This is a genomic window from Streptomyces sp. NPDC048275, assembly GCF_040652275.1.
Classification (GTDB): Bacteria; Actinomycetota; Actinomycetes; order Streptomycetales; family Streptomycetaceae; genus Streptomyces.
This window is the reverse complement of the sequence record NZ_JBEZLR010000050.1, coordinates 1-57,102: the sequence shown is the minus strand read 5'-3', so window position 1 is coordinate 57,102 and position 57,102 is coordinate 1. Positions and strand designations below refer to the sequence as shown.

The 57,102-nt window shown below is 69.5% G+C and carries 51 protein-coding genes, 1 rRNA gene, 3 pseudogenes and 1 riboswitch; of the genes and pseudogenes, 20 read left to right on the top strand and 35 right to left on the bottom strand.

Annotated elements, in window-relative coordinates; all coding sequences use genetic code 11:
- Positions 1-117: 117 nt before the first annotated feature.
- Both AB0D57_RS26875 and AB0D57_RS26870 read right to left on the bottom strand, forming a co-directional pair.
- Positions 118-576 carry a hypothetical protein gene (locus tag AB0D57_RS26875; protein ID WP_362078047.1) on the bottom strand — a complete coding sequence of 153 codons (459 nt, stop codon included), beginning with the start codon at positions 574-576 and terminating at the stop codon, positions 118-120.
- A 184-nt stretch (positions 577-760) separates the two neighbouring features.
- Positions 761-946, bottom strand: a pseudogene (locus AB0D57_RS26870) (DUF4291 family protein); the annotation flags it as partial.
- 101 nt (positions 947-1,047) lie between these two features.
- Between AB0D57_RS26870 and AB0D57_RS26865 the strand changes: the two are divergent.
- Complete coding sequence (locus AB0D57_RS26865; protein ID WP_362078044.1) at positions 1,048-1,533, top strand: nuclear transport factor 2 family protein; 486 nt, start codon at positions 1,048-1,050, stop codon at positions 1,531-1,533.
- A 70-nt stretch (positions 1,534-1,603) separates the two neighbouring features.
- On the top strand, positions 1,604-3,178 hold the full coding sequence (lnt, locus tag AB0D57_RS26860) for an apolipoprotein N-acyltransferase (protein ID WP_362078041.1): 1,575 nt from the start codon (positions 1,604-1,606) through the stop codon (positions 3,176-3,178).
- Here the strand turns inward: lnt and AB0D57_RS26855 are convergent.
- Positions 3,096-4,007: a Gfo/Idh/MocA family oxidoreductase gene (locus tag AB0D57_RS26855; protein WP_362078038.1), complete on the bottom strand. Its 912-nt coding sequence runs from the start codon at positions 4,005-4,007 to the stop codon at positions 3,096-3,098. The two genes, lnt and AB0D57_RS26855, sit on opposite strands and share 83 nt — an antisense overlap.
- A gap of 397 nt (positions 4,008-4,404) precedes the next feature.
- On the opposite strand from AB0D57_RS26855, the gene AB0D57_RS26850 reads away from it, so the two are divergent.
- The gene (locus tag AB0D57_RS26850) at positions 4,405-4,866 is read left to right on the top strand and encodes a hypothetical protein (RefSeq protein WP_362078035.1); all 462 of its coding nucleotides are present in this window, start codon (positions 4,405-4,407) and stop codon (positions 4,864-4,866) included.
- 166 nt (positions 4,867-5,032) lie between these two features.
- On the opposite strand, the gene AB0D57_RS26845 is transcribed toward AB0D57_RS26850, so the two are convergent.
- The 7 genes from AB0D57_RS26845 to AB0D57_RS26815 form a co-directional block, all read right to left on the bottom strand.
- Positions 5,033-5,593, bottom strand: coding sequence for a hypothetical protein (locus AB0D57_RS26845; protein WP_362078069.1), 561 nt, complete (start codon positions 5,591-5,593; stop codon positions 5,033-5,035).
- 122 nt (positions 5,594-5,715) lie between these two features.
- Positions 5,716-6,399 (bottom strand): uracil-DNA glycosylase, encoded by a 684-nt coding sequence (locus AB0D57_RS26840; protein WP_362078032.1) that lies wholly within the window; start codon positions 6,397-6,399, stop codon positions 5,716-5,718.
- A 103-nt stretch (positions 6,400-6,502) separates the two neighbouring features.
- Positions 6,503-8,083 carry an ABC transporter substrate-binding protein gene (locus AB0D57_RS26835; RefSeq protein WP_362078029.1) on the bottom strand — a complete coding sequence of 527 codons (1,581 nt, stop codon included), beginning with the start codon at positions 8,081-8,083 and terminating at the stop codon, positions 6,503-6,505.
- A 195-nt stretch (positions 8,084-8,278) separates the two neighbouring features.
- A complete protein-coding gene (locus tag AB0D57_RS26830; protein ID WP_362078026.1) occupies positions 8,279-9,037 on the bottom strand; it encodes an SDR family oxidoreductase in 759 nt (252 codons plus the stop codon).
- A 17-nt stretch (positions 9,038-9,054) separates the two neighbouring features.
- A complete protein-coding gene (fabG, locus tag AB0D57_RS26825; RefSeq protein WP_362078023.1) occupies positions 9,055-9,816 on the bottom strand; it encodes a 3-oxoacyl-ACP reductase FabG in 762 nt (253 codons plus the stop codon).
- Positions 9,817-9,996: 180 nt separating this feature from the next.
- Positions 9,997-10,380, bottom strand: a complete 384-nt coding sequence (locus AB0D57_RS26820) for a DUF3037 domain-containing protein (protein ID WP_362078020.1) — start codon at positions 10,378-10,380, stop codon at positions 9,997-9,999.
- Positions 10,377-11,165 carry a HipA family kinase gene (locus AB0D57_RS26815; protein WP_362078017.1) on the bottom strand — a complete coding sequence of 263 codons (789 nt, stop codon included), beginning with the start codon at positions 11,163-11,165 and terminating at the stop codon, positions 10,377-10,379. The genes AB0D57_RS26820 and AB0D57_RS26815 overlap by 4 nt, the downstream gene beginning before the upstream one ends.
- A gap of 289 nt (positions 11,166-11,454) precedes the next feature.
- Between AB0D57_RS26815 and AB0D57_RS26810 the strand changes: the two genes are divergently transcribed.
- A complete protein-coding gene (locus tag AB0D57_RS26810; protein WP_362078075.1) occupies positions 11,455-11,700 on the top strand; it encodes a hypothetical protein in 246 nt (81 codons plus the stop codon).
- Positions 11,701-11,743: 43 nt separating this feature from the next.
- Positions 11,744-12,158, top strand: a pseudogene (locus tag AB0D57_RS26805) (transposase); the annotation flags it as partial.
- 75 nt (positions 12,159-12,233) lie between these two features.
- Here AB0D57_RS26805 and AB0D57_RS26800 read toward each other — a convergent pair.
- Together AB0D57_RS26800 and AB0D57_RS26795 are read right to left on the bottom strand one after the other, a co-directional pair.
- Positions 12,234-13,796, bottom strand: coding sequence for an aromatic amino acid ammonia-lyase (locus AB0D57_RS26800; RefSeq protein WP_362078014.1), 1,563 nt, complete (start codon positions 13,794-13,796; stop codon positions 12,234-12,236).
- A 128-nt stretch (positions 13,797-13,924) separates the two neighbouring features.
- On the bottom strand, positions 13,925-15,604 hold the full coding sequence (locus AB0D57_RS26795) for an AMP-binding protein (RefSeq protein WP_362078012.1): 1,680 nt from the start codon (positions 15,602-15,604) through the stop codon (positions 13,925-13,927).
- Positions 15,605-16,732: 1,128 nt separating this feature from the next.
- On the opposite strand from AB0D57_RS26795, the gene AB0D57_RS26790 reads away from it, so the two are divergent.
- The gene (locus tag AB0D57_RS26790) at positions 16,733-17,212 is read left to right on the top strand and encodes a Rieske (2Fe-2S) protein (RefSeq protein ID WP_362078009.1); all 480 of its coding nucleotides are present in this window, start codon (positions 16,733-16,735) and stop codon (positions 17,210-17,212) included.
- A 12-nt stretch (positions 17,213-17,224) separates the two neighbouring features.
- On the opposite strand, the gene AB0D57_RS26785 is transcribed toward AB0D57_RS26790, so the two are convergent.
- The gene (locus tag AB0D57_RS26785) at positions 17,225-17,863 is read right to left on the bottom strand and encodes a cysteine hydrolase (protein WP_362078006.1); all 639 of its coding nucleotides are present in this window, start codon (positions 17,861-17,863) and stop codon (positions 17,225-17,227) included.
- 171 nt (positions 17,864-18,034) lie between these two features.
- Between AB0D57_RS26785 and AB0D57_RS26780 the strand changes: the two genes are divergently transcribed.
- Entirely contained in the window at positions 18,035-18,502 is a 468-nt protein-coding gene (locus AB0D57_RS26780; RefSeq protein WP_362078003.1) for a pyridoxamine 5'-phosphate oxidase family protein, read from the top strand.
- Positions 18,503-18,674: 172 nt separating this feature from the next.
- Here the strand turns inward: AB0D57_RS26780 and AB0D57_RS26775 are convergent, their stop codons facing one another.
- Positions 18,675-19,577, bottom strand: a complete 903-nt coding sequence (locus tag AB0D57_RS26775) for a LysR family transcriptional regulator (RefSeq protein ID WP_362078000.1) — start codon at positions 19,575-19,577, stop codon at positions 18,675-18,677.
- Positions 19,578-19,652: 75 nt separating this feature from the next.
- Here AB0D57_RS26775 and AB0D57_RS26770 point away from each other — a divergent pair, with 75 nt between their 5' ends.
- Positions 19,653-20,588 (top strand): DMT family transporter, encoded by a 936-nt coding sequence (locus AB0D57_RS26770; protein ID WP_362077997.1) that lies wholly within the window; start codon positions 19,653-19,655, stop codon positions 20,586-20,588.
- 1 nt (position 20,589) lies between these two features.
- Here AB0D57_RS26770 and AB0D57_RS26765 read toward each other — a convergent pair whose 3' ends face one another.
- Complete coding sequence (locus tag AB0D57_RS26765) at positions 20,590-21,921, bottom strand: aminotransferase class I/II-fold pyridoxal phosphate-dependent enzyme (protein ID WP_362077994.1); 1,332 nt, start codon at positions 21,919-21,921, stop codon at positions 20,590-20,592.
- A 35-nt stretch (positions 21,922-21,956) separates the two neighbouring features.
- Here AB0D57_RS26765 and AB0D57_RS26760 point away from each other — a divergent pair, with 35 nt between their 5' ends.
- Positions 21,957-22,646: a pyridoxamine 5'-phosphate oxidase family protein gene (locus AB0D57_RS26760; protein WP_362077991.1), complete on the top strand. Its 690-nt coding sequence runs from the start codon at positions 21,957-21,959 to the stop codon at positions 22,644-22,646.
- A gap of 116 nt (positions 22,647-22,762) precedes the next feature.
- Here the strand turns inward: AB0D57_RS26760 and AB0D57_RS26755 are convergent, their stop codons facing one another.
- The 3 genes from AB0D57_RS26755 to AB0D57_RS26745 form a co-directional block, all read right to left on the bottom strand.
- Complete coding sequence (locus AB0D57_RS26755) at positions 22,763-23,725, bottom strand: EamA family transporter (protein WP_362077988.1); 963 nt, start codon at positions 23,723-23,725, stop codon at positions 22,763-22,765.
- Positions 23,726-23,945: 220 nt separating this feature from the next.
- Positions 23,946-25,034 (bottom strand): EamA family transporter, encoded by a 1,089-nt coding sequence (locus AB0D57_RS26750; RefSeq protein ID WP_362077985.1) that lies wholly within the window; start codon positions 25,032-25,034, stop codon positions 23,946-23,948.
- A 65-nt stretch (positions 25,035-25,099) separates the two neighbouring features.
- Positions 25,100-25,681, bottom strand: a complete 582-nt coding sequence (locus tag AB0D57_RS26745; RefSeq protein WP_362077982.1) for a Clp protease N-terminal domain-containing protein — start codon at positions 25,679-25,681, stop codon at positions 25,100-25,102.
- Positions 25,682-25,838: 157 nt separating this feature from the next.
- On the opposite strand from AB0D57_RS26745, the gene AB0D57_RS26740 reads away from it, so the two are divergent.
- Complete coding sequence (locus AB0D57_RS26740; RefSeq protein ID WP_362077979.1) at positions 25,839-25,994, top strand: hypothetical protein; 156 nt, start codon at positions 25,839-25,841, stop codon at positions 25,992-25,994.
- Between the two features lie 102 nt (positions 25,995-26,096).
- Positions 26,097-26,525: an SRPBCC family protein gene (locus AB0D57_RS26735; protein ID WP_362077976.1), complete on the top strand. Its 429-nt coding sequence runs from the start codon at positions 26,097-26,099 to the stop codon at positions 26,523-26,525.
- Positions 26,526-26,660: 135 nt separating this feature from the next.
- On the opposite strand, the gene AB0D57_RS26730 is transcribed toward AB0D57_RS26735, so the two are convergent.
- Positions 26,661-27,308 carry a PadR family transcriptional regulator gene (locus tag AB0D57_RS26730; RefSeq protein WP_362077973.1) on the bottom strand — a complete coding sequence of 216 codons (648 nt, stop codon included), beginning with the start codon at positions 27,306-27,308 and terminating at the stop codon, positions 26,661-26,663.
- 281 nt (positions 27,309-27,589) lie between these two features.
- On the opposite strand from AB0D57_RS26730, the gene AB0D57_RS26725 reads away from it, so the two are divergent.
- From AB0D57_RS26725 to AB0D57_RS26710, 4 genes and pseudogenes are all read left to right on the top strand, one after another.
- Complete coding sequence (locus tag AB0D57_RS26725; protein ID WP_362077970.1) at positions 27,590-28,102, top strand: hypothetical protein; 513 nt, start codon at positions 27,590-27,592, stop codon at positions 28,100-28,102.
- Positions 28,103-28,296: 194 nt separating this feature from the next.
- The gene (locus AB0D57_RS26720; RefSeq protein ID WP_362077967.1) at positions 28,297-28,515 is read left to right on the top strand and encodes a hypothetical protein; all 219 of its coding nucleotides are present in this window, start codon (positions 28,297-28,299) and stop codon (positions 28,513-28,515) included.
- 974 nt (positions 28,516-29,489) lie between these two features.
- Positions 29,490-29,591: pseudogene (locus tag AB0D57_RS26715) on the top strand (VOC family protein); the annotation flags it as partial.
- A gap of 167 nt (positions 29,592-29,758) precedes the next feature.
- On the top strand, positions 29,759-30,574 hold the full coding sequence (locus tag AB0D57_RS26710; RefSeq protein ID WP_362077964.1) for a PhzF family phenazine biosynthesis protein: 816 nt from the start codon (positions 29,759-29,761) through the stop codon (positions 30,572-30,574).
- Between the two features lie 123 nt (positions 30,575-30,697).
- Here the strand turns inward: AB0D57_RS26710 and AB0D57_RS26705 are convergent, their stop codons facing one another.
- Positions 30,698-31,498 (bottom strand): type II CAAX endopeptidase family protein, encoded by an 801-nt coding sequence (locus tag AB0D57_RS26705; protein WP_362077961.1) that lies wholly within the window; start codon positions 31,496-31,498, stop codon positions 30,698-30,700.
- A gap of 195 nt (positions 31,499-31,693) precedes the next feature.
- Here AB0D57_RS26705 and AB0D57_RS26700 point away from each other — a divergent pair, with 195 nt between their 5' ends.
- Positions 31,694-33,457 carry a substrate-binding and VWA domain-containing protein gene (locus AB0D57_RS26700; protein ID WP_362077958.1) on the top strand — a complete coding sequence of 588 codons (1,764 nt, stop codon included), beginning with the start codon at positions 31,694-31,696 and terminating at the stop codon, positions 33,455-33,457.
- A 94-nt stretch (positions 33,458-33,551) separates the two neighbouring features.
- Here AB0D57_RS26700 and AB0D57_RS26695 read toward each other — a convergent pair whose 3' ends face one another.
- Entirely contained in the window at positions 33,552-35,069 is a 1,518-nt protein-coding gene (locus AB0D57_RS26695) for a glutamate--cysteine ligase (RefSeq protein ID WP_362077955.1), read from the bottom strand.
- A 530-nt stretch (positions 35,070-35,599) separates the two neighbouring features.
- On the opposite strand from AB0D57_RS26695, the gene AB0D57_RS26690 reads away from it, so the two are divergent.
- The 3 genes from AB0D57_RS26690 (at position 35,600) to AB0D57_RS26680 (ending at position 39,818) form a co-directional block, all read left to right on the top strand.
- Entirely contained in the window at positions 35,600-36,184 is a 585-nt protein-coding gene (locus tag AB0D57_RS26690; RefSeq protein ID WP_362077952.1) for a hypothetical protein, read from the top strand.
- Positions 36,185-36,539: 355 nt separating this feature from the next.
- Positions 36,540-36,746, top strand: a complete 207-nt coding sequence (locus AB0D57_RS26685; RefSeq protein ID WP_362077949.1) for a DUF5999 family protein — start codon at positions 36,540-36,542, stop codon at positions 36,744-36,746.
- A 303-nt stretch (positions 36,747-37,049) separates the two neighbouring features.
- Entirely contained in the window at positions 37,050-39,818 is a 2,769-nt protein-coding gene (locus tag AB0D57_RS26680) for an AAA family ATPase (protein ID WP_362077946.1), read from the top strand.
- Here the strand turns inward: AB0D57_RS26680 and AB0D57_RS26675 are convergent.
- From AB0D57_RS26675 to gcvP, 3 genes are all read right to left on the bottom strand, one after another.
- The gene (locus AB0D57_RS26675; RefSeq protein WP_362077943.1) at positions 39,810-41,408 is read right to left on the bottom strand and encodes a LuxR C-terminal-related transcriptional regulator; all 1,599 of its coding nucleotides are present in this window, start codon (positions 41,406-41,408) and stop codon (positions 39,810-39,812) included. The genes AB0D57_RS26680 and AB0D57_RS26675 overlap by 9 nt on opposite strands.
- Positions 41,399-42,577: an AAA family ATPase gene (locus AB0D57_RS26670; RefSeq protein WP_362077940.1), complete on the bottom strand. Its 1,179-nt coding sequence runs from the start codon at positions 42,575-42,577 to the stop codon at positions 41,399-41,401. Before AB0D57_RS26670 ends, AB0D57_RS26675 begins: the two co-directional genes overlap by 10 nt.
- A 368-nt stretch (positions 42,578-42,945) precedes the next feature.
- Positions 42,946-45,840, bottom strand: a complete 2,895-nt coding sequence (gene gcvP / locus AB0D57_RS26665; protein WP_362077937.1) for an aminomethyl-transferring glycine dehydrogenase — start codon at positions 45,838-45,840, stop codon at positions 42,946-42,948.
- Positions 45,841-46,020: 180 nt separating this feature from the next.
- Positions 46,021-46,116, bottom strand: a riboswitch (glycine riboswitch).
- Between the two features lie 114 nt (positions 46,117-46,230).
- Between gcvP and AB0D57_RS26660 the strand changes: the two genes are divergently transcribed.
- Complete coding sequence (locus AB0D57_RS26660; RefSeq protein WP_362077934.1) at positions 46,231-46,602, top strand: PRC-barrel domain-containing protein; 372 nt, start codon at positions 46,231-46,233, stop codon at positions 46,600-46,602.
- Positions 46,603-46,717: 115 nt separating this feature from the next.
- Here AB0D57_RS26660 and AB0D57_RS26655 read toward each other — a convergent pair whose 3' ends face one another.
- The 11 genes from AB0D57_RS26655 to rrf all read right to left on the bottom strand — a co-directional run.
- Positions 46,718-48,094: a DNA polymerase IV gene (locus AB0D57_RS26655; protein WP_362077931.1), complete on the bottom strand. Its 1,377-nt coding sequence runs from the start codon at positions 48,092-48,094 to the stop codon at positions 46,718-46,720.
- A gap of 105 nt (positions 48,095-48,199) precedes the next feature.
- Positions 48,200-48,835, bottom strand: coding sequence for a MerR family transcriptional regulator (locus tag AB0D57_RS26650; protein WP_362077928.1), 636 nt, complete (start codon positions 48,833-48,835; stop codon positions 48,200-48,202).
- A gap of 240 nt (positions 48,836-49,075) precedes the next feature.
- Complete coding sequence (locus tag AB0D57_RS26645) at positions 49,076-49,549, bottom strand: bifunctional nuclease family protein (protein WP_006123076.1); 474 nt, start codon at positions 49,547-49,549, stop codon at positions 49,076-49,078.
- A gap of 86 nt (positions 49,550-49,635) precedes the next feature.
- Positions 49,636-50,379 (bottom strand): MerR family transcriptional regulator, encoded by a 744-nt coding sequence (locus tag AB0D57_RS26640; protein ID WP_362077925.1) that lies wholly within the window; start codon positions 50,377-50,379, stop codon positions 49,636-49,638.
- Positions 50,380-50,422: 43 nt separating this feature from the next.
- Complete coding sequence (locus tag AB0D57_RS26635; RefSeq protein ID WP_362077922.1) at positions 50,423-51,394, bottom strand: FHA domain-containing protein; 972 nt, start codon at positions 51,392-51,394, stop codon at positions 50,423-50,425.
- Between the two features lie 61 nt (positions 51,395-51,455).
- Positions 51,456-52,298, bottom strand: coding sequence for a DUF881 domain-containing protein (locus tag AB0D57_RS26630; protein ID WP_362077919.1), 843 nt, complete (start codon positions 52,296-52,298; stop codon positions 51,456-51,458).
- Between the two features lie 5 nt (positions 52,299-52,303).
- On the bottom strand, positions 52,304-52,636 hold the full coding sequence (locus AB0D57_RS26625) for a small basic family protein (protein WP_003988855.1): 333 nt from the start codon (positions 52,634-52,636) through the stop codon (positions 52,304-52,306).
- On the bottom strand, positions 52,633-53,469 hold the full coding sequence (locus tag AB0D57_RS26620; protein WP_362078066.1) for a DUF881 domain-containing protein: 837 nt from the start codon (positions 53,467-53,469) through the stop codon (positions 52,633-52,635). The genes AB0D57_RS26625 and AB0D57_RS26620 overlap by 4 nt, the downstream gene beginning before the upstream one ends.
- 158 nt (positions 53,470-53,627) lie before the next feature.
- On the bottom strand, positions 53,628-56,123 hold the full coding sequence (locus tag AB0D57_RS26615) for a mannose-1-phosphate guanyltransferase (protein ID WP_362077916.1): 2,496 nt from the start codon (positions 56,121-56,123) through the stop codon (positions 53,628-53,630).
- Between the two features lie 116 nt (positions 56,124-56,239).
- Positions 56,240-56,848 (bottom strand): CDP-alcohol phosphatidyltransferase family protein, encoded by a 609-nt coding sequence (locus AB0D57_RS26610; RefSeq protein ID WP_362077913.1) that lies wholly within the window; start codon positions 56,846-56,848, stop codon positions 56,240-56,242.
- A 166-nt stretch (positions 56,849-57,014) separates the two neighbouring features.
- Positions 57,015-57,102: ribosomal RNA gene (gene rrf / locus AB0D57_RS26605) — 5S ribosomal RNA — on the bottom strand; the annotation flags it as partial.

The window sequence follows — 57,102 nt, the reverse complement described above, 5'->3', positions numbered from 1 at the left end:
TTGTTCGCAGACTGTTTGCTTCCGAGCGCAGGAGACGGACCCCATCAACAGCACGGCCGCAGCACTTGACCGCCGCGATGATCCGAGGAGTCACGTGGCTCAGTCCCGTCATCGTTTCTACTGGTCACGTCGTTGGCGCCTGCGCTCCCGAGCTCGCGCCCGTCGCTCATCGCGCAGTCGACGCTTGTGTTCCTGATGCCGTGCCTGGCGCGCCGCATCGGTGCTGCGCCGCGCCAGCCACGGAGTCACGGCAGCAGCCAGGACGAGGACCACGACGACGAACCAGTGGGCGGCAGACGCGCCCATGGTCAAGGTGGTCACCGCTCCCGCGACCGCTCCGGCCGAAAAGCCCAGAGCCGGGCGCCAATCCGTCCGGTAGAACCCCGCCTTGACCATCAACCCCAGAGGTAAAGGCGACATCATGATGGCAGCGAAGTACTTCCCACCCCCGTCCGGTACGCCGCACCCTCCCCTGGGATGAGCCTCGCACCCCAGCGTCACTGCCCCCGCCAAACCCCAGCCGGAGAGGAACACCATCCCCGCCGCCAGAGCGGCCCCCGCCCACTTGGCACGCATAAGCAGATCATAGGAGCGGACGGCGACTCCCGTGCTCCATTGATCCGAGGGACACGCCCTGGTACTACATCCTCTGGTTCGCTGGTCAGCCGGCACCACTCATCCCCGGCTCGGAGGGCTCACCCCCACATGTGCGCCCATCTGCCCTCCCACCGTCTTTCAGCTGCGGAAAGGTTTGTGAACGCGGCTTGATGACCCATGTCATCCGGTCCCCCTTCCAGGCGGACGAAAAACAGTTGTCGCGCGCCGCGGCAAGGCCGATCTCCGGGCGGTACGCCTGGTAGACGGTGACCGTGGTAGGCGTGTGGCGGGCCTGGATGCGGAACTTGGGCTCTGCTGGGAGGGATTGATCGTTCACGGCCGACAGGATCCGCCGTCGGAGCACGCCAGGGCCACCGAATATCGCTGCACGGCTCTCGATATCGCTGCACGCCCCTTGGCTGCGCACGCCCCGTGGCCAACACTGAGCCGATGACGCAGCGTGTGGAGCTCGCGACCGTGATGGACCGGTTCGCCGTGGACGGACTCGTCACCGAGTACGCGGTGGCGGTCGACGACGGCGACTGGGAGGCGTACCGGAGGCTGTTCGCGCCGGACGGACGCGCCGACTACCGCTCGGCCGGTGGCATCGAGGGGGACGCCGACCAGGTCGCGGGATGGCTGGCCCAGAGCATGCGGCTGTTCCCCATGCGCCAGCATCTGATCGTGAACCGGCGGGTGCGGTTCGGGGTACTGGACCAGGACACGGGCGACACGGCCCGGGTCCAGGCGGACTACATCAATCCGATGCGGTTGGCGGGACCCGACGGCGGATCCACCGCCCCCGACTTCGTGTGCGGCGGCCGGTACGCCTTCGCACTGGTGCGTACGGACCTGGGCTGGCGGCTGCGCGAGGTGGTCGTCCAGGAGAAGTGGCGCCGCACCCCCCGGACAGGCCAGGAACCGGCGGCCACCTGAGCGGACGCTCTTGTCGGAGATCGTCCCCGACGCGCACACTGGAGGCACGCACCGGGGAGGGAGGCGCTGTATGAAGATGCCCGATCGCCTGCTCGCCTCCCCCTGGCGGCGTGGAATCGTCGCCGTGCTGGCGGGCTCACTGCCGGTGTTCGCCTTCCCCGCCCCGTCGTGGGGGTGGTTCGCGTACGTCGCCCTCGTGCCCTGGATTCTGCTGGTCCGCTCGGCCCCGACGGAGAGGCGGGCCGCGTACGACGGCTGGCTCGGCGGACTGGGTTTCATGCTGGCCGTGCACCACTGGCTGCTGCCGAACCTGCATGTGTTCACGATCGTGATAGCGGCGCTGCTCGGTGTGCTGTGGGCGCCCTGGGGCTGGCTCGTACGACGGTTCCTCGCGGGCGTGCCATCGGCGGGGCGGGTCGGGGCCGCGCTCGTCGTGCTGCCCTCGGGGTGGCTGATGGTCGAACTCATCCGGTCCTGGCAGGGCTTGGGCGGGCCCTGGGGTCTGCTCGGGTCGAGCCAGTGGCAGCTGGAGCCCGCGCTGCGGCTCGCCTCGGTCGGCGGGGTGTGGCTGCTGAGCTTCCTGGTGGTGACGGTCAATGTCGCGGTCGCCGTGCTGGTCTCGGTGCGGCAGTCCCGTATACCCGCCCTCGCCGGACTGGTCGCCGCGGCCGCCACGACCTCGGCGGCCTGGATGTGGTCGCCCCGCCCGGACGTGGAGGGCCGCGTCCGGATCGCCGTCGTCCAGCCCGGTGTCATCGGCGGCACGGACAGCGGCGAGCAGCGCTTCACCCGCGAGGAGGCGCTCACCCGCACCCTCGCCGGACAGGACGTCGACCTGATCGTCTGGGGCGAGAGCAGCGTCGGTTTCGACCTGGCCGACCGCCCCGACCTGTCGGACCGGATCGCCGCGCTGTCCCGCCTGACCGGCGCCGACATCCTGGTGAACGTCGACGCACGCCGCTCCGACCAGCCCGGCATCTACAAGAGTTCCGTCCTGGTGGGACCACAGGGCCCGACCGGCGACCGCTATGACAAGATGCGGCTCGTCCCCTTCGGTGAGTACATACCCGCGCGTTCCCTTCTCGGCTGGGCGACCTCGGTGGGCGAGGCGGCGGGCGAGGACCGCAGGCGCGGCACCGAGCAGGTGGTGATGGATGCCGGGCACGGGTTGCGGGTAGGCCCGATGGTCTGCTTCGAGTCGGCGTTTCCCGACATGAGCCGCCATCTCGCCCAGGACGGCGCCAAGGTGCTGATCGCGCAGTCCTCGACGTCCACCTTCCAGCACAGCTGGGCGCCGCAGCAGCACGCCTCGCTCGCCGCACTGCGGGCCGCCGAGACCGGCCGCCCGATGGTGCACGCGACACTGACCGGCGTCTCCGCCGTCTACGGCCCCGGTGGCGAGCGCGTCGGCTCCTGGCTCGGCACCGATGAGAGCGGGTCGGCGGTGTACGACGTACCGCTGGCCGGCGGTGTCACGCCGTACGTCCGGTTCGGCGACTGGCCGGTGCACGCGGCGCTGCTGGTGCTGGCGGCCTTGTGCGCGACGGAGGGCGTCCGGGCGTTCAGGCTGCGGCGGACTGCTCCTGAACCGCTCGTACCACCTGCTCGCACAGCTCGTGAGTCGCCAGCGCGTCACGGGCACTGAGCACCTTGCCCGCGCGTACGGCGTCGAGGAAGGCGACCACGCCTTGCTCGATGCCGCGCTGCCGGGCCACCGGCACCCAGTCCCCGCGCCGCCGCACGGTGGGCTGCCCCTTGTGGTCGATCACCTCGGCGAGGTTGAGCACCTGACGCTTGGTGTCCTGCCCCGACACTTCGAGGATCTCCTCCGCCGAACCGCTGAGCCTGTTCATCACACCCAGCGCGGTGAAGCCGTCTCCGGCGAGCTGGAGCACGACGTGGTGCAGCAGCCCGTTCTCTGCGCGGGCCCGCACGGTCACGTCGTCGATCTGCCCCGGCACCAGGAACCGCAGCGTGTCCACGACGTGGATGAAGTCGTCGAGGATCATCGTGCGCGTCTCCTCGGGCAGCCCTATGCGGTTCTTCTGCATCAGGATCAGCTCGCGCGGGTGGTCGGCGCACTGTGCGTACCCGGGCGCGTAACGCCGGTTGAAGCCGACGGTGAGACCCACGTTCCGTTCCTCCGCGAGCCGCACCATGCGCTCCGAGTCGGCCAGCTCGTAGGCGAGTGGCTTGTCGACGAACGTCGGTACGCCCGCCTCCAGGAGCCGCGTGACGATCTCGGGGTGCGCGACGGTGGCCGCGTGCACGAACGCCGCGTCGAGGTCCTGCGCCAGCAGCTCCGAGAGGTCGGCGTGTCGCTGTGTCACCGGCAGGTGGAGGCCGTCGCCGACCCGTGCGAGCGTCGCGGGTGTCCGCGTCTGCAGATGCAGCTCGACCCCCGGCTGGACGGCGAGGACCGGCAGATACGCCTTCTGCGCGATGTCGCCGAGTCCGATGCAGCCGACCTTCACAGGGGTCTCCTCAAGGGGTGTGCGTGGGGTTTTTGACCTCGCCGGAAGCATACGACCGCGGCAGCGGCCGCCAGTCTGCGATGCCGTCGAAACTTCGCGGGAAACGGCGCGGGTGCGACCTTGGCCGACGCGGCGATCACGCGGTCGCGGTCATACGGAGATCGCGATCGTATGAGGCTTGCGGTCGTCCGAAGATCGCAGTCGTACGAGGCTCGCAGTCGTCCGAAGATCGCGATCGCACGAGGCTTGCAGTCCGCCGTGCAGGCGGCGACGCCGGGCAGCTCCGGGTCACCCTGCGGGCGGCGGCGCCCACCGGAGGAGCGGAAGGATCACCCGTGCGGGGCATCCTGCGCCTGCCCGCTCCCCAAAGTCGGCCGCAGGCGCCAGAGTTGCGCGGGTGCATCGAACGACAACGACCGCAACGCTCCTGGTCACCGTGGCGGCCACCGCCCTCACCGGCTGTGTGACCGTCCAGCGACCGCCCGCTTCCAGCCGACCGCCCGCACCGGCCCTCCCGTCGGCACCGCGTCCGGACGGCAACGCCGAGCCACAGGTCGTGCAGGCGCCGGCGCGGGAGGCACTGGCACTGATCGAGCCGTCCCGCAAGCCGTCGCCAAGCACTTCGAAGCCGAGCCATGCGGCTCCCCCGGCCCCCGCCGCTCCGCAGGCGCCTCCGCAAAGACGCCCACACACCACTCCACAGCCCCAGCCGGACCGGCCCGCACCCCGCACCGTCACCCCGCCCGCCACGCCGGAGCTGCCGAAGACTCCTGACCTGTGTGCCCTCGGCAGGAAGTACGGGGGCTGGAAGGCGGACAGCCCCGAGTCGGTCATCTGCAAGGAAACGTACGGCCATTGACGGGTCCGGTATGCGGAACTCCTCACAGCAGGCGGTCCGAGACCCTCGGCGGCGGTGCGGCGAGCGGCGGCCCGACCACCCTGCTGCGACACCTGCGACACCGACCCGCCGGACCTCGGCACCGCGCACCCCGGGCCTGGCCTGGCGCGGTGCCCTCCCCAGGACCCTAGGGTCGCTGTCTCGGCGGCCCCAGCGTCTCGCCTCCCCCGCCGAAGGAGCCGGGGCCCTCGAAGGGACCGAGGTCATCCCCTGATGCCCCGCCGAGTCTCAGCTCCAGACGGCCGATGGCCGCCCGCACACCGTCTCCGTAACGGTCGTCCCCGAGGGCGCCGACCGCGCCGCGGGCCCGGCGCAGCTGGCTGCGGGCGGCATCGGAGCGACCGAGTTTCACATAGTCGGCCGCCAGGTTCAGATGCAGCGACGGGTAGAACGCGCGCACCGCGAGCGACTGGTCGTGCTCGACCACCCTCCCGTCGGTGAGTTCCTCGGCCGCCGACAGGGCCCGCAGGTCCCAGGCCAGCTCATCCGAAGGATCGTCCTGAGTGTCCGCCATGTAGTGCGCCAGCGTGCAGCGGTGCAGTGGGTCGCCGTCCTCGCCGATCTCCGCCCACAGGTCCAGGAAGCGCCCCCGAGCCTCCTCACGGTCGCCACCGTGGTGCAGCATGACGACCTGGCCGATCCGGGTCATCATGGCATCCGGCGCCGCCTTCTCCTGTTGCTCCGCCACCGCGTCCTCCAGGCTCGTCACTGTCCCTTCCGACGCTAGCCGCAGGCACTGACATTCACGCTCAGGCGCCCCCGTACGCCGCTGGGCCAGGCCGGTGACGGTCCCGCCCAGCGGCACCGGCGTCAGCCCAGGTCCGGAATCCGCCAGTCGATCGGCTCATGGCCCTGCCGGGCGACCGCCTCGTTGATCTGCGTGAACGGGCGGGAGCCGAAGAACTTCTTGGCGGAGAGCGGCGAGGGGTGCGCGCCCTTCACCACGACGTGCCGCTCCTCGTCGATGAGCGGGAGCTTCTTCTGCGCGTAGTTGCCCCACAGGACGAAGACCGCCGGGTCGGGCCGCTCGGCAACGGCACGGATCACCGCATCCGTGAACTTCTCCCAGCCCTTGCCCTTGTGCGAGTTTGCCTCACCGGAACGCACCGTCAGCACCGCGTTGAGCAACAGGACGCCCTGCTCGGCCCACGGCATCAGATAGCCATTGTCCGGGATCGGGGTGCCGAGCTCCTCCTTCATCTCCTTGTAGATGTTCCGCAAGGAGGGCGGGGTCTTGACTCCGGGGCGGACCGAGAAGCACAGGCCGTGGCCCTGGCCCTCGCCGTGGTACGGGTCCTGGCCGAGGATCAGCACCTTCACCCGCTCGTACGGCGTCGCATCGAGTGCGGCGAAGACCTCCTCGCGCGGAGGGTAGACGGGACCCTTGGCGCGCTCCTCCTCGACGAACTCGGTGAGTTCCTTGAAGTAGGGCTGCTGCAGCTGCTCGCTCAGGACGCCGCGCCAGGACTCGGGCAGCATGGCGGTGTCGGTCACGTCAAGTTCCTCCGATGTGCGGTCACTTCCAGGCCTCAGAACCTACCGGCGACCACTGACAATCGGACTCGCGCCCCGTACGGCCGTACGCGCCTCCCTCCTGCTACCAGCTGGTCTTCCGGTACAGCTCCCACATCGTCATGATCGTCGAGGGGTCGAGGGCCTGCTCGCCGCCCGCGATCTCCTCGCTCGCCGCCACGTACTGCCTGCCCTGCCACAGAGGCAGCAGCCGGGCGTCGTCGACGAGGATCTGCTGGGCCTCCTCGAACTCCTCGACGACGGCCCGGCGGTCGCTCTCACGGCGCGACTGGGGCAGCAGGACGTCGGTGATCCGCGGCGCCGGATAGGGCGTACCGAGCGCGTTCTGCGCACCCACGAACGGCGCGATGAAGTTCTCGGCGTCCGGAAAGTCGGGGAACCAGCCGCGCCCGAACACCGGGTATTCGCCCTTGCGGTAGCCCTCTTCGTACGTCTTCCAGGGGCGCCCGTTGAGGCTGACGCGGAACAGGCCGGAGTCCTCGAGCTGGCTCTTGAGCTCCCGGAACTCCGGGGCGGTCTCGGAGCCGTAGCGGTCGGTGGTGTACCAGAGGGTGAGCGGGACGCGCTCGGTGATGCCCGCCTCCAGGAGAATCTGCCGGGCCTTGGACGAGCTGGGGTCCCCGTAGTCGTCGAAAAAACCCGTCGTGTGCCCGGTCAGCCCCTTGGGGACCATGGAGTACAGCGGCTCGACGGTGTCCTTGTAGACCTTGTGCGCGATCGCCGCTCGGTCGACGATCTGGGCGACCGCCTTGCGCACCGCGGGAATCTTGGCCCACGGGTCCTTCGGGTTGAACACCAGGTAGCTGATCTCGGTGCCCGCGCCCTCGACGAGCTGGAGGTAGTCCTCGGCACCGGCGGTCCGGAGCGAGACGACGTCATCGGAGGCGAGGCCACGGAAGGTGACGTCGATCTCCTTGTCCCTGAGGGCGTCGACCATCTTGCCGGAGTCCGGGAAGTAGCGGATGGTGACCGCGTCGTTCTTGCGCTCGGCGAAGCCCTTGTAGTGGTCGTTCCTGACGAGTTCGGCCTTCTCGCCGTCCTCGTAGGAGCGCAGGCTGTACGGCCCGGATCCGAGGACCTTTCCGTCCTTGCGCGGCGAGCGGGCAGGGTAGTCGTCGGGGTCGACGATCGACATGGCCGGCGTGGCCAGGACGAACGGGAAGGTGGCGTCCGACTGGTTGAGGTGGAAGACGATCTCCCGCTCGCCCCGTGCCTGGACCCGTTCGAGGCTGCCCAGCAGACCCGCGGGACCGCTGGGCAGGTTGATCTTCCTGATCCGGTCGATCGAGTACTTCACGGCCTGCGCGTCGAGGGTGCCGCCGTCGGAGAACTTCAGGTCCGCGCGCAGCGTGCAGCGGTACGTGCGGTTCGAGGTGTCCATGAACGCGCAGCTCTCGGCCGCGTCGGGTTCGGGCGAGACCGCCCCGGAGGGGTAGCTCAGCAGCGTCTGGTAGACGTTGCGGAACAGCTCCCAGGAGCCGTCCCAGGAGGCGGCCGGGTCCAGCGTGCTCGGGGCGCTGGTGGTGCCCACGACGATCGGCCCGTCGTCCTCGGTCGATCCCGAGGTGAGGACACCGCACCCGGCCACCAGAGTTATGGACGTGATACCCGCCAGCTGCCGCAGACGTTGGTTCCGGTTGAACACGCGCACGCTCCTCGATCTGCCGTACCAAGGGTCGGCAGACCATACCGCAGTGCCCTGCCGGTGAACCCATGTTCCTGGCAGGGCACTTGATCAGCGCGTTCGTGACTACGTTGTCATGCTGCTGTGCACCGATGTCGCCTCGACGCGGGCGCTGTTCCTGTCCCTCGGTGAGCGCCCGCGTCGACGCTCAGGTCATCACACCCCGGCGTTCAGGAAGATGCCGCCGTCGACGACGAGGGTCTGACCGGTGATCCAGTCCGACTGCGCCGAGGTCAGGAAGGCGGCTGCGCCCCCGATGTCGGAGGGCACGCCGAGTCGGCCGAGCGGGTAGGCCGCGGCCGCCTCCTCTTCTCGGCCCTCGTACAGAGCCTGCGCGAACTTGGTCTTGACGACGGCGGGTGCGATCGCGTTGACCCGCACCGTGGGCGCGAACTCGTGTGCCAGCTGCACGGTCAGGTTGATCATGGCGGCCTTGCTGATGCCGTACGCACCGATGAAGGGCGAGGCCGAGATGCCCGCGACGGAGGCGATGTTGACGATCGCGCCCCCGTTGTCCTTCTGCCAGGCGTGCCAGGTCTTCTGCGCGAAGCCGAGCGCCGAGACGACGTTGGTCTCGAAGACCTTGCGTGCCACCTCCAGGTCGAGGTCCGCGATCGGGCCGAACACCGGGTTCGTACCGGCGTTGTTGACCAGGTAGTCGACGCGCCCGAAGGCCTCCATCGTGCGCTCGACGGCGACGGCCTGGTGGGCCTGGTCGTGTGCCTTGCCCGTGACGCCGATGACGCGATCGGCACCGAGTGCCTCGACCGCCTCCTTCAGGGTGTCCTCGTTGCGCCCCGTGATGCACACGCGGTCACCGCGGGCGATGAGGGCCTCCGCGACGCCGTAACCGATGCCACGGCTCGCGCCCGTGATGAGCGCAACCTTGCCGGAGAGTTCGGGAAGTGCGGTCATGTCCGTGTCCCCCGCCCTCAGTTGAGCGGTCCGCCGGCCACGTACAGCACCTGGCCGGAGACGAATCCGGCGGCCTCGCCGGTGAAGAAGGCGATGGCGTTGGCGATGTCGTCGGGGTTGCCGACGCGCTGCACGGGGATCTGGGTGGCGGCGGCGGCCTGGAAGTCCTCGAAACCCATGCCTACGCGCTCTGCGGTGGCCGCGGTCATGTCGGTGGCGATGAAGCCGGGCGCGACGGCGTTCGCGGTGACGCCGAACTTGCCGAGCTCGATGGCGAGGGTCTTGGTGAAGCCCTGCATACCGGCCTTCGCGGCGGAGTAGTTCACCTGGCCGCGGTTGCCGAGCGCCGAGGACGACGACAGGTTGACGATCCGGCCGAACTTCGCGTCCACCATGTGCTTCTGACAGGCCTTGGCCATCAGGAAGGCGCCGCGCAGATGCACGTTCATGACCGTGTCCCAGTCGGACGCGCTCATCTTGAAGAGCAGGTTGTCGCGGAGTACGCCCGCGTTGTTCACCAGGATCGTCGGCGCGCCGAGTTCCTCGGCGATCCGCGCGACCGCGGCCTCGACCTGCGCCTCGTCGGAGACGTCGCAGCCGACCGCGATGGCCTTGCCACCGGCGGCGGTGATCTTCTCGACGGTGTCCTTGCACGCGGCCTCGTCGAGGTCGATCACCGCGACGGCGCGGCCCTCGGCTGCCAGTCGTACGGCGGTCGCGGCGCCGATGCCGCGCGCGGCACCGGTGACTACGGCGACGCGCTGCTCAGTGGTGGACATTGCTGGTTCTCCTCGCCCTTGAAAAGCCCTGCGGCTTGTCTGAAAAGCCCTGCGGCTTGACATGTCCTGCGGCTCACACGGTACGCCCCTCGGGTGAGCGACCGCTTAGTACCTTCAGCAGACGTGACGCTAGAAGCCCTGGCACCCGGTGTCAACGGCACATCGCGGGCGTGTGACCCATTACCTGACCAACGACTCGAGCAACCGCTCCGCCTCGGCCTGCGGATCGGCGGTCAGTCCTGTGTGCACGGGCCCCGGCTGAACGACGGTGGAGCGGGGCGCGATCAGCCAGCGAAAGCGCCGACCGGCATCGTCGCCCGCTGCCTGACCTGCCGCTTTCCCACCTGTGCAGACCCCCTCGACGGCACGCAGCGCGGCCCGTACGCCCGCCACGTCGGCGTCCGGGTCCAGCGCCCGCAGCTTGGTCTCGTCCAGATGCGTACGGGCGGCCACGAAGGACTTGGCGCGGCAGTACACCAGCACGCCCGCGTTGAAGCACTCGCCGCGTTCGACCCGCGGCACGACGCGCAGCAGCGCGTACTCGAAGACATCCCGCTCGCTCACTTGCCCCCCTCGATGCCTTTGATCTTGTCTCCCTCGATGCCCTTGATGCGCTCATGAATGGTGGCAGCGCGCGCGAGCAGCGGCTCCGCGTAGGCCCGCCGGAGCACGTCCGTCGACTCGAAGCCCGGTTCGCCCACGAGCCACTCCTCGGGGATCTCGGCAGTCACCTCGGCGAGCAGTTCCTCGGTGATCAGCGGCGCCAGCTCGGTGGCGGCCGAGGAAATGTCCGGCCCGAAGGGCGCGAGCGCGTGGTCGGAGGCGTCGTACGGCTTGGCGGCGGAGGCCTGTGCGCCGGGCCAGTGGTGGTGCCAGATCATCGTGGCGCCGTGGTCGATGAGCCACAGATCGCCGTTCCACATCAGCAGGTTGGGGTTGCGCCAGGATCGGTCTACGTTGTTGACCAGCGCGTCGAACCAGACGATCCGGCCCGCGTCCTCGGCACTCACCTCGAAGGCGAGGGGGTCGAAGCCGATCGCGCGGGAGAGGAAGTCCATCCCGAGGTTCGTCCCGCCGCTCGACTTGAGCAGCTCCTGAACCTCCTGGTCCGGTTCACCGAGCCCCATGACGGGGTCGAGGCCGATCGTCACCAGGCCGGGCACGCGCAGGCCGAGCCGACGGGCGAGCTCACCGCAGACGACCTCCGCGACGAGCGTCTTGCGCCCCTGCCCCGCGCCGGTGAACTTCATGACATACATCCCGAGATCGTCGGCCTCGACGAGCCCCGGCAGCGAACCGCCCTCACGCAGAGGCGTGATGTAGCGGGTCGCGGTGACCTCATTCAGCACTTTCCCAGGCCATCCATCTCTTCAATCTTGCAATCCATGGCCAACTGCAGAGGGGTGTAGCAGCAAAAACCACCCGCCAAGGAGTCTGGGGAGAATCTGGGGAGTTTCGGCCGGCATGCCGATCTCCTCACGCCCGAAGCAGTCCGTCGATGGCGGTGCGCCCCTTGCTGCCGGCGTCCGGCATGAAGTGAGCATAGTAACCGAGGGTGATCGCGGGCGAGGAGTGCCCAAGCCACCGCGCCAAGGTCACGACAGACTCTCCAGCCTCCAGCATCATCGAGGCATAGGTATGCCGCAGCACAAGGTGGAGGTGTTCCACGTGTTCACCGCGACGGCGTTGCCGAGTCGTGTGGTGAGCAGCAGAGAGAACTTCCTCCCCTGCCCTTCCGGCTTCCCCCACGGGAGCTCCACCTCCACCGGTGGGAACGCCTCGACGTGGCGCTTCAGCTCCTCGGCCACGGAGAAGGGCATGTCGACGGTTCAGGTCTTCTTCCCCTTCGGCAGGGCGAAGTACAACCTTCCACGGATCGCCTGAATTTGACTGCGCTTCGGCTGTTCCTACCAGGCGACCGCCAACACGACCGGGCATGACGGACGGCTACGGCATTCCGCTGGGCCGCTTCCTGGCGGGCGCCAACCGCCAAGACTCCCCGCTGCTCGCCCCACCTCTGGACCGCCTGGACGACCTCGGGCCGTTGCCCGACAACATCACCGTGTACCTGGACGCCGGCTACGACTCGGACAAGACCCGCGCTCTGCTCAGCGAACGCGGTCTCCACGGCAGCATCGCGCACAAAGGCGAGAAAGCACCGATCCAGGCCAGCCCGGCGTTGGCACGTCGAGCGCACGCACGCCTGTCAGAACGCCTTGCACCGACTCGCCCGCTGCTATGAACGCCGCACCACCGTGATCGACGCCTTCTTCGACCTCGCCGACACGATCATCACCGTGCCCAGCCCGATCCGACGGGCCAGGGCCTGTCTGGAGTTGTGATCTGGATCAGGGAACGGGGCGTGGTGCGTGCGATCGCAAGGCGCCGGAATGTCCTCGTGGCGGAGCTACTCACGGTCACGGCCCGTCCGGGGCCATGACCTCCCGGCGCAGTGATCCGTCGATGAGTGCATCGGCGATGCGTCCGAAGTCCTCGTCCAGGGGGCGGTCCTCCTGCAGGAACGGGACGATGCCACGCAGATAGCGGTGGCAACGGGCGGTGCGGAGACCGAGTCCGTCCGCGCCGACGAGGTCCGCGGCCTGGCAGAGCGCCACGAGGTGGATCGCGGTCACTTCGCCGATCAGGCGGGTGACCGTCCTGGCGTGCCGGGCCGCGATGGTGCCCATGCTGACCTTGTCCTGGTTGTGCGCCTCGGTCGACCGGGAGAACGAGCTGACCGGCATGGTCAGATGGAGCGCTTCGGCCGTCAGGGCGGAGGCGGCGATCTGCGCGCCCTTGAAGCCGTGGTGGAGACCGGCTGCCGCGTCGGTGGGGTCCACCGGGGCGATGAGGTTGGCCGGGAGTCCGAGGCTGAACTTGGGATCCACCAGCAGCTGCAACTGGCGGTCCAGGAGGTCGCCCACGCCGGCCACCGCCGCGGCCAGCGCACTCGCCGCCTGGGCCACATGCCCGCCGTAAAAATTGCCGCTGTTGTGGACGGTGGACGACTCGGCGTCGAACAGTGGATTGTCGTTGGAGGAGTTGATCTCGTTGCCGATCCACTGCTCGGCCCACAGGAGGGTGTCGCGCAGTACGCCGATCACATGCGGGGCGCAGCGGATGGAATAGGGGTCCTGGATGCCGCGCCGCAGTTCCAGGTAGCCGTCGTCCTCCGTCAGACCGTCTCCCCGGAGGTCGGCGTCGGCGCCGGCCAGAGATGAGCCTTCGAGGAACTCCCGGATGTTCTGCGCGCTGGTGCCCTGGCCCGGATGCGGCTTGTTGTCGTGCGGGAACGCGGTGAACTGGTCCTTGCTGCTCCTGCGGATTTCGGCGGCCATCGCCGTGCACAGATCGGCGCACCACGCGAGTTCACGCGCCTCGACGAACGCCAGCGTGAGATAGGCGGACATGAACGAGGTGCCGTTCACCAGAGCGAGGCCCTCCTTGGCCTCGAGCTCCACCGGTGTCAGACCGGCCGTGCGCAGGGCTTCGGCGGCCGGCATCCGTTCGCCCCGGAAGGTGACCGTGCCTTCGCCGGTGAGCGCGGCGGCCAGATAGCTCAGCGGAGCCAGATCGCCGCTCGCGCCGACCGAGCCGCGTTCCGGGATCCGCGGCAGGATGTCGTTGTGGAGCATGTCCAGGATGAGGCGGACGGGCTCGTGCCGGATGGCCGAGTGGCCCCGGGCGAGGCAGTTGGCGCGGATCAGCATGGTCGCGCGGACAATGTCGTCCGGGGCCACCGGTCCGGTGCCCACGCGTAGGAAGCGCAGCAGATTCCGCTGCAGAGCCGCCGCCTTCCGCGGGCCGATCTGGTGGTTGCTGCTGTCGCCGAATCCCGTGGTGACACCGTAGATGGGTATCCCGGACGCGATGAGGCTGTCCTTGACCTGAAGGGACTTCTTCATCCGTACCGCCGCGTCCTCGGCCAGATTCAGCGTCGCACCGTTCCGTACCCGGGAAACGCAATGGACCTCATCCACGGTCAGATGGTGTCCGTCGAGGTTGATGTCGGGTTGATTCGCGGGTGAGAAGTCGTACATCGGAGTGAGGTCTCTCTTGTTGACGAAGAACAATGAGGGCGCGCCGGTCGCGCGAACGCGCCGTGATGTCAGGCGTGGTGTGGCAAGGCGTGCGCCGGCCGCCCGTCCTTGAGCTGAGAGCGCAGCAGGTCCTTGCGGACCTTGCCGATGGCGTTGCGCGGCAGTTCCGTGACCAGTTCGAGCCGACTGGGCCGGTACCAGTCGGTCATGCCCCGGGCGCCCAGGAACGTCCGCAGTTCGGTGAGGGTGGGCGCCTCCGGGCCCGGTACGACGACCGCGCAAGCGAGCTCGTCGCCCCGGGCGTCCAGGTAGCCGACGAGGGCGACGTCCCGGACTCCGGGGTGCGCGAGGAGTTCCGTCTCGACGTCGTTGACCGGGATCATGAAGGAACCGCCGATGCGGTCCGCGGCCCGGCCGAGGAGTCGCAGCCCGCCCCGGCCGTCCGGGACCGCCAGGTCGCCGGTGTCGTACCAACCGCCGTCCGTGTCGGAGTTCATCCGCAGCGGACCGCCGTCGCGGCCGAACGTCGCCAGGCACACGCCGCCGCCGCGCACGAACAGCCGGGCCGGCTGCTGCGCGGTGGGCTGCGCACCGTCGTCCGTCCGGAAGCCGAGTTCCAGGCCGGGGCCCGGTCGGCCGTCGCTGTGCGCGCCCCACAGCGGCGGATCGTCATGGCGGGTCCAGGTGTGCGCCGGCACCTCGGTCATGCCCCACAGGGTGCGCAACGGCACCCCCCATGTGCGAGGCACCGCGGCAACCAGCGGCCCGGGCACCGTCGTGGCACCGCTGAGGACCATGCGCACCGAGGGCGTGGGCCGGGGCGCGTCCTCGGCCGCGGCGGCCAGCGCCGCGATGAACGGGGGCGCGCCCGCCAGCACGGTGGTCCCGGACTCGGCGAGGATGTCGAGCCCGCCCGCGGGGTCCCAGGTGTCGGAGAGCACGGAGGCACCTCCGGCCAGCAGCGGGATCATGATGTTGTACATCACGCCGAAGACATGTGTCAGTGCCTGCGTGGTGAAGAACCGGTCCCGCGGGCCCAGTTGTTCCGCTTCCAGCACCGCCGAGGCCCCGGCGTAGAGGGTGTTGAAGGTGTGCAGCACCCCCTTGGGCTCGCCGGAGGTTCCCGAGGTGAACAGCACCAGGGCGACGCGGTCCGGGTCCTCGGCGGGCGTTCCCCGCAGCGCCCCGGGTCGCCGCTCCCAGGGCGTCTGCTCGAAGTGACGGCCGAAGTCCACCGTGTCCGGCCGGACTTCGCCCTCGCCGGCCACCACCGTGTGCCGCAGCCCCGGCAGCCGGGGGGCCATCTCGGCCACTGCGTCGGCGTAGCGTGCGTCGCCCCACCGGTCGGGGGCGATGTACACACCGGCGTCCAGCCGGGCCAGCATCCGTTCCACCTCGCGCGGCCCGATGGTCATCATGATCGGCGCGAAAACGGCCCCGACGCGTGCGCAGGCCAGCAGCAGTGCGCTCGTCTGCCACCAGTTCGGCAGTTGCACGGCGACGACCTGTCCCGGGCCGACACCCAACTCTCGTAGCGCACCGGCGAATCGATCGACGTACTCGCCGAACTCCCGGTAGGTGAGCCTGCTCGGGCCCGCACCGGCCCGATAGGTGATCACCGCTTCCGAATCCGGTGCCGTCTCCTGCCATTTCCGCAGGTCCGCCAGCGGCCCTACGTTCCGCCAGACCCCCTCGGCGCGGTATCCGCGCGCCGCGTCCGCACTGGGCCTGAGCTCGGAGAGCTTCATTGTTGTTCCACTCCGGTGTTCATATGCGATGGGGCAGAGGAGGGCCAGTGCCGTCCGTTGCTCGTTCGGGAGATGACCCGGAAATTCGGACACGAAGCATCTGACTAAGCCTCAGACTAGTTGAAGATTATACGAGTTCTGCCCCGAGGGGTGCTTCCGCCGGCCGGGCTTCCGATGGCGCTCAAGCCCTGGATCGCACCGACCCGGCGACAGGCGCCGGCGGACGCCCGGCCCGGGAATGTCGCCCCGTGATGAAGATCACGGCGCAAGAGGGCGGTAATGTCTCCCCCGCTCCCGGCCAAGTCGCATGATCCATCGAATACCCACCATGATCGGGCGAATTCTCCTGGGCGGCGAACGGGAGCCCGTGCCGGGGCGGGGCGGCCACCATGACGCTGGTAGTGGCGCCGCTTTCTCGACGTTCTGGGCCCACATCGGCATAGGGGCGATCCAGGAACTACGCGCATCGTCACCGGAGTTGGGGTCCATCTATCCGGCCAGCGCGATTTTGAACCCGCCCGCCGCATGAATCGGGGGCTACTGATGGGTGCCACTGGCACGGGAGGCGGAAGTGCGGCGTCCTACGTGCGGGACATCGGCCCGTTCCGCTCACGACTACCGCAGTCCCGCGGCGTATCCGCCGCGACCTGGCACAGCGCGTACAGACAATCCGGTGACACCGGCGGCGATCCGGTGGGCGTAAGCCTCCACCCGGGCCAGCCGCCAGGGCTCGGGGAAGCGGTCCTCGCAGTGGTCGACGGTGGCGGGCAGTACGTCGTAGGTGTCCGCCGGGTCGAGGATCTCGGGGCGGCCGTGGACACCGCCGCTTCACCGCGTGGAGCAAGGCGGGCTTCTGGCAGCGCCGGCTCGACGCCGCGACCCAGGCGCCCGGCGATGCCGCGGACCTCGCCTGGTGCTCAGTGATCGCCGAGACTGCGACGAACCGTCAGCCCGGCGGCGGAAACTGACCAGACGGGTGCCCACCGCGCGCCGGGATCCCCCCATGGGTCGACCCAGCTGTCACCACGCTGTCGTTTGGTCAAGAAGTCTCCACTCCCTGAACAGGCAGGCCGGGCGGGCCGTACCCCTGTACGCATCACCATTACGTTCTTGGAAGGGAATGTCGGCATGACCAGCGAATCGCTTCACCCCGTCCCGGCTCCGGCCCGTCGCACGATCATGACGGCGGTCGGCGCGGCGGGGCTCGCCGTCGCGCTGACCGCGTGCGGATCGGACGACGAGCCCTCCGGCTCGACGGCCAACGAGAGCGCGAGCAGCGGCGGCGGCGAGGCCACGGCCGGGGACTCGGGCGGCACGGGCGGCACGGTCCTCGCCAAGACCACCGACATCCCCGAGGGCGGCGGCAAGGTCTTCGCCGACCAGGGCGTGGTGGTCACGCAGCCGACGGCGGGCACGTACAAGGCCTTCTCGTCCAAGTGCACCCACCAGGGCTGCGCGGTGAAGGACATCACTGACGGTGTGATCATCTGCCCGTGCCACGACAGCAGGTTCTCGGCGACCGACGGCAGTGTGACGAAAGGGCCCGCGACCCAGGCACTGGCCGCCGCCAACATCACGGTGGACGGCGACTCGATCACACTCGCGTGACTGCCTCGCACTTCAGCGGCGCGGTCGTTTGAAGCAGGCCAGCACATCGTCGGTCGCCGTGATGGTGGCGACCAGGGCAAGCGTGTTGCGGATCATCGCGGGGGTGTAGTCGGAGGGCACCCCCGCGATGGCGTCTGCGGGCACGACGACGGTGTAGCCACGGTTGACGGCATCGAACACGGCGTTGGGGACAGCCACATTGGCCGAGACACCGGTCACGACGAGGGTGCGGCAGCCCAGGTTGCGCAGTAGCGCGTCAACTTCGGTACCCGCGATCGGCGACAGCCCGTGCAAACGGCGTACGACGAAGTCCTCGTCGGCGACCTCGATGGGGGCCGCGACCCGTACCGCCGTGGTCCCCGACAGTTGCCGCACGGGCAGCCGTTCGGCCGCGCGGAACAGCCGGGCGTTGCGGTTGGCGCCGCGCCCGTCGGGCCGTCGCTCGGCGATCGCGTGGATCACCTGCACCCCGCTCTCGTGCGCGGCGGCGACCAGTTGGGCGACATGGGCGAGCGCCCCCGAGGAGCGCGCCTCCTGGGCGAGTTCGGGCAGCGCGCTGTCCGGGCCCACGACACCCTGCTGACACTCGACGGTGAGCAGCACCGTGGCGGCGGGGTCGAGGAGTTCACTGAGCTGTTCGTACGACGGCATGGCTCCCCCAGTCGTCGGAGGTCGGAGCGGGCGAGCGTAACGACCATTGCGTGGGGACGGAAGACAGCCCATGCTTTTCTGACGTGATGTCAGAAAATCTCTGTCGATGGATCTCTGTCGACGTAAAAGAAGGTCGACAAAGAAGGTCGACGTAGAAGAAGAGGTGACCGCATGACCGTCACTCAGCGCAGAGGCCGGAAGATCATGATGACTCCCGGCGAACTGGACGAGTTCCTCACCACCCAGCGCACCTGCCGCGTCGCGACCGTGTCGAAGGAGGGCACCCCGCATGTCAGCGCCCTCTGGTTCGTCTGGGACGGCACCTCGCTGTGGCTGTACTCCGTGGTACGCAGCAAGCGCTGGACGGAGCTTCGCCGCGACCCACGGATCGCGGTGGTGATCGACACCGGCGAGGAGTACGGGGAGCTGCGGGGCGTCGAGCTGTCCGGCATCGTGGACTTCGTGGGCGAGGTGCCCCGCACCGGGGAGCTGTGCGCCGAACTCGACGTCCCCGAGACCTTGTTCGCTCGCAAGAACTTCGGCATCGAGGAGATGCCGCACGACGGCCGTCACGCATGGGCGCGGCTGACACCGACGGCGATCGCCTCCTGGGACTTCCGCAAGCTGCCGCCGCAGTGACCGGACCGCAAGCTTCCGCCGCAGCGACCCGCCCTCGGGCCGCCACCACAGCGACCGGACCGCAGGCAGCCACCACAGCCACCGGACCGCAGGCAGCCACCACAGCCACCGGACCGCAGGCCGCCGCCGCGGTAGCCCGACCGTAGATCGCCGCCGCAGTAACCCAATCCGCTCAGCGAACGCCCTCCCCGGCCATCTGCAGCGCCGAAACCGCCGCTCTGATCGAGGGGCGGCGGTCGGCGTCCGCCCGCCAGACGACGAAGACGTGCCGCCGTACGCGCTGGCGCAGCGGCACGGTGACGACCCCCTCGGGCATGGGATTGCGCCCGAGCAGCGGTGCGATGCAGACGCCCAGCCCCGCGGCGACCAGTCCGAGCTGCGTGTGCGTTTCCGCGGCGCGATGGCCGATATGCGGCTCGACGCCCTTGGAGCGCAGCGTGAAGATCAGCCACTCGTGACAGAACTCGCCCTCGCCCCAGGTGATCCACTCGTCCTCGGTGAAGTCGCCGAGGTCCACCTCCGCGCGGTCCGCGAGCCGGTGGCCGACCGGCATCGCCACATCGGCCGGGTCGTCGAGGATCGCCGCCTTCACCAAACCGTCGGGCAGCGACATCGGCTTGTTGTACCAGTCGAGCGCGACCGCCAGATCGAGGTCGCCGCGCACCACGCCGGCGACACCGGCCTCGGGCTCCAGCTCGCACGAGCGCACCCGCAGCCCGGGGTGGTCGGCGCGGAGCGCGGCGAGCGCGGTGGGAAACAGCCCGCGCGCGGCGGTCGGGAACGCGGAGAGCCGCAGCTCACCGACGGCCTGACCACGCTGCGCCTCCAAGTCGGACTGGGCGAGCTCGACCTGGGACAGAATGCGCGCCGCGTGATCGGCGAGCAGCTGCCCGGCGTCTGTGAGGCGCACCCCCCGACCGTTCTTGGCGAGCAGTTGCTGGCCCACCTCGCGTTCCAGTTTGGACATCTGCTGGGACACGGCCGACGTCGTGACATGCAGCCCCTCGGCCGCGCCGCTCACCGAACCGTGCCGGGCGAGGGCGTCGAGGGTGCGCAGCCGCTCCAAATTCAACATGTAAGCAATGCTACGAGATAGCGGTCAAGAAATCTCGCTTGTGCTACGAGATTTTTCTGTCGCATCGTTGTGCCCATGAGGACCGTCGCCGCTTCCCGAACCGTCAGACCGACCGACCCGGCCCCGCGCCGCCGCACCGCCGTCGACTGGCGGATCCGCTTCGGCGTCCTCTCCCTGATCTGGGGTTTCAGCTTCCTGCTCATCAAGGTCGGCACGGAGAGCTACGCACCGTTCCAGGTGACGCTCGGGCGACTGGTGTTCGGGACCGCGGTGCTCGCGGCGGCGATGGCGGTGAAGCGGGAGCGGCTGCCACCCGGAGCGCGTACCTGGGGCCATCTCGCGGTCGCGGCCTTCCTGCTCAACGCACTGCCGTTCTCGCTGTTCGCCTACTCCGAGCTGACGATCCCGTCCACGCTGGCGGGCATCTGCAACGCGACGTCGCCGCTGTGGGGGATGGCCCTGTCCCTGATCGCCCTCTCCGAGGACCGCCCGACCCGGCGCAGGGTCGCCGGTCTCGGCATCGGTTTCCTCGGCGTGCTGACGGTCCTCGGTGCCTGGCAGGGCTTCAACGGCCTGGACGCCACGGGCACGGCGATGGCCCTGCTGGCCTCGCTGAGCTACCCGATCGGCTGGATCTACGTCCGCCGCACACTGGCCGGCTCCAGCGACTCGCACCTGTCGATGACCGGCGCCCAGCTGCTGCTGGCCACCGTGCAACTGGCCTTCGTCACCCCGCTGTTCACCAGCCTGCCGAGCCACTTCCCGGTCGTCCCGCTGCTCGCGATAGCGGCCCTGGGAGCCCTGGGCACCGGACTCGCCGTGCTCCTCCAGTACGGCCTGGTCGCCGAGGTCGGCCCGACGACGGCCCAGATGGTGACCTACTTCATCCCGGTCATCGCCACCGCGGCGGGCGTGGCGATCCTCGGCGAGTCGCTGACCTGGTCAACACCGGTCGGCGCGGCGATCGTCCTGGCGGGCGCCGCGCTCACTCAGACCAGGACACGCCGATGACTCACACGTAGCGGCGTACCTCCGCCGGGCCGACAGCGGCGGCCACCGCGTCCACCACCCGCTCGACATCCTCCGGCGCGAGGTTCGAGACGGTGATCCGGACGGCGGGCGGCGCGCCGATCCGGAAGCGGGCGCCGGGGGCGACGGCCCAACCGGAGTGCAGCAGCCGCGCGACCGCACCGGTCTCGTCCGGGACCGGGATCCACACATTCATCCCGCTGCGCCCGTGCGCCTCGACGCCACGCTTCGCGAGGCCGTCGATCAGCGCGTCCCGGCGCCACTCGTACGCCGCCGCCACAGCCCGTGCGTCCACCGCGCCGCTCGTCCACAGCCGCACGACGGCCCGCTGCAACAGATGGCTCACCCAGCCCGGCCCCAGCCGCTGCCGCCCGTGCACGCGATCCACGGTGACGGCATCCCCGGTGAGGACGGCGAGCCGCAGGTCGGGGCCGTACGCCTTGGCGACGGAGCGCACCATGGCCCAGTGGTGCGTCACGCCGGCCAGCGGATGCAGGGGCAGGTCGACGATCCGATGCCCGTGGTCGTCCTCGATGAGCAGGGTCTCCGGGTGCTTCTTCAGCACGGCCCGCAGGGCACGCGCGCGCGTGGCGCTCACCGCGGCGCCGGTCGGGTTCTGCGCCCGGTCCGTCACGATCAGGGCTCGGGCACCCGCCTCCAGAGCACGTCGTACGTCGTCGGGGAGTGGGCCCTCGTCGTCGATGCGCACCGGGACCGGGCGCAGCCCGAGTGCCGGGGCGAGGTCGAGCAGGCTGCCCCAGCCGGGATCCTCGACGGCGACGGCGTCGCCGGGCTTGAGGTGGGCCATCAGCACGCGCTCGATGGCGTCGAGCGAGCCGGAGGTGGCGAGGACCGGCCCGTCGGGCACCCCGTCCGCGTCGAGGTCGGCGCGCGCCAGCCGCGCCAACTCCGGTTCGACGGCGGCCTCCCCGTACATCACGGGGGCCAGGTCCGACTGCTCCGCTGCCGCCGCGAACGCCTCGGCGAGGCCGGGCAGCAGGGCCCGGTCGGGGTTGCCGTCGGCCACGTTCCGCACACCGTCCGGTACCTCGACCCGGATGTACTCGCGTCCCGTCGTGGCGGGCTTGGAGCGCACGCGGCTGCCGCGCCGGCCCGCGGTCTCGATGACCCCGCGCTCACGCAAGGTGCGATACGCGGCGGCGACGGTATTGGGATTCACCCCGAGCTGTTCGGCCAACTCCCGCATGGGCGGCAGAACTTGCCCTGGCTCGAGATCTCCGCTACCCACCGCGCGTTCGACGCTCGCGGAAATGTCGGCTGCGCGACGCCCTTCGATCCGATACTCTCCTAGCACAAAGCAGATTATGCACTAGTGCAATGGAGAGCGCAATGTCGGAGACGAGCACGCAGCCCAGGACTACGCAGCCCGCCGCCTACACCCCGACCGACCGCACCGTCCCCACCCGCTCCAAGGAGCGCGCCGCGTACGACCACGAGCTGGTCCACGCGATACTCGACGAGGGCTACGTCTGCCACCTCGGGTTCGTCCGGGACGGCGCCCCGGTCGTGCTCCCCACCCTGTACGGACGGGTCGGCCAACGTCTCTACGTGCACGGCTCGACGGGCTCACGCCCGCTGCGGATGACCGGCCAGGCCGACCCCGGGCTGCCGGTCTGTCTGACCGTCACCCATGTCGACGGCCTGGTCCTGGCCCGGTCCGCCTTCCACCACTCGATGAACTACCGCTCCGTGGTGGTGCACGGCATCGCCCACCAGGTGACGGACCCGGACGAGAAGCGGGAGGCCCTGGACGCGCTGGTCGACCGCGTCGTCCCCGGCCGCTCGCACGACTCACGCCCGGCCAACGCCAAGGAACTGGCCGCCACCGCCGTGATCCGCCTCGACCTGGACGAGGTCTCCGCGAAGCTCCGCACCGGCGGCCCGAACGACGACGCCGAGGACCTCTCCCTCCCCCACTGGACCGGCGTCGTCCCCCTCACCAAGGGCTACGGCACCCCGATCCCCGCCGACGACCTCGCCCCCGGCATCGAACTCCCCGATTACCTGGCGGCCCTGTGATCCCCCTCGACCTTCAGGGCCTGCCCGGCTGATCATGCGGCAGACGCGGGGCGCCTGGCACGCCCACCTGCGGCGTGGTGGTGTGCGGTCGGCCACCAGGTGACCGACCACGCGCCTCACACCGGTGCCGCCTCTTTCCGCGGAGCCTCGCGCGCGGCACCCGCGTCCCGCACCTCGGACACCGCCAGTCCGGTGACGGACCCCAGCATCAGCAAAGTGCCCGCGAGCGTCGCGGCGGTGAGTCGCTCTCCGAGCAGCCCGACGGCCAGTACGGCCGCGCTCACCGGTTCCAGGAGCATGATCACGGAGACGGTCGCGGACCGGACGACGGCCGCGCCGGCGAAGTACAAGGCGTACGCCAGGGCCGTGGGGATCGCCGCGATGTACGCCAACAGGCCCAGCACCTCGCCGAGGTCGGCGGCCTGGGGGACGAGCCCCTCGGCCAGCCCCAACGGCAGGAGACAGCCGGTGGTCACCGCGAAGGCCCAGACCGTCGTACCGGAGGCGTCGGCCGCACCGTCGCGCCCCCACCACCTGGTGAGCACGGTCATCACGGAGTACCCGGCCGCCGAGACGATCGCGAGCACGACGCCCCAGGGCCGGACCGTCGCACCCCCGCCGCCCAGCACGAGCACCACGAGCCCGGCGAGCGCCCCGGCGACGGCGACGACCCCGCCGCGGCCGAGCCGCTCCCCCATGGTCAGCCGCGCCCCCAGCGCGATGAGCACGGGGCCGGCGCCGAGCGTGACGACGGTGGCCACGGCCAGGCCCGTCGCCTCGACGGCGGCGAAGTAGGCGGTCTGGAAGACAGCGAGCCCGAGACCCGTGGCACCAATCCGAAGGGCCTTGCGGCCGAACGGCTCACGGGCGGTGGGCCGGATCCGGCGGCGCGTCAGCCGCACGGCGAGCAGCAGGACGAGTCCGCCCGCGCAGCGCCAGAAGGAGAGCGCGATGGGCCCCATGTCACTGGCGCGGTAGACCAGCGACGCGGCCGCGCCCGCGGTGCCCCAGGCGGCACCCGCGATGATCAGATAGAGGAGGCCTCGCCCGGTGGGCAGGCCAGAAGCAGCATTCGACACGTGTTCTCTCCGCCAAGACGCAGAAGTTCGGGAAGGGACCACGTCGCCGCCGGCGCGCAGGGCACAAGGCACGGCGCATCGGCGTACGGAAAGGTCCTTGGACTTCTTCTGCGGGCAGCACCGTTCCACCCGGTGGCTGTGCCGGGTCGGAATTCCGGAAGGCCCGCCTCAGGCGGCCGGAGGCGGAAGAACGAGTGCCTTCGAATGCATGATCAGCACCCTACGCAGCGCCGCCGCGGCCCGACAACTCTCTTTCGGAGCCTTCAAGAGCCGCCTTTCCCCATCCGGGGCCCTGGGCACCGACCTGCTCCCTTTCGGGGCCTTCAGGTCCGGCCTGCCCCGAACCCCCTGCGACCGGCCCCTCGGAAGTCTTGGCGGGCGCCGACGACTGCGCGATGAACGCGCCGACCAGCACCACCGCGCCACCGACGATCTGCGGCGCCGAGAGGTGCTCACCGAGCAGGACCCAGGCGAGAACGGTCGCGAGGACCGCCTCGAGGCAGGCCACGACGCCCGCGACCTGCGGGGAGAGCCTGCGTACGGAGAGCACTCCGGTGACGTACGCGACGACGGTCGCGATCAGCACGATCCAGGAGAGGAGCAGCGAGGCGGGAACCGACGTCCCGTTCATGTCCGCGCCGCCCGCGAGCACCGACCAGTCCATGGTCCAGGGACGTGCGACGACCGTCAGTACGAGGGCGCCGACGAGCAGGCCGTACGCGATGACGCCCAGCGGGTCCGGTGCCTCGTCGCCCGCGTCGCCTCCCTGGTCGGACAGGACGAAGTAGCCGACCTGGCAGCAGGCGGCGCCCAGGGCGAGCAGCAGCCCGACGGCGTCGAAACTCAGTCCCGACCAGACCTCGACGACGCAGGCAAGTCCGCCGACCGCGAGGACGACTCCTAGGGCCGCGGCGCGCGTCACCGGCCGGCGCTGCACGAACCGCACCCAGCCCAGCACGAGCGCGGGCGCGAGGTATTCGACGAGCAGGGCGACCCCGACCGGAATACGGGATATCGCCGCGAAGTAGCAGGCCTGGACGCCGGCCACGGCAAGCAGTCCGAAGCCGGCGAGCAGCGCGGGGTGCCGACGCACGAGAGCGCGATGGCGTACGGCCATCGGCAGCATCACCAGCGCGGCGCCCGCGACCCGCAGCCACACCACGTGGAGCGGGTCGAGCCCCGCCTCGATCAGTGGCTTCGCCGCGACGCCCGATCCGCCGAAGGCGACCGCCGAGGCGAGGGCAAGGCCCAGGCCGACGCTCTTGCCGCGGTTGCCCTGACTGCCCTGACTGCCCTGAGACGTATGCACCGGGACATGATGACAGGCGACGACATGAGCGTCACCCCCGATGACACCTGTCTCAACGACTGGACTCAGCAGCCCTGGCGGCCGCCCCCGACGTACTCCTCGAACTCGGCCCCGGTCTCGATCCGCAGCAGCAGCGCCGGGGCGTCGACACCCGCGCGCCCGAGCACCTCGACGGCCCGTGACTGCGGGTCGTCGAGGATCGCGGCGAGCAGATCGAGGCAGCGGGCCTGCCCGTCGCCCCTCAGCTCGGCGCGCTCGCAGGCGCCCTCCATGGCACCGGCCGCCACCGGGGACCAGCCTGCCTCGGCGGCAACCGGCGACTCGTCCGCCTCGGCAGCCACCGGTAGGGCGCCGGAGCTCTCGACGGTGCCCTGCCAACGCAACCCGTAGCCGATGCTGCGCTGCACGAGATAGCCGAGCAGCCGGGCGACCCGCGGGCCACCGTCGAACACGGCGCGCACCTGGGGGTCGGACTCCAGCAGTGAGTGCAGCAGATGGGCGGTGTCGATCTGCCGGTCCCCGTCCCGCAGCGCCCTTCTGCGCGCGCCGGAGACCACCGAGGCCAGCTCGGCACTGAGCCTGGCATCGAGTTCCGTGCGGTGGGAGCCGCTCTCGGCGGCCGACTGCGGAGGGATACGGGGTGGCACATCCCCCACCCCATCAGTCTCTGCACTCCGGGGCATCCTCGTCGGGCAGCATTTTCGGGTCCCACGCAAGGTGGGCACCCGAGAGCGCGTTCTCCTCCTTACGGATGACTTCGCGCCGTTACGCCCTCGGGGTGCGCGCCGCCTTGCTTCGCACCCCGTGCGCAACCGCGCCGCACCGGCACTCGTCCGTACACCCCCCGAGGACGCGCTGCTCGCCGATCTGTTCTGGGAAGCGTGGCACTGCCATGAGAAAGGGCCCTTCCCGCGCGCGTGGGACCTGTTCGACGCGGCGGCGACACGAAGGATGAACTGAGACCTGACAGTTCATCAGTATTGAATATTCCGGGGCCTGCGGCTACGTTCCGCGACACCGTAGCTGCGCCGGGCGCAGCGCCCGACACGAAGGGGTGGTCGCATGGCCGAAGTCAGCGCGGAAGCACGCGTCGAGGCGCCTGCCGAGAAGGTGTGGGCGCAGCTCACGGACTTCTCCTCGTACGGCGAGTGGAACTCGACTCACACCGACTTCCCGAAGGGCGGCCCCGCGTCACTCGAGGTCGGCGGCACCTTCGAGGAAAACATGAAGCTCATGGGCTTCCCGGCCGAGGTGAACTGGACCATCGAGGAGCTGGAGCCCGCCCGCACCCTGGCCATTCGCGGCAAGGGCCCGATGGCGGTGACGGTCGCCACCCGCTACACCCTGACCCCCGACGGCGACGCCACGACGGTGCGGATCGACGGGGAGTTCACCGGCGCGGCCGTCTCCCTGATGGCGGGCAAGCTCAAGGACTCGGCGACGGCCGCCCTCAACGAGTCGCTGCGCAAGCTGGCCGGACTGGTGACCTGAGCCCCGCACGTGACCTTGGACCGCACGTGATCCGAGACCCGCGCCGAGGCCGAGACCCGAGCCCAGCCCCGTACGCGGAAAGGCGCCCCGCGGAAACACTTCCACGGGGCGCCGTCAGGTACCACAGCATGCCCGTCAGTCCTCGTCGGCGAGGATCAGGTACAGCTTCTTGCGGGCATCGTTGATGACCGCCAGCGCCTTGTCGCGCTGGTCCTTGCTGCCGGTCTTCCAGACCTGGCCGAAGGCCTCCATGAGACCGAAGCCGGCCTGCCGGATCTCGTGCAGCGTCTCCCAGTCGACCCCGCGCCCGGCCTCTTCCCAAGGCGCGTCGGGTCCCGCGTCGGCCGCGGTACGACCCTCCTCGGTGAGCGAGAACAACTTCTTGCCACCCTCGGCCGCACTGGCGATGAGGCCCTCGTCCTCCAGCAACTGGAGGGTCGGGTAGACCGAACCCGGGCTGGGCTTCCACGCCCCGCCGCTGCGCTCGGCGATCTCCTGGATCATCTCGTAACCGTGCATGGGCCGGTCCTTGAGCAGAGCCAGGATCGACGCGCGTACGTCACCACGCCGCGCCCTGCCCCTCGGTCCGCCCCGGCCACCTCGCCCGCCCCAGGGGCCCGGGCCGAAGCCGGGTCCACCGAATCCGGGACCCCCGGGACCGCCCGGCCCGAAGGGCCCGAAAGCCCCACGCCGCCCCTCGAAGCCGCCCCGCTCACGCGGACCGGGTCCACCGCGGCGTCCATGCCCACGTTCGAATCCAAATTCCTGTCCATGGGAACGCATCGCAATCACTCCATTCCATCGTTGATCTGTCGCGATGCGTCAACGATATATCGGAATAGCTCACCTGACAACCCTCGAGCCCAGCCGGCCGCGTTGCAGCCGAGAATCCAGCCGGCGGGCACGGCCGGCTCGGGGCGCTCCCCCAACTCCAGTGCGTTGAACGGCTGATCACGGTCGGGGCGGGCGGCGGCGGTGTATCACCGCACCGGTTTCACCACCGTCGGTGCCCCTGAGAACGCTCTGAAACCGCGGTGAATGGGGGGTCGGCCACGCTCTCCGGCATGACGACGACCCCGCCAGGGGCAGCGAACCGGGAGGCGATCACCATGAACGGCGTACAGCTGATCCGTCGGCACGCGGCGGCCTTCGGGCGCTTCGCCGGGCTGGGCAGCGGGATCACCCTGGCGGCCTCGGCGGCCCTGGTCCTGCTTTCGCAGTGGATCCCGTGGATGGCGGCGAACGCGCTCACCACCGTCGCCTCCACCGTGGTCGCCACCGAACTGCACGCCCGCGTCTCCTTCGGCCACGGACGGCCCGGTCTGGCCGGCCACCTGAAGAGCGCGGCCACCATTGCCCTCGGCTGGCTGGTCACGTCCGCCGCGGTCGGCGCGCTGGCCGCGCTCCGTCCCGACGCCGGACTCGTCCTGCAGCAGACGGTGTACCTGTCGGCCACCGCGCTCGTCGGGATCGGCCGCTATCTCGTGCTGCGTCTGGCCGTGTTCGCGGAGCGCGCCCCGCAGCCCCGGACCGGCGGCGGCGTCCGGTTGCGGGCCGCGTACGACGCGGCGGCGTGAGGGCCGGCGGGGAAACTACTGCGGCCCGGGGTCGGGGCGGGCGGCGCGTCCCTCGGGGGACAACGAAGTCGGTCCGGTGCGGTGTCCTGGCCTCTTTGCCGGCAGGGCCGTCGTGGGCGCGCCGGGCAGGGGGCTCCGGCGGTGTGCGGGCGCCCCTGCGGCCCGGTGTCGGTCCTCGGCCGTAGCGTGTGCGCGTGACCCAACTCATGCAGACCTACTCCTACTTACGGCCCTCGGCCGTGCACGAATCCCCAGCCGGACGCACGCTCGCGCTGGAGACCTCCGGCGGTGCCACCCCGGCCGGAGAAGCGGCCAATCCCCGCTTCTTCAGCGGGTTTCTGACCGCGCCTGCCGCCGCGGCGACAGCGCTGCTCACGGTCGCCGACGTGGCCGCCGCCCGCTACTACCGTTGAAGCCGGTCATGCGCAAGGAACCCCGTGACGCCGTCGACTTCACCCAGTCCGACGTGTACGACGTGGCCAGGGCCCTGCGGGGCGACGAGCCGAGGGAGCGCGGCCTCACCGCCCACTTCAGGTTCAGCCACTCCTCCCCGGCCGGGGAGCTGCTGAGGGCGCGCCTGGCCGAGGCGATCGACATCGTCAAGGTCGACGCGCAGCCGTTCCTGCTGGCCGTGCCGACCGACGCCACCGGTGCGCTGGACGCCGCCGTACTCGTACAGCGGATCTCGGTGCTCGACAGGCTCGGCATCACGCCCGCGCCGGCCGACCTGGCCCAAGCGCTGCTGCGCGTCACCCCGACCGTGGACGAGAAGGTGCTGGGCGCGGCCGGGCGGCTGGGGTCCGACGCCGGGCAGCGGCTGGTCCAGTGGCTGCGCGAGGGCGGCCTGCCGCACCGGGACGCCGGCCCCGCGAACTGGCCCGACGCCCACTCGGGCGGGTACTCGACGGACTGGGTGAGCCACCTACGCCCCGAGCCGGCGCCCGGTCCCGCGCTGCTCCCGGCCGCCGAGACCCTGATGGAGCCGTACCGAAAGGGCGGTCTCTACGACCCGATGGTCCCCTTCTGGCCAGCCCAGCTCCCGCATCACCGCGAACTCGTGCTGGCCCGCGACTACTTCAGGTCCCGCGCTTCCATGCGGCGCTGGGCCCACGCCCTGCCGTTCGCCGCGGAGTCCGGCGGCCCGGCGGGATTCGCGCTGCACCTGGCAATGGCGTACACCCTCACGTACGACCAGCAGGGCGAGCGCGACGCGGCGGTGGACGCACTCCTCGTGCTCGCCGCGCGGGGGCAGCTGAACACCGAACTGCTCGGACAGCAGCTGGCCGAGATGCTGCGGCACTGGGGGATCGAGGCGAACCGGGTGACCGCCTCCCTGCGTACGGCGGCCGAGACAGGCGCGTACGCCACGATCTGGTCCGTGCTCGAACCCGTCGACGTCGGTCAGACCGGGGAGGAGTCCTGGCACACCCTCGCCGATCCCGAAGGCAACGAGTTCTGCCTGCTCAAGACCCGCCTCGCCCCACTCTGACGGCCCTCGTCGGCAACGAGGGCCGCACCCGGGTGGCGGGTGTACGGGCGACGTGCCCGGCCTGCAGTAGCAAGAGAAGCGCCATGCGATCGATCAAGACGGCAACCAGTCCAGCTCCCCGGAATTGGCCTTGTCCCGCGCCTCCGTAGGAGGGCTAGCGTCGGGCCATGCGGATTCGAATCGTCGACGCCTTCACCGACCGTCCCTTCACCGGCAACCCGGCCGGGGTCCTCCTCCTCGACCTCGACGCCTTCCCCGACGACGCCTGGCTCCAGAACGTGGCGTTGGAGGTCAACCACGCCGAGACGGCATTCGCGCACCGCCTCCCCGAGGGCGGTGACGCCGACTGGGCCCTGCGTTGGTTCACACCCGCCACCGAGGTCGCGATGTGCGGGCACGCCACACTGGCCACGGCACACGTCCTGCACACCACGGGCGCCCACCAGGGACCGGTGCGGTTCGCCACGCTCAGCGGCATCCTCATCGCCACGCCCCACGAGAACGGCTCCCTCACGCTGGACTTCCCCACCGCTCCGCTCACCCCGGTCGCGGTCCCGGACGGCGTCGCCGCGGCCCTGGGCGCCGAGCCGCTCACGGCGTTCGACACCGGCGTGAACATCGGCGACCTGGTGATCGAAGTAGCCGACGAGAAGACGGTCCGGGGGCTCGCTCCCGACCACAAGGCCCTCGCCCGGTACTCGACGCGCGGCATCATCGCGACCGCCCGCGCCGAAGACCCTTCCCGGGGCTACGACTTCGTCTCGCGCTGCTTCTTCCCGAACGTCGGCATCGACGAGGACCCTGTCACCGGCAGCGCCCACACGGCCCTGGCGCCCTACTGGTCCGAGCGCCTCGGCCGACCCGACCTCACCGGCCTGCAGGCCTCCCCGCGCTCCGGCCTCGTCCACACCGAGCTGCGCGGCGACCGCACGCTCCTCAGCGGCCGCGCGGTCACGGTCATCGAGGGCGAACTGCACGCGTGACGGCACGCGAAAGGGGCGTACGAAGGCTTGGTACGCCCCTTTCGCCACCCTCGTGCGCGCCCTTCGCCCTGAAGCCCTACATGCCTCACAGGCCACACAGGCCACACAGGCCACACACACTGCTCAGGCCGTGGGCAGCCACCCCACCTTCCCCGCCAGCAGCGCGTACCCCACGAACGCCCCGATATCGAGCACCGAGTGCGCGACCACGAGCGGTCCGACCCGACCCCAACGCCGGTACAGATAGACGAAGACCACACCCATCGCCATGTTGCCGACGAAGCCGCCGATGCCCTGGTAGAGGTGGTACGAGCCACGCAGCACCGAGCTCGCCACCAACGCGGCTCCCGGCGTCCAGCCCAACTGCCCAAGTCGGCGCAGCAGATACCCGACGACGATGACCTCCTCCAGCACGGCGTTCTGCACGGCCGACAGGATCAGCACCGGATACTTCCACCACACATCGGGCAACGCCTCAGGCACCACCGTGAGGTTGGCGCCGAACCCCCGGGCCGCCAGATAGAAGGCGATCCCCGTGCTGCCGATCACCGCCGCGATCACGGCCCCGCGCCCGAGGTCCGGCCAGGGCCGCGTGCGGTCGAATCCGATCACGCGCAGCCCCGTCCCCTCCCGCAGCAGGAAGTGCGCGACCAGCGCGACCGGCACCAGAGCCGACGCGATTCCGAACAACTGCCAGGCCAGATCCAGCCAGGGGCGCCCCGGTGCGGCCGAGGCGTTGAGGGTGGCCGCCTGGTCCTTGAGGCCCCCCGGTTTGGTGACCGACCCCACAAAGCTGATCAGTGCGGACACCCCGCTCGCACCGAGCGAGAGCCCCAGAACAAGCAGTGTCTCGTCCCGGAGAATCCATCGCGTCGGCCGCTCTCCAGGAAAAGAATCGGCCAGCGACCCCGCCTCCACCTGCACTCCCGCCTCCAGTTGTGTAATCCCGCCGCATCCCCATCTTCGCCCCGCTAGGGTCTCGAAAGAAGTTACGAAGATCGTGCGCGACAGGCCGTGGGGGACGGACGCCGTACGAGGCGTACCTCCCCCTTTTCTCCTGCCATACGGCCGTGCCGCGGCTCCAGGCTCACCGGCTCACCAGGGAGGGGCACCACCGTCATGGGACGTCACAGCTTGCCCGACGAGTACGGGGCGGGCGCGGCCGACCCCCGTCCACGCGCGCGCCGCCGCACGGTGGCCGTCGCGACCGTGCTGGTCCTCACGGTCGCCGCGGGCACGGCGGCCGCGGTCAATGGTGGCCTGCTCTCCTTCGCCTCGTCCTGTCAGGATGAGGCCGTGCGCCTCAAGATCGCCGCGTCGCCGGACCTGGCGCCCGCCCTGAGGGCCGCCGCCGAACACGCCCGCGACCGCAACATCACCTCCGACGGCCGTTGCATCGACGTCACGGTGACCGCCCGCGAGTCGTACAAGGTCGCCGACTCGCTGACGTCGGAAAAGGAGTCCGACGTCCAGGCCTGGGTACCGGACTCCGACCGGTGGGTGGACCAGGTCACCGGGGTGAGCAAGGCGACCCAGGTGACCAAGGCGGGCAACGCGGCGTCCTCGCCGGTCGGCGTCGCGATGGTCCCGTCGGCCGCGAAGTCTCTGGGGTGGCCCGACAAGACATACACCTGGACCGAGCTGGCCGGTGCCTCGATGCGGGACGATCAGCTGAGGCTCGGCGCGGCCGACCCGGCACGCAGCGCGACCGGCCTGCTCGCGCTGACCCAGCTCAGCACCGCCGCGGCCGGCACCAAGGGCGGCGACACCCAGGCGGCGGCCATGGCGAAGTCGCTCTCGCAGCGCACGTCCGACAGCGACAGCCAGGTCCTGGACACCCTCCCCCGCGACTCCTCCGGCACCGAGCAGGGCAACCCGAAGCGCAACCAGGCGCTCATCCTCTCCGAGCAGTCGGCGTTCGCCTACAACTCCTCGGCCGACCGCGGCGACAGACTCGACCTCTTCTACCCCAAGGACGGATCACCCCGGCTCGACTACCCGTTCGCGCTGGTCGACGAGGCGCGGCTGAGTACCGACGAGAGGCGCGCCGCGCTGCGGTTCATGACGCTGCTGGACGAGTCGGAGGGGCAAAAGATCCTGGAGCGGCACGGCTTCCGGACGGATGACGAGGACGTCTCCGCCGCGCTGGTCACCGAGGCCGGGGGCCGCTCCCCGCAGCCGTATGCGCGAGCCGCGGCCGAACCCGCCCCGGCAACGGCCCTCGACGAGGCGCTCGGCATGTGGACGATCACCGTCCAGAGCGCCCGGATCACCACGGTCGTCGACGCCTCCGGATCCATGTCGGAGCCGGTGCCGGGCACCGGCCGGTCCCGTATGGACGTCACCAGGGCCTCCCTGCTCCGAGCCCTCGCCACTTTCACCCCGGAGGACGAGATCGGGCTGTGGAGGTTCTCCACCCGCCTCGACGGCGACCGCGACTACCAGGTGCTGGTGCCGACCGAACGACTCGGCGACCGTGAGGGCACCGGCACCCAGCGGGACAAGCTGTCGGCGGCCTTCGGCGCCCTGGAGCCCGTCCCGGACGGGGCGACGGGCCTGTACGACACCACTCTGGCCGCCTACAAGGCGGCCACCTCCTCCTATGCGAAGGGGAAGTTCAACGCGCTGGTACTGCTGACCGACGGAGTCAACCAGGACCCGGGAAGCATCTCGCGGTCCGTCCTCGTCTCCCGATTGCAGCGGCTCACCGACCCGGAGCAGCCGGTGGCGCTGATCGCGATCGCCGTGGGTCCGGACGCCGACAAGGCGGAGGTCGAGGAAATCGCCAAGGCGACCGGCGGCTCCGGCCACCAGGTCAACGACCCCTCGCAGATCCACTCGGTGATGCTGAAGGCCATCGTGGAGGCAGGCAGCCCGGGGTGAGGCCCGACAAGCCGGAGCCAAGGCTGACGCCCGACCATGAGAGCCGAGCCCGAGGCCCGACCACGAGAACCAAGCCCGAGCCGGTGCCGCCCGGCTACCCGAGCGGCACCGGCTCCGGAAGCCCCACCGGCCAGGTGTGCACGGGCTCACCGAGGTGCATCAACTCGCCGTAGCGCCGGGTTGTGGCGGCCAGCGCCGCATCCCTCCCGAGCCCCTTCTCCAGGGCTTGGTGGAAGGTGGCCGCCTGCCAGGTGGCCCCGTTGACGCGCAGCCGGCAGCGCTCCTCGATCAAACCCAGGTAGAAGTCCCGGTCGGCGGGTTCGACGCCCCAGGCGTCCAGCCCCGCGGCGGCCAGCGGCAACAGCTCGTCACGGACCAGGTTCACCGCCTCGACCCACGTGGTGCCGCCATATCGACCACGCCGTGGCCACTCCAGGCGTGCGTCGATGCCGTGCCGGCACGCGGCGTCGAAATTGGCGGCGGCGGACGCGAACGACAGCCGTGTCCACACCGGCCGTGTCTCCTCCGCGAGCGCCCGGACGAGCCCGTAGTAGAAGGCCGCGTTGGCGATGACATCGTTGACGGTGGGGCCGGCGGGCAGGACGCGGTTCTCGACGCGCAGATGCGGGACGCCGTCGGCGACGCCGTATACGGGCCGGTTCCAGCGGTACACCGTGCCGTTGTGCAGCGAGAGTTCGGCGAGTTTGGGGACGCCTCCCTTGTCGAGGACCGCGAGCGGGTCCTCCTCGTCGCAGATGGGCAGCAAGGGCGGGAAGAAGCGCAGATTCTCCTCGAAGAGGTCGTACGCCGAGGAGATCCACCGCTCGCCGAACCAGGTACGCGGCCGCACCCCCTGGGCCTGCAGTTCCGGCGGTCGGGTGTCGGTGGACTGCAGGAACAGCGGTGGCCGCGACTCACGCCACAGCTCGTGCCCGAACAGGAAAGGCGAGTTGGCCCCGACGGCGACCTGCGCGGCGGCGACCGCCTGCGCCGCGTTCCACACATCCGCGAAGCGCGCCGGGGTGACCTGGAGGTGCAACTGCACGGAGGTGCAAGCGGCTTCGGGGGTGATGGACTTCGACGTACAGACCAGACGTTCCACACCCTCGATGTCGAGCGTGAAGTCCTCGCCGCGGGCAGCCACGATCTGGTCGTTGAGCAGGGTGTAGCGGTCGACGTCCGACAGATTCGAGGAGACCAGGTGGTCGCGGTCGAGTGTCGGCAGAATCCCGATCATCAGGATGCCGGCGTCGACTTCGGCTGCTTTTCGATGGGCATATGCGAGCGAGGTGCGCAGCTCCTCGGCCAGCCGGTCGAATACCCTTCCACCCAATCGATGTGGGGCTATGTTGACTTCCAGGTTGAACATGGCGAGTTCTGTTTGGAAATCTCGGCTCGCAATCCTTTCGAGTACTTGCGCATTCATCATTCTGGGCATGCCGTCGGATCCGGCGAGATTCAGCTCGATCTCCAAGCCCATGAGATTCTTGGGGCGATCGAACCGCTTCTCCTCCAGCAGCCGCTCCAGCCCCGTCAGACACCGCCGGAGCTTGCCGCGGTAACGCTGGCGATCGGACAGGTCGAGCTGCCCTGCCACGACCTTCTCCCCCATCGAAGCGTCCCTCCTCGAATGGGCAGGCCGATCCTCCGGCCCCTTCCGTCCCGGGGGATGATGCCCAGGCAACACGATCGATAACGCCCCGGACGGCTTCATCGACCGCTACGCTGGACATGCTGTCCGGAGGCACATTCACGAGGCATGCACCAGGGCGAAATTTCGGCCGGAAGCGATCTCGTGAAAAACGCCGACGAGAATCGGCCGACCGCTCCGACGAAGTATTCCGAGGTCACCTCCGCGCACCGGCACAGAATCGGGATGAACCTCTCGTTTCGCCGACCGAATACCGCCTTGCTCTTCATATTCAGGACGGCTAGACGAAACACCATCTGAACACGTGTCGTATAAACTCCGCGAACGAGGCAGAGAGTTGGCGCTCGCGGTCCTAGGTCCTGTCGTCAAGGTGACGTGCGGCAGGCGACACCCTGTCGGCAGATCCAGACCCCCCGCCCCTCGGACCCCGAGAGCTGACAGCGCCGTCCGCCCTCGCGCCACCATGCCTGTCGAATGAGAGGCGACCCACCATGCCGCTGCACGTACCCCCGGCTCCCGCGCCCGCCCTGCGCACCGTCCTCACGGCACTCGGTTCCCCCACCGCTGTCCGCGAGGCCCGTACTCCGTCCCTGCGCATGGCCCAGGGACCCGCCACCCCCGAACTCCCGCTGCCCGTACATGTCCTGGACCGAATCACACCGGCAGGCACGTCCACCGCCCGGCTCGCCGGATGGCGCTTCCTGATCCGCTGCGGCGACCGCGCGGTGGCCGCGGCCGACACCATGCTCACCCCCGACGGCTGGGCCTTCTCGCACTTCTTCGAAGGCCCGTACATCGCCGCCACCGAACGCGCCCTGCGCCAGGCCGAGAACATGAAGCAGTCGTACCAGCCACGTCTGTTGTCCGTTCCCGGGCTCTACATGCTCACCCTCTGGCTGCACGGCGACTGCGCCGCGGACGGCGCCACCGGCCACCCGGCCGCCACCGATCTCCTGGTGCCGCTCGCACCCGCCCCGCCCGGCATCGCCGCGCACCGCCCGCACCGCGTCGCCGAACTCCTCCCGGTCCTCACCCACCGCCTCACCTCCGCCCCACTGCTCAGCTCACCCGCGTAACCACCCGCGCGACCCCCCGTGCCCCGCCGCCGCCCCCTCGGCCGCGGGGCACGTCGCTCGTTCGGGCCCCAGCACGCTCGTACGAGGAAAAACGCGCCCGCGCCGCCACCGGACTAGCCCTATCCGACCACCTCTAACCACCCGAAGGGACAGCCCAGTTGGAATGAACCCTCCGCACGGGTGATGCGTCCTCAACCTGTGAGGAGCGCTCCTGCGAAATCCCTGCGGAACGAGTCCCGTAGGGCAACACTGGGTTCCAAACACACACCAACGGGGGGCGGCCATGAGTACTTCCAGCCGCGAAACAGACACCACAGCCTTCACTCACCTCACAACCCAGCGAAAGATCCCATCCATGTGCCAGCACCAGCCACTGTGTCCGTCAGCCGAATCCGCCGACCGGGAGTCCGCCCGTCTCGCGGCGCACCACCCGGAGCAGGGATGGAGCCTGCTGTGCAACGGCGTTCTGCTCTTCGAGGACACCGGTGAGCTCCTGCCGGACGGCCAGATCATCGCCCCGCACCGCCCACTGGGCAGCGAGCACGTGATGACAGCCGCCTGAGCCGCACAACCGGGTGGCTTTGACCGAGCCGCCCAGACATACGAGGGGCCGGCCCGGAGACATACTCTCCGAACCGGCCCCGACGCATGTCCAGGAGTGATGACCCGCTCGCTATCCCGAACTGCGGACCAGGATCCAGCGTTGGGTGGCGGCGCTCGCCTGCCCTCAGCGTGCTCGAACCAGCACGTTCTCTGTCCTCGTACGGCCCTACGATCGATCCAGCTCGCCTTGATCGAATCACGGCCACAGTGATCCCCAGGCGTATTACCATACCGATCGAAGTATCCGAACAGGGGAGCTGCCATGGCGGGGAGCGGTTCAGGAACCGGGCTTCTCGGGCGGCAGAACGAGTGCCAGGCCCTCGACGACCTCTTGGCAGGCGCCAGAGGCGGGCGCAGTGGGGTCTTGGTCCTGCGCGGTGAGGCAGGAATCGGGAAGACCGAGTTGTTGAAGTACCTCCTCGATCGCGCCACCGGATGCCGCATCGTCAGAACTGCCGGCGTCCAGTCCGAGATGGAGCTCTCCTACGCCGGCCTGCACCAGCTCTGCGCCCCACTGCTGGCCGGCCTCGACGGGCTTCCCGAACCTCAACGCGACGCGATCGGCACGGCGTTCGGGCTGCGTGGCGGCGATGCGCCCGACCGGTTCCTCGTGGGCCTGGCCACGCTGAGCCTCCTCGCGGACGCCGCAGGGAACCAGCCGCTGGTCTGCCTCATCGACGACGCACAGTGGCTCGATCGGGTGTCGGCACAGGCGCTGGAGTTCGTCGCGCGCCGGCTGCTCGCGGAATCGGTCGTGCTCGTCTTCGCCGTCCGCGAGCCCAGCGCCGGCGAGGCTCTTGGCAGCCTCCCCGAGCTAACCGTCACGGGACTGACCGAGCACGACTCCCGAACACTCCTCGACTCGGTCGTCACCGGGCCGCTCGACCAGCGGGTGCGCGACCGCATAGTCGCCGAGTCGCGCGGTAACCCGCTGGCCCTGCTCGAGCTGCCTCGTGGCATGACCGCAGCGGAGATGGTCGGCGGCTTCGGGCGTCCGGATGCACGGCCGTTGTCGAGCCAGATCGAGCAGGGATTCCTCCGCCGCATCCAGACGCTTCCGGCCGAGTCGCAACGCCTGCTGCTCACCGCAGCCGCCGAGCCGCTCGGCGACGTGACGTTGTTGAGGCGTGCGGCCGAGCGGCTGAGGATCGACATCGACGCCGCTGCGTCGCACGCCGACGCGGCGGAGCTGATCACACTCGGCACCCGGGTGCGGTTCCGGCACCCGCTGGTGCGTTCGGCGGCCTATCGCGCGGCAGGCCCGAACGACCGTCGAGAGGTGCACAAGGCACTGGCCGATGCGACCGATGCTCAGCTCGATCCCGATCGCCGGGCCTGGCATCTGGCACGCGCGACCTCGGACCATGACGAAACGGTGGCTGCCGAGCTGGAGCGCTCGGCGGGCCGGGCGCAGGCGCGTGGCGGCGTCGCGGCGGCGGCGGCGTTCCTGGACCGAGCTGCCGAGCTGACGCCCGATCCCGCACGACGTGCGCAGCGCGCGGTGGATGCCGCAGAAGCGAAGCTCCGCGCCGGTGCGTTCGAGCCGGCGGCCGCTCTCGTCGCCGCGGCGGAGGCTGGGCCCCTCGGCGAGCTCGAGCGCGCGCGGATCGATGTGTTGCATGCGCAGATCGCGTTCGCGCAAGGCCACTACAGTGTGGCTCCTCCGCTCCTGCTCGCTGCCGCTCGCCGGCTCGAGCAGCTCGACGTGGTGCTCGCTCGTGACACCTACTTGGAAGCGGTCTCGGCGGTCATCTTTACCGGCCGCCTGGCGCGCGGCCCAGGGTGGCGGGAGGCGGGCGAGGCGGCATGCGGGGCGCCGCCGTCGCAGCTGCTGCGCGCACCCGACATGCTGCTGGATGCCCTTGCCGCGCGTCTCACCGACGGCCGCGCGGTCTCGACGCCGATGATCGAGCGAGTCCTCCGGGCGTTCTGTGACGAGGACGTCTCCGTCCAGGACTCGCTGCGCTGGCTCTTGCTTGCCGGGATCCTCGCGGCGGATCTATGGGACCAGGAGCGCTGGCACATGGTCGCAGCCCGTCACGTGGCGATCGCCCGCGAGGCCGGCGCGCTCAGCGAGCTCCCTCTTGCGCTCGACTCGTCCGCCGTCGTGCACGTCTTCGCCGGCGAGCTGGCGACGGCGGCGTCGCTGATCGAGGAGGTGAGAACGGTGAGTGCGGCGATCGGGAGCAACCAGCCGCCCTTCGGGGCGCTCGCATCGGCTGCCTTTCGTGGTCGCGAGCGCGAGGCACGCACGCTGATCGACGCCACGATCAGCGAGTCCGTGCCGCGCGGCCAGGGGCTCGGAGTCACCGTCGCGCACTACTACCACGCGGTGCTCTGCAACAGCCTCGCCCAGTACGAGGACGCTCTGGCCGCGGCCCAGGCGGCAGCCGCCCACCAGTGGGAGTTCGGCGCGCCGCAATGGGGCTTGGCCGAGCTGGTCGAGGCGGCCGTACGTGGCGGCGCGCCCGAGCTGGCGCCCGACGCGATCGAGCAGCTCTCGGAGGCGACACGAGCCAGCGGCACCGACTGGGCGCTCGGCATCGAGGCGCGCTCGCGCGCGCTCCTGAGCGAGGGGGACGCCGCGGAGCAGCTCTACCGTGAGGCGATCGACCGCCTCGCCCGGACCCGTGTCCGCGTGGAGCTGGCCCGCGCACACCTCTTGTACGGCGAGTGGCTGCGCCGCGAGAACCGCCGCGTCGACGCCCGTGCCCAACTGGGCGTCGCACACGAGATGTTCAGCAAGATCGAGGCCGAGGCGTTCGCCGAACGCGCGCGAATCGAGCTGCAGGCCACGGGAGCCAAGGTTCGCAAATATACCGTCGCGACACACACGGACCTCACCCGTCAGGAAGCGCAGATCGCTCGTCTCGCCGGCGAAGGGCTCACGAACCCCGAGATCGGCGCCCGGTTGTTCCTCAGCCCTCACACCGTCGAGTGGCACCTCCGCAAGGTGTTCTCGAAGCTCGGCATCTCCTCCCGCAAGGAGATCCGCGCCATACATCTCGGAGGCGAGGCGACATCAGCGTAGGCGGGGGGCTGTGGTGGATGGCCGGTCGGAGAGTGCGCTGCGGAGTTGTCTGCGGGAGGTGATGCCGAGTTTGGCGAACACTTTCCGCAGGTGCCACTCGACGGTGTGAGGGCTGATGAACAGTTGCGCGCCGATCTCTCGGTTCGTCAGTCCGTCCCGAGCGAGGCGGGCGATCTGCGCTTGCTGGGCGGTGAGCGCGGTCGGGGTGGCAGCCGTGCGCTTGGCCAACGTTTCGCCGGTGGCCCGCAACTCTCGGCTTGTGCGTTCGGTGAACGCGCCGGCGCCGAACCCGGTGAACATCTCGTAGGCGGTCCGTAGCTGGTCGCGCGCGTCGACGCGACGGTTCTCCCGGCGCAGCCATTCCCCGTACAGCAGATGTGCACGGGCGAGTTCCACGCGGATGCGGGTGCGGTCGAGCCGCTCGATCGCCTCGCGGTAGAGCCGCTCCGCGGCGTCGCCCTCGCTGAGCAGAGCACGCGAGCGCGCCTGGATACCCAGCGCCCAGTCCGTGCCGGTGGCGTCGGTCATCTCGACCAGCCGGGCCAGAGCGGCAACGGCCGCATCGCGATTGCCGCTACGTACCCCCGCCTCCACCGACTCGTCGAGATACCAACCGAACATGCCCAGGTCTTCGTATTCACACGCCCGTTGGGCATGGTCGAGGGCGACGTCGTACCGCGCCAGACCGTTGTAAAGCACAGCGGTGGCGTAGCCGGCCAGTCCCAGGGCCCGTCCCTCACCCTTGGCGGTCGCGGTCCGGATAGCGGCGTCGATCGACTTCATTGCCTGGCGCTCATCGTCACGCCATGCCACGAGCATGAGTGATGCGTAACCTTGCGGGGCGTTGCCCGTCGCTCTGGCGATCGCGTCCGCTTCGTCGATCAGGGCCGACGCGGTGGCGAACTCGCCGGCCTGCAGATGTACAACCGCACGATGGGCAAGCGCGAAGGGAAGGACGGCGAGCGCGCCGGCATTGCGGGCCAGTCGGACCGCACGGCTTGACAGCTCGTGCCATGCCTCGTCGTCCCACAGTTCCGGTCCGACGAGTTCGGGTGCGACCGGGCACGCCAACCAGAGCTGGCGCGTGGCGTCGCCCTGATTGCCCCAATCATCGGCCTGGAATGCCCGGAGGGCCCTCTGGAGCGGTTTCACACTCGCTGCGTAGCCCGCCGTGAAGCGGGTCGACACCCCGTCCAGCAGGAGATCCGTCTGCCCCGGCAGGCTGGGTCCGCGGGGCGCGGCGTGGGCAGCCTCAGCGGCATCCCGGACCGTCTTTCCGTCGAGTCGGCCCGCGAAGATCGCCGCGGCGAGCGCCTCGAGATACGTCGCGCGGGCCAGCGCTGCGTCATGGGGTTCAAGATGTTTGGCTGCGTCGAGGAAGAGGGGCGTGGCCTCACCGCTTCGGCTGCGGGTGAAGACGATGTGCGCGTGCAGCCGCGCCAGCCGGGCACGATCGAACTCATCCAGCGGCCCCAACTCCGCAGCCATCGCCAGCTGATACGCCGCCTCGGGCGCCGCCGCTTCGAACTTCGCCTGGGCAGCCGCCAGTGATCGTGTGCAACGGAGAGCAGGGTCGGGCGTCAGCTCCATCGCACGCTCGAGGAAAGCTGCCGCCGCCGCGACGCCGCCACGCGCCCGCGCCCGGTCGGCCGAGGCACCAACTCAACGGCCACCGCCTCATCAGGGACCACCGTCGCATGGGCACGATGCCACGCCCGGCGATCAGGATCCGAGTCCGCGTCGACGACCTCGGCCAGCACGCGGTGAGCCTCTTTCCGGTCGGACAGGGCCGCCGCGCGGTAGGACGCCGAGCGCACCAGCGGATGGCGAAAACGCACGCGCGTGCCCAGCTCGAGCAATCCCGCTGCCAGGGCCGGGGACGCCGCGTCCATTCCGATCCCCAGTCTCTCCGCCGCGCGTCTCAGCAAGGTGACGTCCCCGACCGGATCGGCAGCGGCGATCAGCAACAGTCGCTGCGTCGCCGGTGGTAGTGACTGGACCCGGCTGAGGAAGCTCTGCTCGATCTGGCTCGCCACCGGCTGCGCGTCCGGCCGGGCGAACCCGCCGGCCAGGTCGGCCACCGTCGACCCGCGCGGCAGCTCCGAAAGGGCGAGAGGGTTCCCTCGTGCTTCGGCGAGAATCCTGCTCCGGATGCGCTCGTCGATCCACCCGAGGGTCACCGAGTCCAACAGCGAACGAGCATCATGCTCATTCAAGCCGCGCACACTCAGTTCGGGAAGCCCTTCGAAGGCGGGCTCGTCGTCCTCCGACGCCCGCACCGCGAAAACAAATCCGACCGACTCCGCCATGAGGCGTCGCGCCACAAAACCAAGAACCTGTGCCGACGCGCGATCGAGCCATTGCGCATCGTCGACCAGGCAGATCAACGGCCGCTCCTCGGCTACGACAGCCAAGTGGCTGAGTACCGCCTGGCCAAGCAGAAACCTGTTCGGCGATGCGCCACTGGAAAGGCCCAACGCGATGCCGAGCGCGTCGCGTTGCGGGCCGGGCAGGTGATCGATGTCCTCGAGCAAAGGTCCACAGAGCTGGTGCAACCCGGCGAACGGAAGCTCCATCTCGGTCTCGGTGCTACCGGCTCGAGCTACCCGACAGTCGACCACGCTCTCCGCGAGATGATCCAGCAGAGCGGTCTTGCCGATACCTGCCTCGCCGCGTAGCACGAGAGCGGCGCTCTGGCCGGCTCGTACACTCGCCGCGAGCTGATCAAGTGCAGCACACTCCTTGCTCCGGCCAAGCACCCGTACACCACCAACTCCCCGCCCCAGGCGCAACCTGCGTTGATCGTACGCCTCTCAACAAGCGCATACCTCTCAACCCACTTCAATCTGGGGCTCCAGGGGGTTGTCGTGGTCAGGAGCTGGCAGGGTGAGCGAGGGCTGACGACGAACGGGCGGGGCGGCATCTTCGCCGCCCCGCCCTGTCGAGTGTCGAGTGCGCCGGTCAGCGGACCGTTCGCGCCCCTGCTCAACAGGTCGCAGCAGGCCCTGCTGGAACGCGGCATGCTGCCCTACCTGCGCCGACAGAGGCGGAATCGACCCGGATTCGACCCCACGCCCTCACGCCCTCACGCACCCGGCTGACCTGCACAAACGAGGACACACGGCAATCAAGCGGTGTACTCTTCGTAGGCGTCCAACGGCGGGCAGGAACAGACCAGATTCCGGTCGCCGTACGCCTGGTCGATGCGGCGCACCGGCGGCCAGTACTTGTCCGCGGCCGAGACGCCGGCCGGGAAGACGGCCTCCTCACGGGTGTACGCGTGCTCCCACGCCCCGCCGAGCGAGGCGGCGGTGTGCGGCGCGTTCCGCAGCGGGTTGTCGTCCGCCGCCCACTCGCCCGAGCCGACCTTCTCGATCTCCGCACGGATGGCGATCATGGCCTCGCAGAACCGGTCCAGCTCGATCAGGTCCTCGGACTCGGTCGGCTCGATCATCAGCGTGCCCGCGACCGGGAAGGACATGGTCGGCGCGTGGAAGCCGTAGTCGATCAGTCGCTTGGCGATGTCGTCGACGCTCACGCCGGTCGCCTTGGTGAGCGGACGCAGGTCGATGATGCACTCGTGGGCGACAAGCCCGCCCGGACCGGTGTAGAGCACCGGGTAGTGCGGCTCGAGACGCTTGGCGACGTAGTTGGCGCTGAGGACCGCCACCTGCGTGGCGCGCTTGAGCCCCTCACCGCCCATGAGCCGGACGTACGCCCACGAGATGGGCAGGATGCCGGCGGAGCCCCAGGGAGCGGCCGAGATCGGGCCGACACCGGTCTCCGGACCGGCCGCGGGCTGCAGCGGGTGATTCGGCAGGTACGGCGCCAGGTGCGCGCGCACACCGACCGGGCCGACGCCCGGACCGCCGCCGCCGTGCGGGATGCAGAACGTCTTGTGCAGGTTGAGGTGCGAGACGTCACCGCCGAAGTGGCCCGGCTTGGCAAGCCCCACCAAGGCGTTGAGGTTGGCGCCGTCGACGTACACCTGACCGCCGGCCTCGTGCACCTGCGCACAGATATCGGCGACATGCTCCTCGAACACACCGTGCGTGGAGGGGTACGTGATCATCAGTACCGCCAGCTCGTCGCGGTACTGCTCGATCTTGGCGCGCAGGTCCTCGACGTCGACCTCGCCGTCCTCGGCGGTCTTCACGACGACGACCTTCATACCGGCCATCACGGCGCTCGCGGCGTTGGTGCCGTGCGCGGAGGACGGGATCAAACAGACGGTGCGCTGCTCGTCGCCGTTGGCCCGGTGGTAGCCGCGTACGGCCAACAGCCCCGCAAGCTCGCCCTGCGAACCGGCGTTGGGCTGCAACGACACATTGTCGTACCCGGTGACCTCGGCGAGCCGCTCCTCGAGCTCACGGATGAGCGTGAGATAGCCCTGCGCCTGCTCGGCGGGCACGAAGGGGTGCAGCTGGCCGAACTCGGGCCAGGTGACCGGCTCCATCTCCGTCGTCGCGTTGAGCTTCATGGTGCAGGAGCCCAGCGGGATCATGCCGCGGTCCAGCGCGTAGTCGCGGTCGGAGAGCTTGCGCAGGTAGCGCAGCATGGCGGTCTCGGAGCGGTACTGGTGGAACACCGGGTGCGCAAGGAACTCGTCGCTGCGCAGCAACTCGGCGGGAAGCGTCTCCTGCGTGGTGAAGTCCAGCGCTTCGATGTCGCCGGCGACACCGAACGCCGTCCAGACGGCGCCCAGTTGCTTACGGGTCGTCGTCTCGTCGCAGGCGATCGACACCTGGTCGGCGTCGACGAGGTGGAGATTGACCCCCTGGTTGCGCGCGCCGGCCACGATCTGAGCGGCCCGGCCCGGCACCCGTACGGTCAGCGTGTCGAAGTAGGCGCCGTGCACGACCTCGACGCCGCCCGCCCTCAGACCCTCGGCGAGGATCGTGGCGTAGCGGTGTGTACGACGGGCGATCGTCCGCAGGCCCTCGGGACCGTGGTAGACGGCGTACATGCCCGCCATCACCGCGAGCAGCACCTGTGCCGTACAGATGTTGCTGGTCGCCTTCTCGCGGCGGATGTGCTGCTCCCGCGTCTGCAGGGCGAGCCGGTACGCCTTGTGCCCATCGGCGTCGACGGAGACACCCACGAGTCGGCCGGGCAGGCTCCGCGCGAACTTCTCGCGCACCGCCATGTATCCGGCGTGCGGCCCGCCGAAGCCCATCGGCACACCGAAGCGCTGCGTCGTACCGATCGCGATGTCGGCGTCGAGCTCGCCGGGTGAGGTGAGCAGGGTCAGGGCGAGCAGATCGGCGGCGACGGTGACGACCGCGCCGAGCTCGTGCGCCCGCTCGATGACGGGCTTGAGGTCGCGTACGACACCGGAGGCGCCCGGGTACTGGATCAACACGCCGTTGATCTCGCGCTCGGCGATCTCGGCCGGGATGCCCTCGCTGAGGTCGGCGACGACGACCTCGACACCGGTCGGCTCGGCGCGGGTCTCGATGACGGCGATGGTCTGCGGCAGGGCGTCCGCGTCGACCAGGAAGAGACCCTTCTTGTTCTTGCCCATGCGTCGGGACAGCGCCATCGCCTCGGCGGCCGCGGTGCCCTCGTCGAGCAGCGAGGCGCCTGAGGTCGGCAGCCCGGTCAGCTCGGCGACCACGGTCTGGAAGTTGAGCAGCGCCTCCAGCCGGCCCTGCGAGATCTCCGGTTGGTACGGCGTGTACGCGGTGTACCAGGCCGGGTTCTCCATGACATTGCGCAGGATCACCGGCGGCGTGAACGTGCCGTAGTAACCGAGGCCGATCATCGAGTCGAGCACCTGGTTGCGGTCCGCGAGGGAGCGCAGCTCGGCCAGCACCTCGGCCTCGGTGCGCGCGCCCGGCAGCTCCAGCGCCTCGGCGTTCTTGATGACGTCCGGCACCGCGGCGGCCGTCAGCTCGTCGAGCGAGCCGTAGCCGACCTGCGCGAGCATCTTGGCCCGTGCCTCGGAGTCGGGCCCGATGTGGCGCTGCTCGAAGGGGATTCCCTGTTCGAGCTGGGAGAGCGGAATGCGATGGGCGGTCATTGCGGAGGCCTCCTGGTCTGACGCGACCTTCGAGGGGCACCACGGCGTGGGTGCCCCGACGGCCTCCCCCTCTGTCATCTCAACCTGAGAGCTTCACCGGCCCGTCCACTCGCTGACGACCCGGCTTTCACCGTCGGTGAGAGCGGAAGCCGTCGGCCCCGCCCTGCTTTCCAGAGTGACCTCGTCCGTGCGGTACGTGGGCCTGAGAGATTCCGGGGAGGATTTGCTCCTTCGGCGCCTCCGATGGTGTCTGGAGGACTCTCCCGCACGGGGTCAGCAGCCGCTTGTCAGCCTACCAGCGAGGACAACGCGCGGGCCTTCGAGTGGCCACCTTCCTGAATGTGCTCTTTTGTAGTGCTTACGGATGAGTTGCGACCAAGTGGAGGGCCCGTGCAGACCGACATCGATCCGCGCAACCTGATCGGCCGCAAGGCGCTCGACCGCAACGGCACCAAGATCGGCACCGTCGACGAGGTCTATCTCGACGACGCGACCGGCGTCCCGGAGTGGGCGGCCATACGCACGGGCCTGTTCAGCAGGGACGCCTTCGTGCCCCTGGAGCCCAGCGAGCTCGTCGAGGGCACCCTGCGTGTCCCCTTCGACCGCGCCTTGATCAAGGACGCCCCCGACTTCGGCGTCGGCCGCCACCTCTCCCCCGAACAGGAACTCCAGCTCTACCACCACTACGGCCTGGACGTGACCCCGCCGTCTCCGCCCCCTGACCACGACTTCGGTCATTTGGCGGGCACGGACGAGCCTTGACTCAACAGCTTGGGCCCCGCCGACACATCCCTTAAAGGGCGCGGGGCTCTGACCTCATGCGGCTCCGCCGCGTAAGCGCGCTCAGCCACGATCAACCCGCGGCGCCGAACCGACCTCACCCCCCACGGCTATCGCAAACCGCCGCCACCAGCGGCAACGGATCCGCCAACTCCAACGCCGAATCATCCGTACGAAACGTCCGCACCCGCCCCGGCTCGGAGTACGGCGTCTCGAACCGCACAGTCACCCGCCCCAGCCCACTCCCCTGCACCCACCCGTGCCCATACTCGGCGTGCCGTACATCGTGACCCGCCGGCCACCGCCGCTCGGCAGGCGGCACAGGCTCGCCGGCCGACTCCACCCCCATCTCCTCATCGGGATGTTCCTGCGCCGTCTCCGGCTCCTCCGCGGCGGCCTGCGCGCGGGCCTGGGCAAAGAGGTCCTCCTGCGTGTAGTCGGCGAGCCCGGACACGCCGACCCCCAGCAGTCGTACGCCCCCGGTCGTGTCCACAGCTTCCAGGAGCCGCGCGGCAGCCTCCCGCACGACCGTCGGGTCGTCCGTGGGCCCCCGCAGCGTCTCGGACCGGGTCAGCGTCGAAAAGTCGTACCGGCGCACCTTCAGGACGATGGTCCGCCCCGACAGCCCTGCCCCGCGCAGCCGCTGCACGCACCGGTCGGCAAGCCGCTGCACCTCAAGACCGACCCGCACGCGGTCGTGGATGTCCACGTCGTACGTGTCCTCCACCGACACCGACTTGGTCTCCCGCTCGGCCACCACGGGCCGCTCGTCGTGCGCCAGCGCCATCGCGTACAGCGCGTGTCCGTGAGCCTTACCCAGCAGCCGTACGAGCTCGTCCTCGCCCGCCTCGGCGATCTCCTCGACCGTGGTGATCCCGGCCCGGCGAAGATGGTCCCCGGTCGCGGGCCCGACACCCGGCAGCGTCCGCACGGACATCGGCCCCAGCAGCGCGCGCTCCGTCCCCGGCTCTATCACCACCAGCCCGTCGGGCTTGGCCTGCTCCGAGGCGATCTTGGCGAGCATCTTGGAAGCGGCAAGCCCCACCGATCCCGTCAGCCCCGTGACGGCCCGGATGTCCGCACGCAGCTTCGCCCCGGCCAACCGCGCCGAGACCTCGTCCCAGGCCGCTCCCCCGGCCTCCAGATCCACGAACGCCTCATCCAGGCTCAGCGGCTCCACCAGCGGCGACAGCGCCCCCAGCAGCCGCATCACCTGCTCGCTGATCTCCCGGTAGATCCCGAAGCGCGGCACGAGATACGCGGCGTTCGGCGCCAGGCGCCGCGCCTGGGCCATAGGCATCGCCGAGTGCACCCCGAAGACCCTTGCCTCGTACGAGGCCGTGGCCACCACACCACGCGGTCCGAGACCGCCCACGACCACCGCTTTCCCACGCAGGCTCGGCTTGGATGCCTGCTCCGCCGAGGCGAAGAAGGCGTCCATATCGAGATGCAGGATCGTGGGCGCGGTTCTCACATCTCCGATGCTGCCCTACGCCACTGACAATGCCCCGGCACGGCCCGCTCCCCGTACGACACGGTCCCCCTTGTCGTGCCCGCCGCGGTACAGCGCCACCGGGCCTCAGACGGCCCGATTGCGCCGTCGCGCCAGCTCGTCCGCAGGGTTGTGCCCGACAAGCGTCTCGCCCGTGTCCACACGCTCACCGTGCAACTGCGAAAGCGCGCTCTCGACGTCCCGCCACACCACGCCCACGGCGATCCCGAAGATGCCCTGACCGCCCTGGAGCAGGGCATGGACCTCGTCGGGCGAGGAACACTCGTAGACGGTGGCGCCATCGCTCATGAGCGTCATCCGCTCCAGGTCCCGGAAACCGCGCTCCCTGATGTGCTGCACCGTGGTGCGAATGTTCTGGAGCGACACTCCCGTGTCGAGGAACCGCTTCACGATCTTCAGTACGACAACGTCCCGGAAGCTGTAAAGCCGCTGAGTCCCCGACCCGTGGGCGGGCCGCACGCTCGGTTCGACCAGACCGGTCCTGGCCCAGTAGTCCAGCTGTCGATAGGTGATGCCCGCGGCGGCACACGCCGTGGGACCGCGGTAACCGATCTCCTCGGCAGCCGCCCCTCCCTCGCCCGGCACCGCCGTCGGCCGCTGCGGAACGTGATCGGCCGCGCTGCCGTAAAGCGGGTACGGGCCACTCTCCCCCAGACTGCGTCCGGGGGCACCCCCAGCCGTACCGTCGCCGCTGCTTCTCACGCCGACCTCCGTCCTTGACCTGCCTTCTCGACGGTAGGCAGTCACCAGGGGTGCGTCAACGATCGCCACACTCGGCACGCCGAGTGATAATCACCCTAGGAGTGGTTTCCCGTGCCCCACCGCGGGGAAAGGCTAGCCGAATGCTCTTGGAGTGGACCGCAGCGCGCCACACTGGCCGCCGGCAATTGCCACCCGGAGCCTCTGCCGCTCCAGGGCGTCACCGGCCGTTGGTCCCGGCTCTCACTGGCTGTTGGTACCGAAGTCCTCGGGCGAGATCTGGTCGAGGAACTCGCGGAACTTCTCCACCTCGTCCTCCTGCTCGTCCGGGATCGCGATGCCGGCGTCGTCGAGCACTCCGTCACTGCCGTAGATCGGCGTCCCGGTGCGCAGGGCCAGCGCTATGGCATCGGACGGCCGCGCACTGACCTCGACCCCGCTGGCGAACACCAGCTCCGCGTAGAAGACACCCTCACGCAGGTCCGTGATGCGTACCTCGGTGAGCTCCTGGCCAACGGCCTCCAGCACGTCCTTGAACAGGTCGTGGGTCAGCGGTCGCGCGGGGGCCATGCCCTGCTGGGCGAAGGCGATCGCCGTCGCCTCCCCCGGTCCGATCCAGATGGGGAGGTAACGGTCGCCTCCCACTTCACGCAGAAGCACGATCGGTTGGTTGGAGGGCATTTCGACCCGGACACCTACGACATCGAGCTCGTTCACACAGTAACCCTAGGCCGTGCCCGGGACGTTTGGGTAGTCGGGCACAGAACGGGTGGGCGATCCGGACAGCCATCGGGCGCTCCCGGTCAGGGCAGCCGGACGCCCAGAGCCGTCTGCACCAGCGCGGCGTGCAGCTTCACCGTGAGCCCCGCCAGTTCCTTCGTACGGGCTTCTGCATGCGCCCGGGTCTGCGGATTGCGGTGGCGCCTCAGCGGGGCCACCACCTGGTCCACGAGCCCCGCGTCCCGCTCGGCCGCGGCCTTCATCGCACGCAGATGGCGCGGCTCGATCCCGAACCGCCCCAGTTCCACGACCAGCGCGGCGACGGTCACCGCCTCGGCGTCGAACGCCCCGTCCGGCAGCGGGGCGACGATCCCGTACGACTCCCACTCCTGAAGCTCCTGCTCACCGATCTCGGCGGCGGCCAGCAGCTCTGCGCGGCCCACCCGGGCCACCGAGGGCGTCTCGGGCTCGTCCAGCAGCTCCCCGTCGCCCGCGTCGCGCTGGCGGCCCAGAGATGGCAGCCGGACCGCCTCGCCACGCGCCAGGGCGTCCAAGTGCTCCCGGATCACCTTCAGCGGCAGATAGTGGTCCCGCTGCATCCTCAGTACCTGGCCGAGCCGCTCGACGTCCTCCGCACTGAACTTGCGATACCCCGAGGGGGTTCGCTGCGGCTCGATGAGCCCCTCCGACTCCAGAAACCGGATCTTGGAGATCGTGACTTCGGGAAACTCGTCGCGCAGCACGTTCAGCACCGTGCCGATACTCATCAGCCCACTGTCCGCTGCGGCGGTACCGCTGCCGGCACCGCCGCTCGGTGTTCGAAGCATGGACATTCCCTGAGGGTCCCCCCGGACGGAGTCTGGGGGAGGGTCAGATACCCCGCTGGCTCGCGTAGAAGACCAGCCGGTACTTACCGATCTGCACCTCATCACCGTTCGACAACGGGACCGAGTCGATCCGCTCCCGGTTGACATACGTACCGTTCAGGCTGCCCACGTCGGCGACCGTGAACGATCCGTCCGCGGCGCGGCGGAACTCCACGTGGCGGCGCGACACGGTCACGTCGTCCAGGAAGATGTCGCTCTGCGGATGACGCCCGGCCGTGGTCAGCTCACTGTCCAGCAGGAAGCGGCTGCCCGAGTTCGGACCGCGACGCACCACCAGGAGCGCCGAGCCGAGCGGCAGCGCGTCCACGGCCGCCTGCGCCTCCGGCGAGAGCGTCGGCATCTGCGTCTGGCCGGTGACCTCGGCGTCATAGGCCTCGAGGCCCGAAATGGAGATCGTGGACGTCGTCTCGGAGGGGCGCTCCGGAACAGCCCCGGCCCGCAGCGGCGCACCGCAGTTGGAGCAGAACCGGCTGTTCTCCGCGTTACGGTTCCCGCACCTCGTACACACCAGGGCCGACATGGACGGATCCTCCTGCCGCGGCTGCCCTCCAGGGGCATGGGACGCGTGCGGATCGGAGGCGAACCCTCCACCCGCACTTGAGGGTGACGGATCCCCGAAACCTATGCGGCCGGACTGGGCAGGGTCAACAGACGGCGCGCCCTGACCACCGGAAATGTCACCGCCCGGACCACCGATCTGATCCCGGAACAGCGGACGGTCGCCGCTCTGACCCTCGTCTCCATGGCGCGGTGCACGGTGCCGAGCGGTGGCGTTGTCGCCGCCCTCTCGTGCGCTCTTGCCGAACAACTTCGCAAACAACTTCACGGGCGATTCCCCTTGACCGAAACAGACCCGCCCGTGGGGCAGGACGAACCCTGATTGAACACACCGGTCGACCCGGACATCCTCACAACGTCCGTATCCACCTGACAGTTTCCACCACGCACCACCCATTCGGTGCGCCGACCCCCCGCAACCTCTTGCCCTCGCAGCGCGGCCCCCATGCACCCCCGGCTCACTGGGAGGACGACCGAGCGTAGTCAGGCCGCTCCGCAGCTCGCAAGGCGTCCACAACGATCTTCGTCGCACGCTCGACCGTGACGGTGGCCTGCTCCTTCTCTAGAGTCTGCACCACGCCTCCGGGGATGTTGAGCGCCGGCTCGAGGTCCTGCGGCTTGCCGATGACCTTGAAACGATAAGGCTGGGTGATCTTGTTCCCATCCACGCTCACTCCCTTGCCGGAGTCGGTCAGATAGGTGTTGGCGACGACCCGTACGCCGTTCACCTGGATCGCCTCGGCGCCGGCCGCGCGCAGTTCCTGGATCGCGTCGAGCAGCATGTCCGCCTTGACCGTCCCCTTCGTATCAGTGATCGTCAACGTGATGCCCGGTCCCTGCGCCGCCACCGTGCCCGCCAGAATGCCGAGTTGCTTCTCCTTCTCGACGGTCTGCTTGCGGGCCTCCTCGGCCTGGTCCGAGCTGTTCTCCAGCTCCGTGCGCTGATCTTCGAGACCCTGCTTCTCGTCTTCAAGACGCTGCGTACGGTTGTCGAGTTCATCGAGGATGCGTACGAGATCTTCTTGACGCGCGCCGCGCAGGGCACTGCCGCTGTCGCTGTTGGAGGCCACCTGGACGGCGAGGCCGAAGCCGAGCCCGAACAGCAGCAGCGCGACGATGAGTTGGGCGCGCGTCACCCGCGGCGGCCACAGCCCCTTGACGAGCCGCTGCCGGCCGCTCAGCGACGGCTCAGCCTTTTCCTCGTGCTGTTCCGGCCCGGAACTCCCGGGAGCCGCGGCCGGAACCTCTTCGGGAAGTTCTTTGCGCAGCCGGTTCTCGAGAGTCTCGCCCTCGTTGCTCATCGGCCTCACGCCCGGAACACGTGACGACGGATCGCCGCGGCATTGGAGAAGATGCGGATACCGAGGACAACCACGACGCCGGTGGAGAGCTGCGCACCCACGCCCAACTTGTCGCCCAGGAAGACGATCAGCGCGGCCACGACCACGTTCGACAGGAACGAGACCACGAAGACCTTGTCGTCGAAGATGCCGTCGAGCATGGCACGCAGGCCTCCGAACACGGCGTCGAGCGCCGCCACGACGGCAATCGGCAGGTAAGGCTCGACAACCGCCGGAACCTCGGGCCGGACCAACAATCCAGCCACGACTCCCACGACGAGGCCCAGTACGGCGATCACGATGTGCCCTTCTCTGTGCTCGGCTGTGCTGTACGTACGATCACACTCGGTGCGGCGGACAACCGGACGTCGCCCTCGCCGGAAATGCTGGCCCGGATGCCATAGTTCTCCTGCAGGGCATGCAGATACAGGCCATCGGCACTGTTCTGGAACCGGGTGCTGAGCCGTTCGCCGTCCCCCACCGCAAGCACCGTGTAGGGCGGCACCAGCGGCTTGTTGTCGACCAGTATCGCGTCACCCGCGGCCCTGATCGCCGACAGCGCTGTCAGTCGCTGTCCGTTGATCGAGACGGCCTCCGCACCGGACTCCCAGAGCCCGTTGACGACGCGCTGCATGTCACGGTCGCGAACGCGTCCGGTATCGGAGAACCCCGACGTCTCCCGCGGATCACCGTCGCCGCCCCCACTGGCTGCCTTGGCGTCGTTCACGACAAGTTTCACACCGGGGCCGTGCACCGCGGTGGCACCCGACAGGATGCCCACCAGGTCGGCCTGGTCGCCGCCCCCCTGCTTCTTCAATGCCTCACGCTGCCGGGCGCTCACATCGGCGCGCAGCGTGTCGACAGTGTCCTCCAGCTTGTCGGCGGAAGCAGTCTCACGCTCGATGCGGTCGATGAGCTCCTGACGCTCCTTGGCGACGACAGGGGCCGCTATACGTGCGTTCGCCGCCCCCACGGTCACGACCAGTGCCGCGAGGACAAGACCGGCGGCGAGCCCGAGCTTCGCCCGCACCGTTTTCGGCATGCCACCGGCGCCCTCGGCCGTCTTGCGGGCGGCCGCCTCGGCGTACCCGTCGTCGAGGCTGTGATCCATGACATTGGTGAGCAGCGACATGGAGGCGTCCGGGCGCGAGGGGCGCGGAGGTGTCCTCCGAACGGGGGGCTGCTGCGGCATGCCGCACATCGTCGCATGTCGCGGGCGCTACCTCCGAATGGCCCCACCGGCGTGCCGGACAGGCCCCCTTGGGGGCACTTGTCCGGCACCCGCGTGTGCTACCGCCCGGCACTGTCCACGACGGCCGCCCACTCATCGAGCAGGGCTTCCGCGGACGCGTCGTCAGGGCCTTCGGCCCACAGGTGCGTCACCGCCTCGGCAGGGTCGGGCAGCACCATCACCCAACGCCCGTCGGCCTCCACGACCCGTACGCCGTCGGTCGTGTCGACAAATCGGTCTCCGGCCGCCTCCACGACTCGGCGCATCACCAGCCCCTTGACGGCCCAGGGCGTGGCGAGATCACGCTTCAGGACGTGCGCCCGGGGAATCCGTGCATCGATCTGGCTGAGCGTGAGCTGCGTCCGCGCCACCAGCCCGATCAGTCGTACGAACGCCGCCGCACCGTCGAAGACGCCGCTGAACTCCGGAATGATGAATCCGCCGCGCCCGTCACCGCCGAAGATCGTCGACTCGTCGCGCCCGACCCGCGTCAGATCGTCCGGCGAGGTGGTCGTCCACTCCACCTGCGTCCCGTGATAAGCCGCTACCTGCTCGGCGATCCGCGTGGTGGTGACCGGCAGCGCCACCCGCCCGCTGCGCCGCTCCGCGGCCACCAGGTCGAGCAGGACCAGCAGAGCCCGGTCGTCCTCGACGATCCGCCCCTTCTCGTCGACGAGCGAGAGGCGCTCACCCACCGGGTCGAAACGCACCCCGAAGGCGGCCCGCGCGGACGCGACGATCTCGCCGAGCCTCACCAGACCGGCCCGCCGCGTGTCCGCCGTCTCCGTCGGCCTGGACTCGTCGAGACCGGGATTGATGGTGAGCGAATCAACACCGAGCTTGCCCAACAGGCTGGGCAGCACCAGCCCTGCACTGCCGTTCGAGGCGTCCACGACCACCTTCAGCCCGGATTCGGCAATCCCGGTGGTGTCGACATTCCTCAGCAGCGACCCGGTGTACGAGTCGAAGACGCTGGCCGGGAAGTGCAGATCCCCGATCTCACCCGGAAACGCGCGCCGGTACTCCTGTCGCGCGAACACCCGGTCCAGCTTCCGCTGACCTCCTTGCGACAGATCCGCGCCCTGCCCGTCGAAGAACATGATGTCGACGGAATCCGGCACTCCGGGCGTCGTCCGGATCATGATCCCGCCCGCGCTGCCCCTGGCGGTCTGCTGCCTGGCCACCGGCAGCGGTACGTTCTCCAGGTCGCGTACCTCGATGGCGCTGGCCTGCAGCGCCGAGATGACCGCTCGCTTCAGCGCGCGAGCTCCTCGGGAGTGGTCGCGGGCCGTGGTGACGGTGGAGCCCTTCTTGAGTGTCGTCGCGTACGCCCCCGCGAGGCGCACGGCGAGCTCCGGGGTGATCTCCACGTTCAGAATTCCCGTAACACCACGCGCGCCGAAGAGATGCGCCTGACCGCGCGACTCCCAGATCACCGAGGTGTTGACGAAAGCGCCGGCCTCGATGGTCTTGAACGGGTAGACGCGTACGTTCCCCTGGATGATCGATTCTTCACCAACGAGGCATTCATCGCCGATGACGGCGCCGTCCTCGATCCGCGCCGCACGCATGATGTCCGTGTTCTTCCCGACGACGCAGCCGCGCAGATTGCTGTGCTGGCCGATGTACACGTTGTCGTGCACGACCGCTCTGTGCAGGAAAGCCCCGCTCTTGACCACGACATTGGAGCCGACGACGGTGTGCTCACGGATTTCGGCATTCGCCTCGACCTTGGCGTAGTCGCCGATGTAAAGCGGTCCGCGCAGTACGGCGTCAGGGTGCACTTCGGCACCCTCGGCAACCCATACGCCAGGGGAGATCTCGAAGCCGTCGATCTCGACGTCGACCTTGCGCTCCAGGACGTCGGCCTGCGCCTTCACATAGCTCTCGTGGGTACCGACGTCTTCCCAGTAGCCCTCAGCGATATAGCCATAGATGGGCTTGCCTTCCTTCATCAGCTGGGGGAAGACATCACCGGACCAGTCGACGGAGACATCGGCCTCGACATAGTCGAAGACCTCGGGCTCCATGACGTAGATGCCCGTGTTCACCGTGTCCGAGAAGACCTGACCCCAGGTCGGCTTCTCCAGGAAGCGCTCGACCTTGCCCTCTTCGTCCACGATGGTGATGCCGAATTCGAGGGGATTCGGTACGCGCGTCAGGCAGACGGTGACGAGCCCACCCTTTTCCTTGTGGAAATTGATGAGGTCGGTGAGATCGAAGTCGGTCAGAGCATCACCGGAGATGACGAGGAAGGTGTCGTCCTTCAGCGCATCCTCGGCGTTCTTGACACTCCCGGCAGTACCGAGTGGCTTCTCCTCGTTGGCATAGGTGAGCTCCATACCGAGCTCCTCGCCATCACCGAAGTAGTTCTTGACCAGTGACGCCAAGAACTGGACAGTAACGACGGTCTCGTTGAGCCCATGCCTTTTGAGCAACCTGAGCACGTGCTCCATGATCGGGCGGTTCACCACGGGCAGGAGCGGCTTGGGCATGCTTGAGGTCATGGGACGAAGGCGCGTGCCTTCGCCTCCGGCCATCACGACGGCCTTCATGTCGGAAGTGTCCTCCTTGAAGAGACGACGGTCTAGCCGACTTCACCCGTCCAAATTGTCCCGCAGATTTCGAGCGCGGGCCATCGGAGCACTTCAGCCGCCCAATCGGGCCGAGCTCAATCGGCCATGGCGTCCGCCCGGACAAGCCGGCGGACCTGCACCACGTACAGGACTCCTGCCCACCAATAGAGGGTTGTACCCCATCCGGCGAACGCCCATCCGAAAATCGCAGCCAGGGACGCCAACCATCCACTTCCGTCACTGAGTAGCAGCAGCGGGAAGGCGTACATCAGGTTGAAGGTCGCCGCCTTGCCAAGAAAGTTCACCTGGGGCGGCGGATAGCCGTGGCGCCTGAGGATGCCCACCATCACCAGCAGAACCAGCTCACGCGCCAGAAGTGCAGCGGTCAACCACAGCGGCAGAATCTCCCGCCAGGTTAGGCCCACGAGAGTCGACAGAATGTAGAGCCGGTCGGCCGCGGGATCGAGCAGTCGGCCCAGGCTACTGATCTGGTTCCATCGCCGCGCGAGCTTCCCGTCCAGATAGTCACTGATGCCGCTCAGCATGAGCACAAGCAGCGCCCAGCCGTCGCTCTCGGGACCGCCGAACTCCGGCCTGAGGATCAGCCACAGGAAGACGGGTACGCCTACGAGGCGCGCCATGCTGAGGATGTTCGGGATGGTGAGGACCCGGTCCGTCTGGACGCGGGTCTCCTGGACCTCCACCCGGGGGCCTCCTGTGGGAAACGAGCCAATGATGCCCCTGACCTTACCCGCAGCCTTCGCCTTGCAGCGCGGAGGGGGTGGAGGCACTACCGGAAAACAAATCGGGAAAACAAAAAAGCTCCGACTCTCGGGCAATAAGCCCAAGAGCCGGAGCTCTACACAATTAGTTCGGCGGCGTCCTACTCTCCCACAGGGTCCCCCCTGCAGTACCATCGGCGCTGTGAGGCTTAGCTTCCGGGTTCGGAATGTAACCG

Bases quoted from the DNA above. Each gene is read 5' to 3' on its own strand.
- AB0D57_RS26875 (WP_362078047.1), bottom strand. From the start codon at position 576: ATGCGTGCCAAGTGGGCGGGGGCCGCTCTGGCGGCGGGGATGGTGTTC.
- AB0D57_RS26865 (WP_362078044.1), top strand. From the start codon at position 1,048: ATGACGCAGCGTGTGGAGCTCGCGACCGTGATGGACCGGTTCGCCGTG.
- lnt (WP_362078041.1), top strand. From the start codon at position 1,604: ATGAAGATGCCCGATCGCCTGCTCGCCTCCCCCTGGCGGCGTGGAATC.
- AB0D57_RS26830 (WP_362078026.1), bottom strand. From the start codon at position 9,037: ATGACCGCACTTCCCGAACTCTCCGGCAAGGTTGCGCTCATCACGGGC.
- fabG (WP_362078023.1), bottom strand. From the start codon at position 9,816: ATGTCCACCACTGAGCAGCGCGTCGCCGTAGTCACCGGTGCCGCGCGC.
- AB0D57_RS26810 (WP_362078075.1), top strand. From the start codon at position 11,455: ATGCCGCAGCACAAGGTGGAGGTGTTCCACGTGTTCACCGCGACGGCG.
- AB0D57_RS26795 (WP_362078012.1), bottom strand. From the start codon at position 15,604: ATGAAGCTCTCCGAGCTCAGGCCCAGTGCGGACGCGGCGCGCGGATAC.
- AB0D57_RS26790 (WP_362078009.1), top strand. From the start codon at position 16,733: ATGACCAGCGAATCGCTTCACCCCGTCCCGGCTCCGGCCCGTCGCACG.
- AB0D57_RS26785 (WP_362078006.1), bottom strand. From the start codon at position 17,863: ATGCCGTCGTACGAACAGCTCAGTGAACTCCTCGACCCCGCCGCCACG.
- AB0D57_RS26780 (WP_362078003.1), top strand. From the start codon at position 18,035: ATGACCGTCACTCAGCGCAGAGGCCGGAAGATCATGATGACTCCCGGC.
- AB0D57_RS26775 (WP_362078000.1), bottom strand. From the start codon at position 19,577: ATGTTGAATTTGGAGCGGCTGCGCACCCTCGACGCCCTCGCCCGGCAC.
- AB0D57_RS26770 (WP_362077997.1), top strand. From the start codon at position 19,653: ATGAGGACCGTCGCCGCTTCCCGAACCGTCAGACCGACCGACCCGGCC.
- AB0D57_RS26760 (WP_362077991.1), top strand. From the start codon at position 21,957: ATGTCGGAGACGAGCACGCAGCCCAGGACTACGCAGCCCGCCGCCTAC.
- AB0D57_RS26735 (WP_362077976.1), top strand. From the start codon at position 26,097: ATGGCCGAAGTCAGCGCGGAAGCACGCGTCGAGGCGCCTGCCGAGAAG.
- AB0D57_RS26730 (WP_362077973.1), bottom strand. From the start codon at position 27,308: ATGCGTTCCCATGGACAGGAATTTGGATTCGAACGTGGGCATGGACGC.
- AB0D57_RS26725 (WP_362077970.1), top strand. From the start codon at position 27,590: ATGACGACGACCCCGCCAGGGGCAGCGAACCGGGAGGCGATCACCATG.
- AB0D57_RS26710 (WP_362077964.1), top strand. From the start codon at position 29,759: ATGCGGATTCGAATCGTCGACGCCTTCACCGACCGTCCCTTCACCGGC.
- AB0D57_RS26700 (WP_362077958.1), top strand. From the start codon at position 31,694: ATGGGACGTCACAGCTTGCCCGACGAGTACGGGGCGGGCGCGGCCGAC.
- AB0D57_RS26695 (WP_362077955.1), bottom strand. From the start codon at position 35,069: ATGGGGGAGAAGGTCGTGGCAGGGCAGCTCGACCTGTCCGATCGCCAG.
- AB0D57_RS26690 (WP_362077952.1), top strand. From the start codon at position 35,600: ATGCCGCTGCACGTACCCCCGGCTCCCGCGCCCGCCCTGCGCACCGTC.
- AB0D57_RS26685 (WP_362077949.1), top strand. From the start codon at position 36,540: ATGTGCCAGCACCAGCCACTGTGTCCGTCAGCCGAATCCGCCGACCGG.
- AB0D57_RS26680 (WP_362077946.1), top strand. From the start codon at position 37,050: ATGGCGGGGAGCGGTTCAGGAACCGGGCTTCTCGGGCGGCAGAACGAG.
- AB0D57_RS26675 (WP_362077943.1), bottom strand. From the start codon at position 41,408: ATGGAGCTGACGCCCGACCCTGCTCTCCGTTGCACACGATCACTGGCG.
- gcvP (WP_362077937.1), bottom strand. From the start codon at position 45,840: ATGACCGCCCATCGCATTCCGCTCTCCCAGCTCGAACAGGGAATCCCC.
- AB0D57_RS26640 (WP_362077925.1), bottom strand. From the start codon at position 50,379: ATGCTTCGAACACCGAGCGGCGGTGCCGGCAGCGGTACCGCCGCAGCG.
- AB0D57_RS26635 (WP_362077922.1), bottom strand. From the start codon at position 51,394: ATGGGTGGTGCGTGGTGGAAACTGTCAGGTGGATACGGACGTTGTGAG.
- AB0D57_RS26630 (WP_362077919.1), bottom strand. From the start codon at position 52,298: ATGAGCAACGAGGGCGAGACTCTCGAGAACCGGCTGCGCAAAGAACTT.
- AB0D57_RS26620 (WP_362078066.1), bottom strand. From the start codon at position 53,469: ATGTCGCTGCTCACCAATGTCATGGATCACAGCCTCGACGACGGGTAC.
- AB0D57_RS26615 (WP_362077916.1), bottom strand. From the start codon at position 56,123: ATGAAGGCCGTCGTGATGGCCGGAGGCGAAGGCACGCGCCTTCGTCCC.